50 protein-coding genes (2 of these 50 cut by a window edge) are annotated in these 57671 nt (G+C 66.6%); 26 read left to right on the forward strand and 24 right to left on the reverse strand.

The features are described 5' to 3' along the window. The 5 genes from PGN27_RS13635 to PGN27_RS13655 form a co-directional block, all read right to left on the reverse strand. Positions 1–588, reverse strand: the 5' portion of a protein-coding gene (locus PGN27_RS13635) for a cytochrome P450 (protein WP_335328730.1). It extends 513 nt beyond the left edge of the window; the window shows 588 of its 1101 coding nt (coding positions 1–588); it begins with the start codon at positions 586–588; its stop codon lies beyond the left edge, outside the window. A 141-nt stretch (positions 589–729) separates the two neighbouring features. Then, positions 730–2283, reverse strand: a complete 1554-nt coding sequence (mhpA, locus tag PGN27_RS13640) for a bifunctional 3-(3-hydroxy-phenyl)propionate/3-hydroxycinnamic acid hydroxylase MhpA (protein ID WP_335326590.1) — start codon at positions 2281–2283, stop codon at positions 730–732. Beyond that, complete coding sequence (locus PGN27_RS13645; RefSeq protein ID WP_335326591.1) at positions 2280–4166, reverse strand: acyl-CoA synthetase; 1887 nt, start codon at positions 4164–4166, stop codon at positions 2280–2282. The genes mhpA and PGN27_RS13645 overlap by 4 nt, the downstream gene beginning before the upstream one ends. Then, positions 4163–5101, reverse strand: a complete 939-nt coding sequence (locus PGN27_RS13650) for a fumarylacetoacetate hydrolase family protein (protein WP_335326592.1) — start codon at positions 5099–5101, stop codon at positions 4163–4165. The genes PGN27_RS13645 and PGN27_RS13650 overlap by 4 nt, the downstream gene beginning before the upstream one ends. Beyond that, positions 5098–6240 carry a VOC family protein gene (locus PGN27_RS13655; RefSeq protein WP_335326593.1) on the reverse strand — a complete coding sequence of 381 codons (1143 nt, stop codon included), beginning with the start codon at positions 6238–6240 and terminating at the stop codon, positions 5098–5100. The genes PGN27_RS13650 and PGN27_RS13655 overlap by 4 nt, the downstream gene beginning before the upstream one ends. Before the next feature lie 110 nt (positions 6241–6350). Here PGN27_RS13655 and PGN27_RS13660 point away from each other — a divergent pair, with 110 nt between their 5' ends. Further along, complete coding sequence (locus PGN27_RS13660) at positions 6351–7079, forward strand: TetR/AcrR family transcriptional regulator (protein ID WP_335326594.1); 729 nt, start codon at positions 6351–6353, stop codon at positions 7077–7079. Here PGN27_RS13660 and PGN27_RS13665 read toward each other — a convergent pair. Beyond that, on the reverse strand, positions 7076–7600 hold the full coding sequence (locus PGN27_RS13665; protein ID WP_335326595.1) for a type II toxin-antitoxin system RelB family anti-toxin: 525 nt from the start codon (positions 7598–7600) through the stop codon (positions 7076–7078). The two genes, PGN27_RS13660 and PGN27_RS13665, sit on opposite strands and share 4 nt — an antisense overlap. An 86-nt stretch (positions 7601–7686) precedes the next feature. Between PGN27_RS13665 and PGN27_RS13670 the strand changes: the two genes are divergently transcribed. Then, positions 7687–8835 carry a benzoate/H(+) symporter BenE family transporter gene (locus PGN27_RS13670; RefSeq protein ID WP_335326596.1) on the forward strand — a complete coding sequence of 383 codons (1149 nt, stop codon included), beginning with the start codon at positions 7687–7689 and terminating at the stop codon, positions 8833–8835. A gap of 9 nt (positions 8836–8844) precedes the next feature. Here PGN27_RS13670 and PGN27_RS13675 read toward each other — a convergent pair whose 3' ends face one another. After that, a complete protein-coding gene (locus PGN27_RS13675; protein ID WP_335326597.1) occupies positions 8845–12426 on the reverse strand; it encodes a hypothetical protein in 3582 nt (1193 codons plus the stop codon). 507 nt (positions 12427–12933) lie between these two features. Between PGN27_RS13675 and PGN27_RS13680 the strand changes: the two genes are divergently transcribed. The 4 genes from PGN27_RS13680 (at position 12934) to PGN27_RS13695 (ending at position 15619) form a co-directional block, all read left to right on the forward strand. Next, entirely contained in the window at positions 12934–13275 is a 342-nt protein-coding gene (locus PGN27_RS13680) for a hypothetical protein (RefSeq protein WP_213448571.1), read from the forward strand. A gap of 192 nt (positions 13276–13467) precedes the next feature. Continuing rightward, positions 13468–13836 (forward strand): hypothetical protein, encoded by a 369-nt coding sequence (locus tag PGN27_RS13685; RefSeq protein WP_235733322.1) that lies wholly within the window; start codon positions 13468–13470, stop codon positions 13834–13836. Between the two features lie 99 nt (positions 13837–13935). Further along, positions 13936–15024, forward strand: a complete 1089-nt coding sequence (locus PGN27_RS13690; protein ID WP_335326598.1) for a methyltransferase — start codon at positions 13936–13938, stop codon at positions 15022–15024. 334 nt (positions 15025–15358) lie between these two features. After that, entirely contained in the window at positions 15359–15619 is a 261-nt protein-coding gene (locus PGN27_RS13695) for a lipopolysaccharide assembly protein LapA domain-containing protein (protein ID WP_335326599.1), read from the forward strand. 73 nt (positions 15620–15692) lie between these two features. Here PGN27_RS13695 and PGN27_RS13700 read toward each other — a convergent pair whose 3' ends face one another. From PGN27_RS13700 to PGN27_RS13710, 3 genes are all read right to left on the reverse strand, one after another. Next, positions 15693–16133, reverse strand: a complete 441-nt coding sequence (locus PGN27_RS13700; RefSeq protein WP_335326600.1) for a pyridoxamine 5'-phosphate oxidase family protein — start codon at positions 16131–16133, stop codon at positions 15693–15695. A gap of 707 nt (positions 16134–16840) precedes the next feature. Beyond that, on the reverse strand, positions 16841–18256 hold the full coding sequence (locus tag PGN27_RS13705; protein WP_335326601.1) for a DHA2 family efflux MFS transporter permease subunit: 1416 nt from the start codon (positions 18254–18256) through the stop codon (positions 16841–16843). Positions 18257–18894: 638 nt separating this feature from the next. Beyond that, positions 18895–19809: a LysR family transcriptional regulator gene (locus PGN27_RS13710; RefSeq protein WP_335326602.1), complete on the reverse strand. Its 915-nt coding sequence runs from the start codon at positions 19807–19809 to the stop codon at positions 18895–18897. A 182-nt stretch (positions 19810–19991) separates the two neighbouring features. Between PGN27_RS13710 and PGN27_RS13715 the strand changes: the two genes are divergently transcribed. After that, positions 19992–21209 carry an FAD-dependent oxidoreductase gene (locus tag PGN27_RS13715; RefSeq protein WP_335326603.1) on the forward strand — a complete coding sequence of 406 codons (1218 nt, stop codon included), beginning with the start codon at positions 19992–19994 and terminating at the stop codon, positions 21207–21209. Between the two features lie 38 nt (positions 21210–21247). Next, positions 21248–22141, forward strand: coding sequence for an alpha/beta hydrolase (locus PGN27_RS13720; RefSeq protein ID WP_335326604.1), 894 nt, complete (start codon positions 21248–21250; stop codon positions 22139–22141). 316 nt (positions 22142–22457) lie between these two features. On the opposite strand, the gene dnaB is transcribed toward PGN27_RS13720, so the two are convergent. From dnaB to PGN27_RS13760, 8 genes are all read right to left on the reverse strand, one after another. After that, complete coding sequence (dnaB, locus tag PGN27_RS13725) at positions 22458–23849, reverse strand: replicative DNA helicase (RefSeq protein ID WP_036462660.1); 1392 nt, start codon at positions 23847–23849, stop codon at positions 22458–22460. A gap of 463 nt (positions 23850–24312) precedes the next feature. Continuing rightward, positions 24313–24768, reverse strand: coding sequence for a 50S ribosomal protein L9 (rplI, locus tag PGN27_RS13730; protein WP_335326605.1), 456 nt, complete (start codon positions 24766–24768; stop codon positions 24313–24315). Between the two features lie 14 nt (positions 24769–24782). Beyond that, complete coding sequence (gene rpsR, locus PGN27_RS13735) at positions 24783–25046, reverse strand: 30S ribosomal protein S18 (protein WP_019512180.1); 264 nt, start codon at positions 25044–25046, stop codon at positions 24783–24785. 35 nt (positions 25047–25081) lie between these two features. Next, positions 25082–25597 (reverse strand): single-stranded DNA-binding protein, encoded by a 516-nt coding sequence (locus tag PGN27_RS13740; RefSeq protein ID WP_213448566.1) that lies wholly within the window; start codon positions 25595–25597, stop codon positions 25082–25084. A 100-nt stretch (positions 25598–25697) separates the two neighbouring features. Further along, a complete protein-coding gene (gene rpsF, locus PGN27_RS13745; RefSeq protein ID WP_018603055.1) occupies positions 25698–25988 on the reverse strand; it encodes a 30S ribosomal protein S6 in 291 nt (96 codons plus the stop codon). A 221-nt stretch (positions 25989–26209) separates the two neighbouring features. After that, positions 26210–27868 (reverse strand): glycosyltransferase family 87 protein, encoded by a 1659-nt coding sequence (locus PGN27_RS13750; RefSeq protein ID WP_335328731.1) that lies wholly within the window; start codon positions 27866–27868, stop codon positions 26210–26212. Positions 27869–27879: 11 nt separating this feature from the next. After that, positions 27880–30393: a transglycosylase domain-containing protein gene (locus PGN27_RS13755; RefSeq protein ID WP_418888599.1), complete on the reverse strand. Its 2514-nt coding sequence runs from the start codon at positions 30391–30393 to the stop codon at positions 27880–27882. Beyond that, the gene (locus PGN27_RS13760; protein WP_030132941.1) at positions 30386–30820 is read right to left on the reverse strand and encodes a DUF5318 family protein; all 435 of its coding nucleotides are present in this window, start codon (positions 30818–30820) and stop codon (positions 30386–30388) included. Before PGN27_RS13760 ends, PGN27_RS13755 begins: the two co-directional genes overlap by 8 nt. 81 nt (positions 30821–30901) lie before the next feature. Between PGN27_RS13760 and PGN27_RS13765 the strand changes: the two genes are divergently transcribed. The 10 genes from PGN27_RS13765 (at position 30902) to PGN27_RS13810 (ending at position 41678) form a co-directional block, all read left to right on the forward strand. Continuing rightward, on the forward strand, positions 30902–31789 hold the full coding sequence (locus PGN27_RS13765) for a DUF1707 domain-containing protein (RefSeq protein WP_335326608.1): 888 nt from the start codon (positions 30902–30904) through the stop codon (positions 31787–31789). Between the two features lie 16 nt (positions 31790–31805). Continuing rightward, a complete protein-coding gene (locus tag PGN27_RS13770; RefSeq protein WP_335326609.1) occupies positions 31806–32675 on the forward strand; it encodes a DUF1707 SHOCT-like domain-containing protein in 870 nt (289 codons plus the stop codon). Between the two features lie 169 nt (positions 32676–32844). Then, entirely contained in the window at positions 32845–33393 is a 549-nt protein-coding gene (locus tag PGN27_RS13775; protein WP_019512173.1) for a PadR family transcriptional regulator, read from the forward strand. A gap of 36 nt (positions 33394–33429) precedes the next feature. After that, positions 33430–34527, forward strand: a complete 1098-nt coding sequence (locus PGN27_RS13780) for an inositol-3-phosphate synthase (RefSeq protein WP_335326610.1) — start codon at positions 33430–33432, stop codon at positions 34525–34527. A 96-nt stretch (positions 34528–34623) separates the two neighbouring features. Then, positions 34624–35547 carry an Rv0045c family esterase gene (locus PGN27_RS13785; protein ID WP_335326611.1) on the forward strand — a complete coding sequence of 308 codons (924 nt, stop codon included), beginning with the start codon at positions 34624–34626 and terminating at the stop codon, positions 35545–35547. Between the two features lie 123 nt (positions 35548–35670). Next, positions 35671–37734 carry a PhoX family protein gene (locus tag PGN27_RS13790; protein WP_335326612.1) on the forward strand — a complete coding sequence of 688 codons (2064 nt, stop codon included), beginning with the start codon at positions 35671–35673 and terminating at the stop codon, positions 37732–37734. 29 nt (positions 37735–37763) lie between these two features. Continuing rightward, complete coding sequence (locus tag PGN27_RS13795) at positions 37764–38567, forward strand: LLM class F420-dependent oxidoreductase (RefSeq protein ID WP_335326613.1); 804 nt, start codon at positions 37764–37766, stop codon at positions 38565–38567. 80 nt (positions 38568–38647) lie between these two features. Continuing rightward, complete coding sequence (locus PGN27_RS13800) at positions 38648–40408, forward strand: ABC transporter substrate-binding protein/permease (protein ID WP_335326614.1); 1761 nt, start codon at positions 38648–38650, stop codon at positions 40406–40408. Beyond that, positions 40408–41151 (forward strand): amino acid ABC transporter ATP-binding protein, encoded by a 744-nt coding sequence (locus PGN27_RS13805; protein ID WP_335326615.1) that lies wholly within the window; start codon positions 40408–40410, stop codon positions 41149–41151. The genes PGN27_RS13800 and PGN27_RS13805 overlap by 1 nt, the downstream gene beginning before the upstream one ends. A 62-nt stretch (positions 41152–41213) precedes the next feature. Then, positions 41214–41678 (forward strand): MarR family winged helix-turn-helix transcriptional regulator, encoded by a 465-nt coding sequence (locus PGN27_RS13810; RefSeq protein WP_335326616.1) that lies wholly within the window; start codon positions 41214–41216, stop codon positions 41676–41678. Between the two features lies 1 nt (position 41679). Here the strand turns inward: PGN27_RS13810 and ggh are convergent, their stop codons facing one another. Next, positions 41680–43020: a glucosylglycerate hydrolase gene (ggh, locus tag PGN27_RS13815; RefSeq protein WP_335326617.1), complete on the reverse strand. Its 1341-nt coding sequence runs from the start codon at positions 43018–43020 to the stop codon at positions 41680–41682. Between the two features lie 56 nt (positions 43021–43076). On the opposite strand from ggh, the gene PGN27_RS13820 reads away from it, so the two are divergent. After that, a complete protein-coding gene (locus PGN27_RS13820) occupies positions 43077–43745 on the forward strand; it encodes an SDR family oxidoreductase (protein ID WP_335326618.1) in 669 nt (222 codons plus the stop codon). Between the two features lie 52 nt (positions 43746–43797). On the opposite strand, the gene fdhA is transcribed toward PGN27_RS13820, so the two are convergent. Continuing rightward, the gene (gene fdhA, locus PGN27_RS13825) at positions 43798–45012 is read right to left on the reverse strand and encodes a formaldehyde dehydrogenase, glutathione-independent (protein ID WP_335326619.1); all 1215 of its coding nucleotides are present in this window, start codon (positions 45010–45012) and stop codon (positions 43798–43800) included. 184 nt (positions 45013–45196) lie between these two features. Further along, on the reverse strand, positions 45197–48043 hold the full coding sequence (gene leuS / locus PGN27_RS13830; protein ID WP_335326620.1) for a leucine--tRNA ligase: 2847 nt from the start codon (positions 48041–48043) through the stop codon (positions 45197–45199). A gap of 199 nt (positions 48044–48242) precedes the next feature. Here leuS and PGN27_RS13835 point away from each other — a divergent pair, with 199 nt between their 5' ends. Both PGN27_RS13835 and PGN27_RS13840 read left to right on the forward strand, forming a co-directional pair. Next, positions 48243–49241: an LpqN/LpqT family lipoprotein gene (locus PGN27_RS13835; protein WP_335326621.1), complete on the forward strand. Its 999-nt coding sequence runs from the start codon at positions 48243–48245 to the stop codon at positions 49239–49241. A gap of 33 nt (positions 49242–49274) precedes the next feature. Next, a complete protein-coding gene (locus PGN27_RS13840) occupies positions 49275–49631 on the forward strand; it encodes a hypothetical protein (protein WP_335326622.1) in 357 nt (118 codons plus the stop codon). Between the two features lie 11 nt (positions 49632–49642). Here the strand turns inward: PGN27_RS13840 and PGN27_RS13845 are convergent, their stop codons facing one another. Next, positions 49643–50248: a YqgE/AlgH family protein gene (locus PGN27_RS13845; RefSeq protein ID WP_335326623.1), complete on the reverse strand. Its 606-nt coding sequence runs from the start codon at positions 50246–50248 to the stop codon at positions 49643–49645. A gap of 104 nt (positions 50249–50352) precedes the next feature. Here PGN27_RS13845 and PGN27_RS13850 point away from each other — a divergent pair, with 104 nt between their 5' ends. From PGN27_RS13850 to PGN27_RS13860, 3 genes are all read left to right on the forward strand, one after another. Next, complete coding sequence (locus PGN27_RS13850; RefSeq protein ID WP_335326624.1) at positions 50353–51639, forward strand: MFS transporter; 1287 nt, start codon at positions 50353–50355, stop codon at positions 51637–51639. A gap of 9 nt (positions 51640–51648) precedes the next feature. Next, positions 51649–52425, forward strand: coding sequence for a TIGR03084 family metal-binding protein (locus tag PGN27_RS13855; protein WP_335326625.1), 777 nt, complete (start codon positions 51649–51651; stop codon positions 52423–52425). A gap of 155 nt (positions 52426–52580) precedes the next feature. Beyond that, entirely contained in the window at positions 52581–53792 is a 1212-nt protein-coding gene (locus PGN27_RS13860) for an ankyrin repeat domain-containing protein (RefSeq protein ID WP_335326626.1), read from the forward strand. Here PGN27_RS13860 and PGN27_RS13865 read toward each other — a convergent pair. Beyond that, a complete protein-coding gene (locus PGN27_RS13865; RefSeq protein WP_335326627.1) occupies positions 53776–54279 on the reverse strand; it encodes a pullulanase in 504 nt (167 codons plus the stop codon). The two genes, PGN27_RS13860 and PGN27_RS13865, sit on opposite strands and share 17 nt — an antisense overlap. 15 nt (positions 54280–54294) lie before the next feature. Continuing rightward, a complete protein-coding gene (locus PGN27_RS13870) occupies positions 54295–55755 on the reverse strand; it encodes a CCA tRNA nucleotidyltransferase (protein ID WP_335326628.1) in 1461 nt (486 codons plus the stop codon). 109 nt (positions 55756–55864) lie between these two features. On the opposite strand from PGN27_RS13870, the gene PGN27_RS13875 reads away from it, so the two are divergent. Next, the gene (locus tag PGN27_RS13875) at positions 55865–56647 is read left to right on the forward strand and encodes an NUDIX hydrolase (protein WP_335326629.1); all 783 of its coding nucleotides are present in this window, start codon (positions 55865–55867) and stop codon (positions 56645–56647) included. Continuing rightward, positions 56644–57671, forward strand: the start of a protein-coding gene (locus tag PGN27_RS13880) for a hypothetical protein (RefSeq protein ID WP_335326630.1). It continues 1348 nt past the right edge of the window; the window shows 1028 of its 2376 coding nt (coding positions 1–1028); the start codon lies at positions 56644–56646; its stop codon lies off the right edge, out of view. Before PGN27_RS13875 ends, PGN27_RS13880 begins: the two co-directional genes overlap by 4 nt.

A 57671-nucleotide genomic window follows, 5' to 3' on the forward strand; every position in this document is an offset into this window, starting at 1 on the left:
TGGAACCTCTTCGGCGGCCAGCGTGCCCTCGTCGACGGCAGTCAGCAGCTCGTGAGCCATGCTGTCGGGCAGTACGTTGCGCTCGCGCACCACCCGCTGGGCGAAGCGCAGCATCTGCAGGCTACGCGGAACGGCTTGTAACGCCTGCGCATTACCTGGCCCGAGAATGTCGAACGTGGCTGCACCCCAGTCGAGTAGGTGCTTGCGTTCACCACGTGGCCACCCAACCAGATCGGGCACGACGGCCAGCGGCAGGGCGGTGGCCAGGTCGGCAACCCCATCCACGGTCCGCCGGGCCAGAGCGGCATCGACGATGGCACGTGCCAGGGCGTCGACGTCGTCGCTCAGGGTGCGCAGTGCCCGGGGCATCAGCCGGTGCGCGACGAGCTTGCGGCGCCTATTGTGATCGGCTCCGTCGCTGTTGAGTGTGGTCCCCCGCGACAGACGATTGGTCAGCGGATTCGCCGCCACACCATACCCGGAAAGGAAGAGATCATCGTCGCGTAGCGTCGCCTTGCATTCGCTGAAGCGCGGCAGCGCATAGAGGCGTTGTCGAGGAAGCCACACCACCGGACCCAGCTGGCGCATCGCTCGGTAGTGCGGGTACGGCTCGAGAATCGCGGAGCGGGTGTAGATGTCGGGGCGGTATACCGGTACGGCCGTAGGCGGGCGAAACACGTCGGCGATTCCTGTTCGTCAAGACTGGCTGCGGGTCAGACCCGTGCATGCCTACGGGTGGGCGTGGTGGCGATCGCGTCGAAACAGCGGCACTGTGCGACAGATGGTGTCGAGGTTGCGGCCGGCAGTCATGACCGTGCCATCGGGTCGCACGACTGCGCCCGCGAGATGCCGGCGGCGCAACCATCGATCCAGGTCGGACCCTGCCGCAGCGTAGACAGCACATGCACCCCGGAAAGTGATGGTCTCCTGTTGCGCAGCGGTCAGAGCGATATTGGTGACTACACCGAAGCGTGGTCCGAGATGTTCGTCGAGGCGGATGCCGTTGTCGAGCAGTGAATTCGGACACAACTGCCCAGCAATGCCACCTGGTCGCAGCGAGCGCCGCACCATCGACGAGGAGTGCAGCGACGGAGTGCGGGAGTCGACGACCTTCGCTCTCAGTCCCGGTACCACATGCAGGTACGGCAGCAACACCGATCGCGCCGCGGCACCGATCCGGCCTCCTGAGGTCATGGCCCGGCCCACGTTGAGCGCCAGCGAGATCATGTGCCGTGCGTGTGGGCGACGCTCGGTCTCGTAACTGTCGAGCACGCTCGGTGCAAGATGTCGGTGGTGCACGCCGGCGATCTTCCACGCCAGATTCATCGCGTCACGCAGACCGGCTCCCATGCCCTGGCCGATGAACGGCGGTGTCAGGTGCGCGGCATCACCGAGCAGGAACGTGTTCCCGCGGCGCCAACGGTCGGCGAGTTGCGCTCGGAATGTGTACTCCGCGGTGCGAATCAGACGTAGCGAGGCGTCGTCGACACCTCGCATCCAGGGCGCGATCAACGGACGAAGTTCGGTCAAGGTGGCGTAATCGTCGACCGACTCGTGGTCCAGCAGGCGGAACTCCCAGCGGTAGCGATCGGGACCGATCCGCATGTACGTCCCGGCTCGATGCTCGTCACAGAGCTGATGCACGCCCTCCCACTGCTGTAGGTCGGCATCGGTCGCGATATCGACCACCAGCCAGCGTTGATCGAACCTCATGCTGCGCATCTCGGCGCCGATCGCCTTGCGGACAATGCTGTTCGCCCCGTCGCAGCCCAGCACGAAGTCCGCGCCGATCACCGAATCCTGGCCGGTCGCGCGGTTACGCACATGGAGGCGGAGCGGACTGCCGGTGGTCAGCACGTCGACGACCTCTGTGTCACCCCGAAACTGCGCGTGCCGATACCGAGTCAGATTGTTTCGCAACACTTCTTCGAGTTGCGGTTGGTCGAACATGTTCGCGGCCGGGAACCCGTTCCGCGTGACCCGCGTATCGCGCCGGAATCGCGCCAGCACGGTCATGTCACTGTCGATCAGTTGGAGGCCACGGGCCGGCCAGGCGATGCCGGCGAACTCTTGCGCGACCCCGAGGCGCCCCAGGATGCGGTAGACCTCATCGTCGAGATGGACCGCCCGAGGTTGCGGGTAGACCTGCGACCACCGGTCCAGCACCAACGTCTCGACGCCGTATTGGGCCAGCAGTGTCGCGGCCGTGATTCCCGTGGGACCGCCACCGACTATCACCACCGGCACGTGCTCGACGGACTCCTGTTGCGTAAAGCCGCTCACGGTTCGGTGATCTCGTGATTCACCGCGAACGATTTCACCGTCCGCTCCACAGCGGCGCGGTCCGCGGTCGCTGCCAGGTCGATCATGACTACCGGCACTCCTGCGTCGACCGTGCCGCGGACGCTGAGCACCCCTGCGTGATCGCTCAACGCCTCGGCCACAGCATGTTCGGCAGCGATGGCACGAAGCGGTACCTTGTAAGGCTTGCCGACGTCGGTGACCGGTATCGCGTCGATGACCGTGACGCTCTTCGGCGCCGCGGCGCGTTCGGTGATGTGCTCAGCGGCGAAGGCCGCCAATTCATCGCCGGTGACGGTGGCACCGGGTCGGACGGTGACGAATCCGACCGGTACCTCACCAGAGTGGACGTCGGGTCGCGCCACGGCTGCGGCCGCGGTGACGTCGGGATGAGCCAACAGCGCGTCCTCGATGATTGCGGGATCGATGTTGTGGCCGCCACGAATGATGAGGTCCTTGGCCCGGCCCGCGAGGTAGATGAAACCCTCCTCGTCGACACGTGCCAGGTCTCCGGTGTCGAGCCAACCGTCGCGCAGTGCACCGCGACCGTCGAGCACGTAACCGTCCTCGGTACGTTCGCTCACATAGCCGGGAAAAACCGTTGGCCCACTGATGGCCAGTGTGCCGACGTGACCAGGTGAAACATCCTGCCAAGAACCATCTTCGGCGGTCTCGACGACGCGGAGTTGCTGGTACGGCATGCGCTGTCCTACCGATCCGGGTCGAGGATGGTCGGCGAAGCTGCGCGCACTGGCGCATGTCGCCTCGGTGAGCCCGTATCCCTCGACCAGATTCACACCCGTGGCGCTGAGGAAGTCGTGGCGCACGGTGTCGGGTAACGCGGAGGCACCCGACACCGCCGAGGTCAGCGTCGTGATGTCGGCATCGACCGGAATCTGGGCGAGCACCGCATAGACGGTCGGTACAGCGCTCATCGCCGACAACCGGTAGTGCTCCACGATCTTCCAAAAGTGTTGATAAAGGCCCATATCGCGGTATCCGAGCGGCCCTGCCCACACCACCGACCGGCCGCGCAGTAAGGGTGCCAGCAGGGTGACCAGCAGCGCGTTGACGTGGAACAGCGGCAGCGCCGCGAACACCACCGCATCATCGGCGAGGTCTGCGCTGAGCGCCACCATCCAGGCGTCGGCCACTTCGTTGCCATGGGTGTGCGCGGCCAGTTTGGGCATTCCGGTGGTTCCGCCGGTATGAAACAGCGCGGCCAACTGGGCTGGATCCGGGGTGCCGTCCCCGAGCGGTTGCGGGTCTTGTTCGGCCGCAAGTGCCGACAGATAGCCGACGGTGATACCCGGCAATGCCGGCGGCGCTTGAGGTTCATCGTCGGCCAGTGTCGGCCGCACCAGCAGCACGGTGTCGAGCAGACCGGCATCAGCCAGAATGGCCGCGCGTTCGACACCTCTGGGGTCCAGGTCAGGTGCTGCGGTGATCAACAGGCGAGCACCTGAGAGTCTGGCCAACTCGAGAACGTGCTCGTCTGACAGAGATCCGTTGATGGGTACCGCGATGCCGGCGGCCTGCGCCGCCAGTGTGGCGGTGATCAGTTCGTCGCAGTTCGGACTGATCAGCAGCACCGCGCTCGCGCGGTCGACTCCGCACTGGCGTAGTGCTTTTGCGGTCCGCGTGACATCCTCGGCAAGTTGGCGGAAGGTGCGGCGGGCGCTCCTCTGATAGTCGGCCCCCTCCGGCAGAACGGTGATCGCGGTGCGGTCAGGCCACAGCCGTGCGGCCCGCAGGACCACGTCGTAGGTGGACTCCGGGAGTCCACGACTCTGCAAGGGCACCTGCTCGATGGAAGGAAGGTCCTGAGGCGATTGGGCGGCAGGCCACAACAGATCGGCGTTCATGCGTGGCGCACCGTCAGCCGCTGCACACCGAGATCGATGGCCCCGTCATCGGTTCCGATCGATGCTTCGACAATGTCGCCGTGCTGCAGGTACTTCGGGTTGTTGGCTTGGCGGGAGAAGAAAGCCTTCCATTTCACCGCGGGCGGCAACAGGTTTCCGATGATCTCGATGGGTTTGGGCGGGGCGACCAGCGCGGTGCCGGCCGGGGTCCCCGTCAGCACGAGATCGCCCGCGGCGAGGTCTTGGAACCGAGCGAGTGATTGCAGTGCCTGGAGCGGGCGGTACAGCATGTCGCCTTCGACCAGCGCGTTCTGGCGTTCTTCGCCGTTGACCGACAGCGTGAGCCGCAGATCGGCGAACCGCGCCAGTTCGGCGGCATCCAGGAGCACCAGCGCAGGCCCGACCGGGGTGAAGGTCGGGTACGACTTCGCCTCGTAGAACTGGGTTTGGGGAAGTTGGATGTCACGGGCGGAGACGTCGTTGGTGATTGTGAGTCCGGCGATGACGTCGGCGAGATCGTGCTCCGTCACGGTGGAGCCGGCTGGGACATTGCGCCCGATGACGAGACCGATCTCGACTTCGTAGTCCAGCAGCCCGACGTGTGCTGGACGCACGATCTCCCCGAACGGCCCGGTGATGGACGCCGATGATTTGCGAAAGAACGTCAGCGGCACCGTCTTCGGGTCCATCCCTGAATCCTTGACGTGGGACTCGAAGTTCGTCATCTGCGCGATCACCCGGCATGGCGCGGTCACCGGCGAGAGCAACGTGAGCTCGTCGACGGACACCGTGTCACCACCGGCGGCGGCCGCGTCGATGGCGGCGCGATCGGCGAGTAGATCGGCCGTGGTGGTCGCCGAGGTGACGATGCGGGCAGCGCCGGCGGGGGTGTGGACCCACCAACCCTCGGAGGTACGCAGCACAGACGTGGTCATGAGATCGCTACTTTCAGTAGGCCGACGAGGCGGTTGAGATCGAATTCGTTGTTCGCGCGCAGCGCGTTGACCATCGAGGTCACCTGATGCGGTACCGCACGCGGGCTGGCGTCGAGGAAGTCCTTTGTCGCCGGTGGCCCCCACTGGGCCAATCCGGATGCGGTGAACGGGGCCCAGCCGGGCTCGAGCGTGTTGTCGAACATGTCACCATCGGCGAAGTGTTCGACAAGGAACCCATCCGGATCACGCCAGTAGTCGAACAATTGGCTGCCCTGAATGTGGCGACCGATGCCCCACGACCGGAAGTAGCCGCGCTCACGCAGGTATTCACCGCCGGCGGCCAACGCGTCGAGATCACTGACCTCGTACGCCGAGTGCACGTACTGATTCGCCGGCCCCAACGCCAGCGCCAGCGTGTGGTGATCCGCCGGAGTGGTGCCGCGATCGCACCGGATGAAACTCATCGCCGGACCGCGCGCCCGCTGCCCCGGGAAGAACAGGAAGTCGCTGACGATCATCCCGAACGTGTCCAGATACCAGTTGAGCGTCTTCAGATAGGTGGTGGACTGCAAGACCACGTGACCCAACCGCTGAACGCGTGTCGGCACCCGCGGCGGACGGACGGTGTCGTTGATGCGCGTCAGGGCCTGCCCGGTATTGAGGATCTGCGGCGTCTGAACAGGCTGGCCCGGCAACTCGTGCATGCCGGCGACAACCTTGACCGCCATCCCGCTCGGATCGGTCAGCTGCACCGCCGTCCCACCGATGGATTCCGGAAGCGCGCGCAACGGGGCGCCGGTCTTGTCGGCCAACCGCAGCACGTCGACCTCGTCGGCGGCCCGCAGAGCGAGTCCCGCGAACCGGGTTCGCTTGCCGCGACGCAGGATCACACACGGGCTGCCGGCTTGCGTGCCGCGTAGTTGGACCTCGTGCGGCTCGCGCAGCGCGATACCGAATCCGAAGGCACGCGCGAAGGCTTCGGCCCGGATCAGATCGGGCTTGTCGAACTCCAACCAGGCGATGTCCGCGACACGAATGAGCGGATTCTTCACCCGCCCTGGATGTTCATCGCGCAGCGCGCCGTGTTCGCTGTGCAGGTCCTTGTGGCCGTCCTGACGCGGCTCTGCTGCCTGGGCCACGCTGCACCTCCTCGAATCGACTTCTGATGAAATCGTCACATACGCCTATTCAGTCAGTCAAGGTGAGTTGACGAAATCCTCAGAATTGCCGCGACTGCTACCATCGCGCCATGGATCTGCCCGAGCGCGGTATTGCCGCAGCTGCGGATGCGCCGGTCAGTCGCCTGGAGCGACGCAAACTGCGTACCCGTCGCGCCTTGATACGCGCGGCTCAGGGCTTCATCGCTCACGGAAAGACGAGCGTGCCGATCCTTGAAATCACCCAGGCGGCCGATGTGGGCATGGGGTCGTTCTACAACCACTTCGCCACCAAGGAAGAACTTTTCGATGCGGCATTGGCCGATGCCCTCGACGATCTCGGCGCCCTGCTCGACACATTCACCGGTGCCATCTCCGACCCCGCCGAGGCCTTTGCGGCCAACTACCGGTTGAGCGGCCGGCTGTTTCGCTACCGTCCTCAGGAAGCAGCATTGCTGCTCGCGCACGGCGGCTCACTGATTCTGTCGAATCGTGGATTGTCGCCCCGCGCGCTACGGGACATCACCGCAGCTATCGATCAGGGTCGATTCACGATCGACGATCCGGAGTTGGGCCTCGCCATCGCCGGAGGCATGTTCGTCGGGTTGGCCACACTGCTGCGGGAGCGGCCCGAACGCGACACTGCCGAGACTGTCGATGCCGTGACCGAACGTCTGTTGCGAACGCTCGGCATGACGCCCAAGCAGGCCCGAACACTCTGTCAGAAAGAGCTTCCGGATATCTCAGTGCTTCATGATTCACCCGACCGGTGGCCTGCGCTCATGGCCCCCGAAACCCCTGCTGGTTCCAGCGATGACTAGGAAGCACGCACCGGTGTGGTGATGACGACCACCGCCTCGGCAGCACCGTCGACGGTGGCATACCGATGGCGGCGATCGCTCGACCAACTGAACGCGTGTCCCTCCTCGATCAGAGTTTCCTGACCGATCGGGCCGGCGAGCACCCGTCCGGCAACCACGGTGAGATGTTCCCGCGCACCGACACCGTGCGACGGCGAGACGTGCTCGGCCCCAGCGGGAAACTCCAAGCGAAAGACCTCGACGGTGACCTTGGGCAAGCTCCGCACGGACAGCAGGACCGCCCGCATCCCACCCGCGGCGGCCGAAAGAACCCCGGTGCCCTCGCCGACCAGCGCCGTCAGGGGCACGTCGAGGGGTGCGCTCAGGGCGTAGAGGGTCTCGATCGTGGGATTGCGTTTGCCGGATTCGATCTCGGACAGCGAACCCTTCCCCACGCCGGCACGACGCGCCAGTTCCGAGAGGCTGAGGCCCCGCTCCACCCGTAACTCCCGCAGTCGGCGACCGATGTCTCCAGCATTCATGGGGCCACGGTACGTTCTACACACAGAACGTTCCGTTAACAGAACGGAGACCGCAGGTGGAAAATGGCGTATCGAGAGCTGTGCCGGTGTCCGCCGGGGTGGTGTGCGCCCTCGTCGGCTTCACATCGTCGTTCGCGGTGGTCCTTGCGGGGTTGCGTGCTGCGGGGGCGAATTCAGACCAGGCGGCGTCGGGTCTGACGGCGTTGAGCCTGGCGATGGGCGTGTCCTCCATTCTCTTGGCCTGGAAGTTCAGGATGCCGATCACCAGCGCATGGTCGACGCCGGGTGCCGCGCTGCTCATCAGCACCGGCGCGACGGCCGGCGGATGGCCCGCCGCCGTCGGCGCGTTCCTCGTCACCGCCGTGCTTCTGCTGGCCACCGGGCTGTGGCCAGCGCTGGCTCGCGTGATCGCCCGCATCCCGAACTCGGTGGCTCAGGCGATGCTGGCGGGGGTGCTGCTGCCGTTGTGCATCGCGCCAGTGACCGCGCTGGCCGGCGATCCGGTCGTGATTGGCCCGGTGCTGGTGGTGTGGCTGGTCGTGTCCGTGATCCGGCCCCGCTGGGCGGTACCGGCGGCATTCGGCGTTGCACTTCTGGTACTCGCGGTGGCGCTCGCACGGGAAAAGTCGGCACCACCGGCATCAGCGTGGATACCGCATCTGCAGGTGACCGCGCCCAGTCTCACTGTTGCAGCCGTCACTGGCATTGCACTACCGCTCTACATCGTCACGATGGCCGCACAGAACATCCCCGGTGTCGCGGTGATGAGCGGATTCGGCTACCAGATCCCCTGGCGTCCAGCGCTTTCGGTCACGGGATTCGCCTCGCTGGTGGCGGCACCGTTCGGTGGTCACGCCGTCAACCTGGCCGCCATCAGCGCCGCTTTGGCGGCCGGACCGGACGCCGACCCCAACCCTCGGCGTCGCTGGATTGCCGCAGTCACCACCGGAGTTGTGTATTGCGCGCTCGGCGTGGCGTCGACGGGACTGGCGTTGGCCGTGCTCGCGGCCCCAGCCGGCCTCGTGCAAGCGGTCGCCGGGATCGCCCTGCTCAGTGCATTCGCCGGTGCCTGCGCCGGTGCCATGGCGGACGAGTCTGCGCGTGTCCCGGCTGCAGTGACCCTCGTCGTCGCAGCCTCGGGAACGACGGTCGCAGGGGTTGGTTCCGCGTTCTGGGCACTACTGGTGGGCGTGATCGCCCACCGGCTTCTCAAATCGGCCGCGACGCGCACCTGATCGAGCGGGCTACTTCGCAGCGACGGTGATGAGGAGGTAGTTGCCCGCCTGCCAACCGTTGAGGAAAGCGCCGATCGGGATGGCCAGGCCTTGACCGATGGGCTTGCCGGTGTTCGGATCCGTGGCCGAGCTGTCGTTGACGTAGATGCGACCGTTGGCGAGGTCGACCTGCGTCACCACCGCCGCATGATCGGTCTGCGTGTAGCTGTCGGTGGGTCCGGGGACGTAACCGAAGGTGCTCCACACGACGGAGACCGGATAGGCGACCATGGCGGCCTCACCTCTTGCCAAAGCGGCCTGCAGATCACTGAGAGCCTGTTGGCCGTCGGCCTGGGTGGCGGTCTTGGCGGCTCCTTCTTGGGTGTTTCCACCGCCGTAAGTGTGCAACGTGGCGGTGACGTTGAAGTTCTGGTTCGCCAGCGCGACGGCATCGAGGCGGGTCACGCCGTCTTCGGAGTAGTCCCCCAGATACATCTTCTTCCCGGGGGTGGAGACACTGTCGGAGGCCGCCGCGAGGGTGGACATCTGCAGCTCGGTGGGAGAGTTGGATCTGGTCGCCTGACCGATGGCCATGGCCGTAGCGATCAGTTGGCAGTTGTAGAAGTTCTGCTCGACCCAGTAGCGCTTGTTGTACTCGGCATCACCGAACTGTCCGTCACCGGTGACATTGACGTCCACCGTGGTCTCGGCGGTGCCGGCGTCAGCCATACCGACGTGAAGAGCCCAGTCGTGCACGAACCGGGCGAGGGCACCGAACAACCCGGGTCCTTCTGCGGCGGCGCCGTTGTCTGCTTCGACGGTGAAGGAGTCGCGCACACCGGGTTGCACAAGGGCGGAGTCGGGCGTGTAGGTGTAATAGCCGGTGGCCGAGTCGAGTTCAACTGTGCCGTAACGGGGTTGGGTGGTCACGGTATAGGTGACCGGATAGCCGTTGACGTTGGTACTGCGGATCCAACCACTGACCTGCTTGTCGGCGCCCACCGGGAGACTGGTGCTGCTGGAGGCCGTCAAGGGCCGATTGAAGAAGATGTAGGCCAGCTGCCGGCTGAGGTCGTCACCGGCAGTGGGTACCGGGGGTGTCGGGGCGACACCGGATCCGTTGTCGCCATTGGAACCTCCGCTTCCGGCTGCACCTGGGTCCGCGACTGTCTGGCCGTCTTTACTGGCGCCGCCGTAACCTCCTGCGCCGGCCTGTCCCCCGTAGCCGTTGTTCCCGGCACCGGTGCCACCGTTGCCGCCGTCGCCACCGGACCCGCCGGCGCCGCCGACGCCGGGATTGGTATCGGCGTTGCCACCGGTTCCGCCGCTTCCACCCTTGCCGCCGGTTCCGCCCTGACCGGCGGGCATGACGCTGGTGGCGGCACCACCGTTGCCGGCATTGCCACCGGATCCGCCCGTCCCGCCGGTACCACCCTGACCGGGGTCGGTACCCAAGCCACCGGTCGCGCCATTGCCACCGGCACCACCGTTGCCGCCGTCGCCACCGGATCGGCCGGGGCCGCTGTCTGCACCGTTGCCGCCGTTGCCGCCCCTGCCACCGTTACCGCCGGGCGCGCCGGTCTCGTCTGTCCAGGAACCGTTACCGCCCGATCCGCCGTTGCCGCCGTCGCCACCCCATCCGCTGGTGCCGCTGACGCCGTTGGCCGTGATGACGCCGAAGAAGGCCCCGAGACCCGCCTCTCCTCCCAGACCACCGACGCCGGCGTCGCCCCCGTTGCCTCCATTGCCGCCGTCGCGGCCGGGGCCGGTGGCGGTGCTGGTCGCGTTGACGCCGTTACCGCCGAGTCCGCCGTCGCCACCGGTTCCGCCGGTGCCGCCGTCACCACCGAGTCCGAAGATCATGCTGCCGTTACCGCCGCGACCGCCCTTGCCACCCGGTCCGCCCGCGGCACCGTCGCCGCCGTCGGCGCCGGGCGCCGAGCCGTTCGGGCCGCGCACTCCGGCTTGGCCTTGGCCACCGTTGCCGCCGCGGCCACCGGCGCCGAACACCGCCAGCATTCCGACGCTGCCACCCGCGCCGCCGTCACCGCCGCCGCTGCCGCCCGCGCCGCCATCGCCGCCGTTGCCCATCCATAGGCCGCCGCGACCTCCGTTGCCGCCGTCGCCGCCGTGATCGCTCACGCCAGTCCGCGGGGACGCACCGCCCACGCCGCCGTCGCCACCAAAGGCGAACACCGCCAGCAGTCCGCCGTTGCCACCGTCACCGCCGCGCCCACCGAAGCTGCCCGCGCCACCGACACCACCCGTGCCCGCGCTGCCCCACAGCGACACCAGACCGGTGTCACCGCCGACTCCGCCGACACCGCCGGTCTGACCATTGAAGATCGCTGCCCCGCCGGCACCACCCGCGCCTGCGTTGCCCCACAGCAAGCCGCCACCGCCGCCGGAGCCACCCTGGCCGCCGCGATAGTTGCCGGTCGAGACACCGCCGTCACCGCCGCCACCGCCGTGTCCGAGCAAGCCCGCCGCACCGCCGCTACCGCCGCGGGCACCCGTGACGGTTTCGGCCGCAGCGCCGCCGAATCCGCCGTCGCCGAACAGCATTCCGCCGCTACCGCCGTTGCCGCCGGCACCGCCGTTGTAGAGCGCCAGCCCGGCTCCACCGTCACCGCCATTACCGAAGAGGCCGGCGTTGCCGCCGTTGCCGCCACCCCACCCGTTGCCGCCACCGCCACCGAACAAGCCCCCATTGCCGCCGGTGCATGTGGTGGCACAGGTCTCGGCCGTCCAGGAGTAGCCGAAGCCCCAAAGGATGCCACCGTTCGGGCGGGCTGCGGTCCCGTTGCCGATGAAGAATGCGACGAGGTCTTCCAGCGTCGGCATGTAGAACGGGGGCAGATTCGGAACCACTGCCAGTGCGGCATTCGGAGAGATGATCGTATTGGCCACAACGATATTGGGTTGCAGGAGCTCATCGTTCTGCGCCGTCAGTGAGGCATCTTCGGTCTGCGTGGCCGCCCGTGGCGCAGACATCGTCGTCACTGCCGCGATGCGCTCGGTGGCTTTGATCGTCGGAGTGTCGGAATCCCGCACGTCATGTGTGTCGAGGACCACCTCGGGCCTGCTCGACGGTGTTTCTGAGCGGGTCGACCCCGAGGTGTCGGTGTTCGCTCCGCCAGAGTCGGCGCCTGTCGAGATCGTCGACGCATCCTCGCTCTTTGCCGGATCTATGGCATCGGAGTCTTTCGAGTCAGAGTCCTTGTCCGTGCCGGACGTGGCACCGCCCGTCCTGTCGTTCCGGACAGCATTGTCGGCGCTGCCGGTGACACTGTCGTTCGCGGCATCGGCCTTCTTGGGTCCCGTGGATACCGAACCGGAATCGGTCGACCCCGAACGTTCTGGCCCCGTTGACGAACCGGTGTCCGAGCTTGCCGACGAGCCGGTGTCCGAACTTGCTGACGAGCCGCCATCGTCGGCAACGGCCAGACCGGCTTGCGGACCCAGAACCAGTGCCGCGCCGACGCCCGCCGAGGCAGCGCCGAGCATCAGCCAGCGGCGGACGGCGAAGTTCTCCGCACGGCGGTGCTTGCCGTTGCGCCTACGCCCTGCATTGCCCGGCTCGTACATCGTCGCCATAAGTTCCTCAGCCATCTGCCGATATTGACGCCGGCGACAATCACCGGGCGCACTGAACTGTAGGGCATAGGCGTCGTTTGCACAGCAAATGCCACGAAGTCGAAGACACATCGATTCACGGGCCGAACCACTCAAGCCGCGGATCGCGAGTGATCCACCAGATGCCCTACGAAAGATGAAGGCCAGGGCTTCGGTCGCATCGGGTTCCTCGCCAAAGAGCTTGGGGAGCCCTGTCTCACAACGGTTCAACCCCCGGTCGATGAACATCGATACACGCTTACATCGACAGTCCACCCTACTGACGGCTATCTCGGGAGGAATCTCGCCGACGCAGTAAACCTGCCGCAATTCGCCACGGTCAGGTTTCCAGCAAACTCGTGCGGTTTTCGCCCACCCCATGTCAGCCCGTCACTGGGCTATCCACCCGGTCATGACCGAGCCCGACCGGACCTGCCCGCTTCTCGGCTGAACCGATGCGCGAAAATCTCCGGGTATCGCACGCTGGTGAAAGGCGGGAATCGGGTGACAGACGTCGAGGATCCAACGGGCGGGATGTGGAAAGTCCGGCGCAAGACGTGGTGGTTCCCGTCGAACGTCTTCGGCCTCAACGATGTCCTCGACGTCGTGTTGTTCGTGGTGCTGCTGCCCTTCTGGCTCGGCTGGCCGTTCTGGTTTCTGGCCAAGCTGCTCGGAGTGCCGTGGGTCATCGTGATTGAGCGCGGTGACGAGACAGTAGGCACCGAGCGCGTCAAGGGACTACGCGCGGCGAACCGACGCGTGAAGGTGATCACCGAATCCCTCAGGTCGACTGGTAGCTATCCCCCGGTCGACCCGGATGCCGGCACGTGGACGGAATTGCGGTAGCACGTCGGATTATCCGCACGGATCGCTCGCCCGGGAACGTCGAACATCGATGCACGAATACAGCTGCACAACGCGTTCACGTGGAAACGCCGGGGCTTTCGACGCAGGTTGACCGCTCGATTCGCGATGTTTCGGACGCGTTCTGGCACGCATGCCGGGCTTCGGCACTCGTCAACGTCTAGCGTGGACGAAATGGGATTGTTCAGCCATGAGGAGGTTCGAGACCCGGACGACGGCGTGACCGGCAGCGCTGGCGGCGGGGCTGTTGCGAGGGCTCGCAGCGCTGATGTTGACCAATTCGCGTCAGATGACCCCGTGGTTGTTGGTCCGGGGATACCGCCAGACGATGGTTCGTGCGGCCAGTACGCCATTCAGTTTCACGTCTCGACGTCGATGCTCGTCGGACTGACACGTATTGCCGGTATGCGCGGGGTGAGCGTGCCGGAGGTGTGCCGTCAGGTCATCGGTGTGTTCGTTGCCCAACAGGAGGGCGAGTTGGGCGCGTTGCTCGCGGCTGAGGCCGAGGCGGCCGACTACCGACCGAGTTTGGGTGAGGCGTAGGCTAATCCGCCCAACGGGTATCCAGGCCAAAAGGTCTCCGGCAGAGCTTCTTTGGTCAGCTACACCTGATCTCACCGTGCCGGGTAGTAGCGTGCACGGATGGCAACGACGCCGCTCCCCGTGGTACTGGCCACGCTCGCATTGCGACGCAGACTCAAGCAGTTCGCCGACAAGCTGGTGCCACCGCAGATCGCCATGCTGGACCTCGGCGAGGGTGTCGCCGGTGTCCAGATCGCCGCGTCCATCGCCGAACTCGGGATAGCCGATGCGCTCGCGGAGGGGCCGATGACAGCGGCGGCGATCGCCGCCCGGATCGGCTGCGACGAAGAGGCCACCCATCGCTTGCTGCGTGGCGCCGTCGCGTGCGACCTGTGCACGATGGACCGCCGCACCGGTGCGGTGAGGCTGACCCGCATGGGCGCGGTGCTGCGCAGCGACCACGCTGCAACCTTGCAGGCCTGGATGCGCTACAAGGGCATGCGGTCGACCGTCGACGCCTGGGGCGAACTGGCCGCCAGCGTGCGAAGCGGTCGCGGCGCGTTCGAGATCGTGCACGGCATGTCGGTGTGGGAGTGGTTTGACGCGCATCCGGACGAGCGCGAGGTATTCGCCGCGACGATGCGCCAGGCCACCGACATCAGCGCCCGTGCCATCGCTCGGGTGTACCCGTGGCCCGACGGTGCCGTGGTGTGTGATGTGGCCGGCGGGATCGGCACGCTGCTGTCGGAGATCGTGGCCGGGTCGCGTGCGAACCTGCGCGGGATCCTTGTCGACAGTCCGGGCATGATCGCCGAGGCCGAACTGCTGCTCGCCGAACGCGGTGTCACCGACCGCATCGACCGAGTCGAGGGTGACATCTTCCGTGCCGTTCCTGTCACCGCCGACATCTACCTGCTCAAAGATGTCCTGCACGACTGGGACGACGCCCGCTGCGCGAAGATCCTCGGCGCCGTGTCGGCGAGCATGCCCGTCGGCAGCAAGCTGGTAGTGATCGAGTATCTGCAGCCACCGAATCGACCGAATGCGTTCTCGCCGCTTCTCGACCTGCACACGTTGACCCAAAGGGACGGCGGACGCCTCCGCTCGTCTGACGAATTGTCGGCACTGCTCAACGCTGCAGGATTGAGGCCCACCGGCCGGGCGTTCTCTGTCGTGCCGCACGATCTCATCGAGGCGGAGAAGCTCTGAACGCGTCTCGCTGAACGAGCAGCGGACAGCCAAACCTACCACCGGTATGAGACACATCACGCTCGATTCGGCGTGCGGATTCGGCTGCTGCCGACGTCTATTCAGGTAACTGAACAGAATCCCGGCACCGAGGAAGTAGGGCACATCGCATGAGCAAACACCGCGGAATCGTCAGCCGTCTCTTTGAGGGACTCGGGCGTGTTACCTGGGGCGTCGTCAAGCACAAGGTGCGCGAACGACGCGCCCAGCGGCAGCAACGCCAACGCTGACGGCACGAAAGCGCCTTGGCGACACGCCTTTAACTGCTAAACCCACTACTTGAAGGAGCATCATCATGACCACTCCCATCGCAGATCGCACCCCCGGCCGCCGTTCTGGGCGCATCGCCACCAAGTTCGGGCTCATCCTCGCGGCAGTACTCGTCGTGGCTCTTGCTGTTTTCGCGCTGCAGAACACGCTTCACGCCACCGTCAACTTCCTTGGCTGGAACTTCGATCTGCCCCTAGGCATCTGGCTGCTCGGCGCCGCAGTCCTCGGCGCAGTCATCGCACTGATCGCCAGCGCCGCCCTTCGCGTGCGGCGCGCCATCAAGTGAGCCGGTGGGTTGGTTCATCGGCCTGCCGTTGGGCAATCCGCGCGGGCTTCGGGGTGACTGAGGCTCGTCGCGGCTAGTCCTCGTCCGATGCGGAGTCGCCGTAATGCCAAGACCGGGTTCGCACGGGGGTCACGTAGATATAGGTGGCACCGGGTCGGGGCGCGGTGGGCCACTCGGACTCTGGCACGCCCCGCGAGCGGGCACCGTGTCGTGCCAGTTCCAGCGTTTCAGCGGGATCCCGAACGATGCGTGCGTGACCCTGGAACATCACTCCACGGATATCGGCCATGGTCGAGCCGTCTTCGAGCATGACGCTCACCCTCGGATTGCGCTCTATGTTGGCCACTTTGCGCGTGCCGTCCCGCACACCCATGACGACATCGCTGTCCAGCCGGAAGTATCCCAGCGGAACGGTGTGTGGGAATCCGTCCTCATCGATGGTGGTCAGGATCGCCCAGCCCGGACGGCTGTCGAGAAGCGCCGTGATTTCGTCGTCAGTGAGTTTGCGCGGCATGTGACGAGGTTACGCGGGGGCGGCTCTCGACCGCATTGCAGCGAGAGCTTTGCGGCCACCCCCTCATTGTCGTCGGACTCGGAAAGCGGCGCTGCTCACGTTGTCGGATTCGTGGTTCAGCGGCGTCCAACACTGGCGGATAAGACTTGTTCAGCCATGACGGTCCGGCGAATGCGTCCACAATGCTGCGGTTCGCGCCGGTGCTGGGATCGCTGCGAATGCACGACGGGCTGATGTTGGCTCATTCGGGTCATATGATCCGGTCGGGGTTGGTCCGGGGATACTGCCCGAGGATGATCCGTGCGGTCAGTTTGCCGTGCAGTTTCACGTGTCGACGTCCATGCTGGTCGGGTTGACACGTATTGCCGGTGAGCGTCCCGAAAGTCTGCCGGCAGATGATCGGTGTCCTCGTTGCCCAGCAGGAGGGCGAGTTGGGTGCGCTGTGCGTTGCTTGCTGCTGAGGCCGAGGTTGCCGAATATCGCCCGGGTCTATCATGCTGAAATATCCTGCTGTGCATGGCTTTACAGACCTGATGGCACACCGCACCCTGCACAGCAGGCTTCCAGCAATGACTTTGGGCGTTCGTGCGAACGCTGGATCCGCATCCCAGGGCTGTCAAAGCGAACGACGCTGGCACGACGCGGAATCAGACATCGTTGACGATGTGGCAGTTGCCTGTCAGTCCGATGCTGAGACGTCCCTCCGGTCAGAATCTGGTCTTACGGGCGCGCCGCCATGTCATCATAGCTAAGCCTAGGGCAGCACCGACGGCAACGAGCGCTAACCCCACCGAAACCGAAAACGCAGCGTGGACACCTTCAATCGTCACTGCGGCCCCCGGCCCGGCGACTGATTGCATCACGCCGATCAGCGCCGCTGTACCTGCGGCACCGCAGAGCTGTTGAGTTGTGCTGAATGTTGCGCTCGCATCGGGCCCTTGAACGGGTGTCACAGCGTCCAGGGCGACGGTCATCATCGGAGTGAGCAAGCCGGCGAGGCCAACGTGCAGTGCGATGAACGCCGCAGAGACTGTCCCGATCCCGCCTTCTTGGGGCATCACCGCGAAAGTCACTGTGGCGGCAAGGACGATCAGCGCCGCGGGGACCATGACCGGTGCGGCGCCGATACGGTCGACGAGTCGTCCCGACAATGGGGACAGCAGGGCAATCATGGCGCCACCGGGCAACATCATCAGACCGGTGAGGGTGCTGCTGGTGTGCATGACATTCTGCAGAAGCAAGGGCACGATGCTGACCGTCGAGAACAGGATGGCACTCACTGCGGCCGCAGTCGTCATCGCCAAGGCGAATCTCGGTTCGGCGAAGGTACGTAGATCCAGGTAGGGAACGCGGCTGCGGGCCATTCTGACCTGACGTGAAACGAATACCGCGATCAACCCCAGTCCGCAGGTCAGGCATGCCCAACCAGTCGTGGCTTCGCCACTCTGGATGAAGCTCAGCCCGAGTACCGTCCCGCCGAAGGCGAGGACGGACAAACCCATCGACCACAGGTCCAATGGCGCCGACTCGGTGCTCTGGTCTGCTGGCAATGACCAAGTACCGAAGAAGAGAACCGTCAGCGCCACCGCCAGGATGATCCAGAACAATCCGTGCCATCCGACCAGTTCCAGTCCGAATCCCGAGGTCGCCGGTCCCAGCGCAGGTGCCGCCCCGATAACAATCGACGCGGTGCCCATGACCGTCCCGCGCCGGTGGGCGGGTACGTGTTGGGCGATCGTGGTCAGGAGCGCCGGCATGACGAGAGCCGCCCCGGTCGCCTGGACGATCCGCGCCATCAGAAGTACCGCGAATGACATGGTGAGCGCAGCGCTTAGTGTGCCGGCCACGAAACCGATCATGGCGGTGAGGAACAGCCGGCGAACACCGAATCGACGCAGCAGGAATCCGCTCGCCGGGATGACACAGGCCATTGTGAGCATGTACGCACTGGTGACCCACTGTGCGATATCCGCGCTGACGCCCAGATCGTTCATGATTGAGGGCAGAGCCACGGCCAGGATGGTTTCGTTGAACACCACCAGGAACGCCGCCACCATCAGCGGTGTCAGCGTCCTGCGCAAAGAGATTGGTTGCGATTCGGTGGGTGCGGTGGGGTTGGTCACTGAGGGTCTTTCTTCCATGTTGGCGCGGGTGTGTTGGGGTCGAGCAATGTTCTGGTGAGCCCCTGCATCCGACACGGCGTTCGAGTTGAGGTATGCACGATGTGTGCGGGCAAGGCCGACCGGGCGATGACGCTCGGAAACTGATCGGACAAACTTTGGTTAGTGCAGGCCCGGTATCAGTCGGGTTGCTCGGGCTAGGGAATGACTGTCGCCCGTCGGCGAGGTACGAATGCTCAGAAGCCCGTTGCCTGGCTGGTACTTTCTGGAGGCGGTCGTGGGCAGGGAGTCCAGGCGTGCACTGCGCTGGGGGTTCTCGCGAACAGCGCGCACGCGTGTGGTCGCGGTCCTTGCGTAATGCACGATCCACGATTCCGCCGCCGGGCGATCACACACGCAACACAATGCTTTCCTCCTGGTGGCGGGCGCAGGTCGCCCCGTCGGGCGTCAGGTGCGGCGACGGAGGGGCGCCGAGCGACACCTTGGGGCCATACCGTCGTCAGCAAGTCTGCGCCAATATCGGGTATCGGGGAACGCCAGATTGCTGATGGCCGGTATAGCTAGAGCTGATACCGCCATGCGCCAGGAGGGCGACTCCTCGTTGTTGGCTCGAAACTGATTGTCATCCTCCAGACGCGAAGTTACGAGTGAGAAGGTGTGTGGCCGTCGATGATCTGCCCAGCCTTCGCGGCTAGCTGGCGCAACCAGATATGGGCGGGATCTCGTTCATTGATGGGATGCCACCACAGGGACTCGACAAGGTAACCGAGATCGAATGGCGGTTCCACGACCACGATGTCGTGCTTGGCGGCTTCGAGCCGTGCGACGCGTTCAGGCATCAAACCGATCCGGCCAGATCCGGCCACGAGGTACGGCACCGCCAGGAAATCCTCTGTGGTGATGGCGGCCCGGATGGAAACGCCTTCGGCGAGCATTCTCGGCATCGGCGAGAATCTCGACAGTGGCTGCCGGTACGCGACGACCCACGGCCGATGGTTGAGCTCATCGACTGTCAAAGTGTCGGCCGCAATCTCGGCGGCTACCACGCAGACCCAGCGATCGCGGTAGAGCTGCAGTGTGGGCATGTTGGCCAACACACCCTGCGGCAGCACGATGGCATCGACGGTACGCAGGTGGTCGGAGGCTGCGTTCACGTAGTGAGGGCTGCTGTGGTGAAACCTCACACGAACGCGCGGCGCTTCCTCCGCCAGGAGATCGGCCAGCACCCTGCCGAAAACCGGCATATGACAATCGGCGATGACAATGGTGAATTCGTGGTCGGACACTGTGGGGTCGAAGTCCGGGCGCGTTTGCAGAACACGCTCGGTCCAGGCCAATGCTTCACCGGTCTGTTCGACCAGGCGCTCCCCCAACGCGGTCAGCTCATAGGCGTTACCCACACGGCTGAGTAGCTCATCGTGGTAATGCCTGCGCAGGCGCGCCAGCGACGCGCTCAGCGACGGCTGACTGAGTCCCAGCCGCTGCGCCGCCCGCGTGACGCTGCGCTCCTGCAGCAGCGCGTCCAGTGCGACGATCAGATTGAGATCCAAAGACACCCTCAGCTCCCCCTTGGCTATCAGCCACGCCTATAACGGTCATCAGCAATCTCATCTTCCCTGATTGCCCCAGCTGGCTGAGACTAATCATGAGGGATGGTCACCCACCCGCCCGGGTCCTTTCCTCTCACGCGCCCAGCGTCAGGGCGGGGCGTCGTACGACCACACCAGGAGGTTGTTGCATGTCTTTGCGTGTCTTGATCGCCGGAGGCGGAATCGGCGGCTTGTGCCTGGCCCAGGGGTTGGTCAACGCCGGCGTCGACTGCGAGGTGTTCGAGAAGGCTCCCGGCATCGTGCAGACCGGATACCGGCTGCACATGAATGCCATGGGAGGCACAGCACTTCGTAAATGCCTTTCGGACAATCTATTCGAGCTATACATGCAGACCTCGCGGATCAATCCCCGACGTGAGCTGTTGGTGCTCATCGATGATCAGGGCCGCGAGATCGGCACCCGGCCTCACTTCGGGCCACACAACGATCCGCACCGTCCGCACACCGCGGTCAACCGCCGCACCCTGCGGCAAATCATGGCCGTCGGGTTGGAAGACATCGTGCACTACGGGCGCACGGTGACCGGATTCGACGTCGACGCCAACGGCGTATCGCTCACCTTCGCTGACGGCAGTACTGCTGCAGGTGACGTACTGGTCGCCGCCGATGGCATCAATTCACCTATCCGCCAGCAGCTGCTACCCGAGGTGGAAGTCCTCGACACCGGAATGCGCGGCATGGCCGGAAGGGCCCCGCTGACCGACGATCTGATCGCCGAACTGCCCGAGGCGTTGTTCGATGGCTTCACCGCCGCCAGAGGTCCGGGCGGAGTCGGGTTCGCCTACGGGGCCTACCAGCCTCGTCGACCCATTGCCGAGGCGGTGGCAGAACTGGCCCCTGGAGCGGACATCGATCCCGTTGACCCCTACATGATGGTCAACCTCGGCCTCGATCCCGGCAGTCCACTGCTCTCGACCATCAAGGACCTCCGAACCGCGACCTCCGAGGAGCTGCATGCCGTGATGCGCGCCGGTGTCCGTGGCTGGCACCCCGGCCTGGTTGAGCTCGTCGAGCGCGTCGACGTTGCCACGGTATTCACTTCATGGATCCGGCGACTCGATCCCGCGGAACCCTGGACACCGAGCCGAGTCACCCTCTTGGGTGACGCTATACACGCGATGCCACCCAGTTTCGGCGCAGGCGCCAACAGTGCGCTGCGCGACGCCGCTGCGCTCACCGCCACCCTTGCGGATGTGGCAGCGGGGAGAATCGGCGTGCTGGACGGTATCGCCGCGTACGAGGCCGATATGCGTGCTTCGGTGTTCCCCATCCTGCGCGCATCAGCAGATCCGCGCGCCGGTGACCCCAACTTCCGACCCGACGAGCTCTACGCCGGGCATAACTGAACGCGCGCCGCATCCCATCGTTGAAAGGAACGGGCACAATGGCTTACACCGAGGACATCGAATTCGATCTATCCGGACTCACCCTTCGCGGCAAATTGGTGCGACCAAGCAAGGGTGACTGTGCTGCACCGGTGGTCATTCTTCAGTCCGGCCTGGGCGGCACGGCCGAATCCCTCTATGGAAACGCACCTGCATTCCTCGACGCAGGGCTCGCCGTGCTGATGTATGACCACCGGTGCACCGGCTACAGCGACGGTGAACCGCGTCAGCTCTTCGATCCTTGGCAGCAGTGCCGCGACCTTCGTGACGTCATCACCCATCTCACGATGCGCCCAGACGTCGACGGTGACCGAATCGGGCTGTGGGGAGTCAGCATCGGCGGCGCCAACGCCATGTTCACCGCCGCGACCGACCGCCGCGTCAAGGCGGTCACGGCGATCATTCCGCCAGTCAGCGGATGGAGCGCCCGCCGCCTGCAACCCGCCGACACCCTCGCCGATCTCGAGGCCCTCATTCCCGCCGAACGCCAGGCGGCATTGCGCGGTGAAAGAGCAGCCACGATCCGGCTACACGGCCACCCTGAGCCCGGAAAACCAGTCATGTTCAGCGACCACGAAGGACTCGAGTTCGTCGAGAACGCCATCAAAGACCTCCCCAGCTTCCGTAACGAAATCACCATCTCGACACTGGACCACCTCTTCGAGATGGAGGTTCGGGCCTACGCAGAACGAATCACCCAGCCGCTGCTGATGATCCTGGCGGCCCAGGACACCGTGGCGCCCGTCGAGGAAGCTCGCGAGATGTACGACCGGATCCCTCAACCCAAGGACCTAATCGAGTATCCGGGTCAGCACTACGAGATCCTGTCCAACCATTTCCCCGAGATCATTGCCCGTTCTGCGAAATGGTTGGCCGACGTCCTGATCGACTGACCCGCAGCTGTCGGCGACAAGCAATTGCACCAGACACCAGCCGCATGCGTTTGACCGTCCGGATCAACCGCTTCAACAGCAAGTACGATCCTGGCGTCGTTGAAAACTCCTGCCGTGCAGCCGGTATCGGTGACGCATCCGTGGGTTCTGTGGCCGGGATAGCGCGAGTACCCACTGCTTGTGATGATCGTGGCGGTCATCATCGACCACAGGGGTCTTTGGTGAAGGCAGGGCACCAGCTCTGGCGACTCCATATGTTGTTGTCAACGGCGGCAGGTGATGGCTGCGTGAATCAGGTCGCGGCATGGCGATATGCTCATCGCGCCATATTCGTGAACCGCGACAGGTGAAGTTGGTGCGCCACAGTGATATTCGCGGTCGGGCCGTTACGGTGCTTGCCGAGGATGATGTCGGCCTCGCCGCCACGGGGGTCTTCGCGGTCGAAGGCGTCGGGACGGTGCAACAGCATGACCATGTCGGCGTCCTGCTCCAGCGAGCCGGACTCACGCAGATCAGACACCTGCGGGCGCTTATCGGTGCGCTGCTCGGGACCACGGTTGAGCTGACTGATCGCGACCACCGGCACGTGCAGTTCCTTGGCCATCAGCTTGAGGCTTCGGGAGAAGTCCGAAACCTCTTGCTGGCGTGAGTCGTACTTCTTTCCGGAGCTCATCAGCTGTAGGTAGTCCACGACGATCAGCTGCAGGTCGGCCTTCTTCTTCAGCCGGCGAGCCTTGGCGCGGATCTCCATCATGGTCAGGTTCGGCGAGTCGTCGATGTAGAGCGGCGCTTCGCTGATTTCGCTCATGCGCCGCGCCAACCGCGTCCAGTCGTCATCGTTCATCCGGCCCGATCGCATATCACCGAGCTTGATGTTGGCTTCGGCCGACAGCAGGCGCATGACGATCTCGGACTTGCTCATTTCCAGCGAGAAGATGACGCTGGCGAGCTGGTGCTTGATCGAGCAGGACCGCATAAAATCCAGACCAAGGGTCGATTTGCCCACGCCAGGCCTCGCCGCGATGATGATCATCTGCCCGCCGTGCAGCCCGTTGGTGATCTCGTCCAGATCGATGAAGCCGGTGGGCACACCGCGCGACATACCGCCCGAGGACGCGATCGCGTCGATCTCGTCCATCGTCGGCTGCAGCAGATCCTCCAGCGCCACGAAATCCTCGGACTGGTTCCGGTTCTCGGTGACGTCGTAGATCTCGGCCTGGGCCCGGTCCACCACATCGGCCACATCGGCACCGTCGGCGCCGGCGTAGCCGTACTGGACCACCCGGGTGCCAGCCTCCACCAGACGCCGCAGGAGCGCCTTCTCGGCGACGATGGTGGCGTAGAAGCCGGCGTTGGCGGCGGTCGGCACCGTCGAGATCAGGGTATGCAGATACGGGGCTCCGCCGATGCGGCGCAGCTGTCCGCGCCGGTCCAGCTCCGCGGCGACGGTCACCGCGTCGGCGGGCTCGCCGCGGTCGTAGAGATCGAGGATGACGTCGGCGATGTCCTGGTGTGCGGGACGGTAGAAGTCCGCGGACTTCATCTTCTCCAGGACGTCGGCAATGGCGTCCTTGGACAGCAGCATGCCGCCGAGTACGGCCTGCTCGGCGGCCATGTCCTGCGGCGGCTGGCGGCCGAAGTCCTCACGGGGTGGCTCGTCAAGATCAGAGTGTCCACCGGAATGACTGAAGTCGTCTACGACCGCCACGAAGCGCCCACACCTCCACTAGCAGATCTATCGCAAATGTGTTCGATCAATACGCTACAGCGGCCCCCCGACAACACGCCGACGAGCCTGCGACGGTCAACTTATGGCTTTGCTCGGGCCGGTGCAATTCGGCCCTGTTGATAGCCTTGTGGATGGCGTGTGCACAGCTCAGGTCAACGGTGTTGACGGTCTGGGGAGAACCTGTGGACAAACCGCTGCGACCTGGACAAAATTCCAGTTGAAGGCCGGTTTCCAGATGTTCACAGCTGTGGACATCAACTCCTCCGGCGTGTCTCGCCGGGTTGCCCGCTCGGGCGTGTTGGATAACGTCTCGAAGCCGGCGAGGTTAACAGCAAACGAGGTTGCTGTGTTCAAAATCTCGGAAATTTGTTCGCTGGCCACGCACGACGATGCCCGGGTGGGAAGCGGGAGCTTCCCACCCGGGCATCGGGTGACTGCTGAGCTATCCGGCGGTGACGTCGAGCTGGACCGCGGCGGTGACGCCGGGGTGCAGCTTCACACCGATCTGGTGGGTGCCGGTGGCCTTGATGTGGGCCTTGGGCAGCTCGACGGTGCGCTTGTCCAGGTTCGGACCGCCGGCCTTCTTGATCGCGGCGACGACCGAAGCCGGGGTGACCGAGCCGAACAGCTTGCCGGTGTCGGCGGAGGCCTTCACGGGCAGGGTGACGGTACCCAGTCCCTCGAGCGCGGTCTTCAGTTCGTTGGCGTGCTCGACGCCGCGAATTTCCTTGATCTCGCGGGCGCGACGGATTTCCTCCGCCTGACGCTCGGCACCGCGGCTGGCAACGATGGCCAAACCGCGCGGCAGCAGGTAGTTGCGGCCGTAGCCGTCCTTGACCTCGACGGCGTCGCCGGCGATTCCGAGGTGCTCGACCTCAGCGGTGAGAATGAGCTTCATGGTGTGTCTCTCCCCTACCGCGTCGACGAACCGAACGGCAGCAGAGCCACCTCGCGGGCATTCTTGACGGCAACAGCGACGTCGCGCTGGTGCTGCACGCAGTTGCCGGTCACCCGGCGGGCACGGATCTTGCCGCGCTCGCTGATGTAGGTGCGCAGCAGCGCGGTGTCCTTATAATCGATGTTCTGGTTCTTGCCCTTCTTGGAGCAGAACACGCACTTGCGGGTCTTGACCGGCTTCTCGGGTGCCGGCCGCCGCTTGTTGCTGGACTTGGCCATGAATCTATCTCTTTCTCAAATGATGTAAATCGTTGTCAGAAGGGCGGTTCGTCGTCGGCGCCGCTGTAGGAACCGGCCGCGGGCGCACTGCCCCACGGGTCGTCCTTGGGCTGCTGATCTGAACCGCCGCCGCGTGGCGCACCACCGCTGTTTCCGCCGCCGAATCCACCGCCGCCGCCACCACCGCGGCTGGCCTTGTTGACCTTGGCCGTGGCGTAGCGCAGCGAGGGACCGATCTCGTCGACCTCGAGCTCGACGACGGTGCGCTTCTCACCCTCACGGGTTTCGAAGGACCGCTGCTTGAGCCGACCCGACACGATGACCCGCGATCCGCGGGTGAGGCTCTCGGCAACGTTCTCGGCCGCCTCGCGCCAGATGTTGCAGCGAAGGAACAGCGCTTCGCCGTCCTTCCACTCATTGGTCTGGCGGTCGAACGTCCGCGGCGTGGAAGCCACGGTGAAGTTCGCGACGGCGGCACCGGACGGCGTGAAACGCAGTTCCGGATCGGCAGTCAGGTTTCCGATAACAGTGATGACAGTGTCACCAGCCACGAGGTCCTCCTGGGCGTCTAGTCAAAGCGGAGTATGTGTACGAGAGCAGTCGCAGGCGAGCCTACGGAACTGCACCGACGTGCACACGGTGTCGCACGGACTAGTGCTTGTCGGTCCGCATCACCTTGGTGCGCAGCACGGACTCGTTCAGGTTGAGCTGGCGGTCCAGCTCAGAAACGGTCGCGGGCTCGGCCTTGACATCGACCACCGCATAAATGCCCTCGGCATGCTTGGCGATCTCGTAGGCCAGCCGGCGGCGGCCCCAGATATCAACCTTGTCGACGCTGCCGCCGTCCTTGCGGATGACGTTCAGGAACGTCTCCAGCGAGGGAGCTACGGTGCGCTCGTCGAGAGTGGGGTCGAGGATGACCATGATTTCGTATGGACGCATAAGGAACCCATCACCTCCTATGGTCGTTGCGGCCACGGCGTGTCCGTGGCAGGAGGGTCGCCTGCGTCGGCAACCGCTCCAAGGTACAGGAACGGGCCGTGATCTGCGAAATCGTGTCGGGCACGCATCGACGGTGCATTCAGGACGGAGAATCGACGGCAATGTCGGTCTCTGCGCACTGTCGGCGTCTGCGGAGGTTGACTCTGCGCTGAGGGCGGGAGCTACTCGACCTTTGTCGCCGTGGGCGCAGAGACAACGGGCGCCGTGGGCGCAGAGACAACCGCGGGTCGCAGCCACGACGGCAGCCAGCGCGGCGGATCGTCGGGCGCCCGGTCGAACACGCCGCCGGATGGATCGTCGACACCGTGACGACGCACGAGATCGGATTCCGGGCGGCGGATCTGACGCACCACCAGAACCACCAGTGCCACCACCGCGATATCGCGCAGCAGCACCGTGGTGGTGAACCACTGCTCGGGCAGGCCGCGGTTCTGCTCGCCGTAGAGATAGAGCATCCGCGGCACCCAGACCAGCGCGTCGATGGTCATCCATGCCAACAGGATTCGTCGATGCGGCAGGGCCAATACCGCCAGCGGCACCAGCCATAGCGAGAACTGCGGACTCCAGACCTTGTTGGTCAACAGGAAGGCCGCCACCACCAGGAAGGCCAGCTGGGCGAACCGTGGGCGGCGGGCCGCGGTGAGCGCCAGGTAGGCAATGGCGGCGCAGCACAACAGGAACAGCACTGCCGAGACGGTGTTGGTGACCGTCGGGGGCTCCCAGAACCCGAGGCCCGGGTCGAAGCCCTGCCAGCCGGTGAACGACTTCACCACGTTGTAGATGGAGTCCATATCGTCGCCGCGGCGCGAGTTGAGCCGGAAGAACTCCGACCATCCTCGCGGAAAGAGCAGCAGCACAGGCAGATTGACCAGAGCCCAGGTCAGCGCCGCGGCGCCTGCGGTCTTGGCGAACTCGCGCATCCGCCCGGTCCGCAGGCACAGCACCAGCAGCGGGCCGAGCAGCAGCGCCGGATAGAGCTTCAGCGCCACACCCACGCCGATCAGGACACCGGCCAACACCGGTTTTCGCCGCGCCCACGCCAGCATCGCGGCCGTCGCACACGCCACCGCGAGCGCATCGAAGTTGGTGAAGATCTGGAAGATCAACAGCGGAGAGCCGGCCACCAACGCGGCATCCCAGATACGGCGACCGGCCAACATCGCGGTCGCCCACACCGTCACCAACCAGGCCAGTGCCAGCCCGAAGGCCGAGATGTTGAAGAACATCACCACTTCGGCGACCAGTGGCACCGAGACCACCGTCGTCAACGCCGAATAGGTCTTGGCCAGTGTCATCGACAGGTACTGATAGATCCCGGTGAGCACCGGATACTCCATGTACCGGACGGGCTCGCTGCCGTCGTAGACGACGTGCGGCTTCCCGTCGCCGTCCTTCTCTATCCAGCTCGACTTGTAGGGGAACTTGCCCTGGTTCAACAGCTCTGCCGTGTAGAGCGGGACCGTGTCGGAATAGCACAGCTCGTAGTAGGCGCGCTGGTTCTCCCAGTTCGCGACGCGCTGCGCGGCGGTCCCGGTGTCGGTGGACTGCAGGCAGGCGGCCTTCGTCGAATAGCCCAGTGCCAGGAACACCAGCGCGATCAGCAGCATCACGCGCAACGGGGTCAGGAATCGTGTCCGCCCGATCAGCGCGTGCCTACCGACGGGACCGCCGACGGTCCCGGCCAGCGCACCGACGAGCACGTCATTGCGGCTGGGCAGATCGCGTGTGTCGGCGCTGCGCAGGTCTCGTGCCAGCGGTGCTGGCGATACGGTCCCTGCCAGCGGTGCCTTCGAGACCGTCCCCTCCGGGTCGGACGTCACGTCGTCGGCCGTCACGGGGGCGGTGCGCCCGGCGGTCCCGGTGGCAGCGGCTGACCGGGCGGCGGCGCGGGAGCGTTGGGATCACCGGGCGGCGGCGGGCCGATCGGCACGGTGGTCGGCGGTCCCCACGGGATCGTCAGGCCGGGCGCGATCTCCAGCGTCGGCTGAATCACCGTCTCCGACGGCAGCGGCGGGACCGGGGTGTCCGGGGGCGGCGGCGGGGCCGGCGCTGCCACGGGCGGTCCGGCATATCCGCCGATCTCGGTCGGCTTCGGGAAGGTCTCGTTGTCGGTGCCCTCGAGCGCACCGTCCATGGTCGCCTTCCAGATGTCGGACGGCAGACCCGATCCGTAGACCGGCCCGCCCCACTGGTTCACCAGCGGTTTGTCCCCGCCGGTGGTGCCGACCCAGACCGCGGTGGACAGCGACGGGGTGTAACCGACCATCCAGGCATCCCGGTTGGCACCGGTGTCACCGAGCTGGTTGGTCCCGGTCTTGGCCGCCGACGCGCGGCCACCGGCGAGGTTGTGGCCGTTGGAGTAGGCGGCAATCGGCTGCATGGCGGCGGTGACGTTGTCGGCCACGTCGGCCGGGATGCGCTGCTCACCGTCGTCGCCCTGCTGGGACGCATCGAAGAGCACGTTGCCCGAGGAGTCCTCGACCTTCTGCACGAAGTGCGGCCGGTGATACACGCCGGACGCGGCCAGTGTCGCGTACGCCGAGGCCATGTCGATGACGCGGCTCTGGTACTGCCCCAGGACGATACCGTTGTTGGGCGGTCCACCCTGGCCGTCCTCGCTCAGGGTGTGGTCGACACCGGGGAAGCTCTCGGCGATACCGGCCTGGTGGGCGGCATCGGCCACGTCCTGCGGACCGTTCTGCAGCTTGAGCATCAGGCGGTAGTAGCTGGTGTTCAGTGACCGCTTGAGCGCCTCGGCGATATTGCAGTTGCCGCAACCGCCGCCCTCGACATTGGTGATCTTGATGCCGTTGAGCTCCAGCGGTGAGCTGTCGATGTTGTAGCCCAAGCCGATGCCCTGTTCCAGCGCCGCGACCAAGGCGAACACCTTGAACGACGAGCCTGTCGGCAGGCCGGCCTGGGCGAAGTCGAATCCATTGGCGTCCGAACCGCCGTAATAGGCCTTCACCCCGCCGGTCTTCGGGTCGATGGACACCACGGCCGACCGCATGTCCGGGTCCTGGCCCTCCAGCGTTTCGGTGACCGCCTCCTCGGCGGCCTTCTGCGCCTTCGGGTCGATCGTGGTGGTGATCTTCAGACCCTCGGTGTTCAGCGTCTGCTCGTTGATATCGAACAGGTCGAGCAGTTCCTTGGTGACCTGGCGCTCGATCAGCCCGTTGGGCCCGGTGGTCTGGTTGGCCTGACTGGCGAAGTCCGGCGGCACCGTCGGCGGGAAGACCTGGGCGTTGCGGTCGGTCTGGGACAGCGCGCCGATCTCGACCATGCCGTCGAGCACCCAGTTCCAGCGGGCTGCGGCGCCCTCGGGATCCACGGCCGGATCCAGCGTCGACGGCCGCTGGATGAGCGCCGCGAGCAGCGCACCCTCGGCCACGTTGAGCTGTTCGACGGGCTTGCCGAAGTAGGCCTGGGCGGCCGCCGAGACCCCGTAGGCGCCACGGCCGAAATAGATGATGTTGAGATAGGACTCGAGCACCTGGTCTTTGGACCACTCACCCGCCATCTTCGTGGAGATGACGAGCTCCTTGGCCTTGCGCACCAGCCCACCGACACCCGAGCGTTCGTCGCCGACGAGCGCGTTCTTGACGTACTGCTGAGTGATCGTCGAACCGCCCTGCAGACCGCCGCCCCCACCGAACAGGTTGTTCAGAAATGCGCGCGCAAAACCGGTGAACGAGAAGCCCGGGTTGGAGTAGAAGTCGCGATCCTCGGCAGCCATCACCGCGTCACGCACGTGGACCGGGATCTGGTCGATCTTCACGTCCACCCGGTTGCCTTCCGGCGGAACGATCTTGGCGATCTCGCTGCCGTCGCTGGCCAGGATGGTCGACACCTGCGCCGTGCGGATATCGCCGGGCTTGGGCACCTCGACGATCATGTAGGCCATCCCGAAGGTCACCGCGGGCAGGACCAGGAAAACCACCAGCGCGACATAGACCGCCCGGCGCACCCATTTCCACTGGAAGCGGCGCGCACCGGGACGTCGGTGTCCGGACGGACCTGACGGGCCAGCCGGCCCGCCGGGGCCCCCCGGGCCGCCGGGACCCACCGGAGGCGGCGGCTTACGCGGCGGGGCACCGTCGAGTGCAGCCTTGACGACATCGATCGGATCCCGCAGGTGCGGTGCCACGTCAGGGCGCACCGGGGGGATCAGCGCGGTTTTGCGGTCATCGGGGACGCCGCTGCCTGCGCGCGGGCGGGCGTGCTGGGGCTCGGGTGGCTGACGGCGCACGTCGGGCGGAGTCGGATTCGAGGGTCGCCGGGCACCGACGGGCCGCTCAGAATCGGCACCCCCCGTCGGATTGCTGTGACGCCCTTCGCTATTCACTGGCCGTACGCGCGCCGGAGCGCGCCGTCCGAGTGCCCTTCGGCCGCTGCGTCCCGTCCTTGGGCCGCGGCGAACCGAGCACGTATGACTTCACCAGATGATTCCAACTGCAAGTGCGGCAAACCTCCACCACGTGAACCGCGAACTCGTCGTAGCGTGTCGCGAGCAGGACCAATTCCTCGGCGGTGCGCGCCGAACCCGATACCGCACCAAGGTGCTCACCGAACACCCATGAGACCAGCGTCAGCTGTTCCTTCCGGCAGATCGGGCACGTCACCGAGCTTTGCTTGCCGTGGTATTTGGCGGCCCGCAGAAGATAGGGGTTGGCGTCGCACACCTCGGTGACACCGGTACGCCCGGAGTACACCTCGGCCAGCAGGGATCGACGCCGAAGGGCGTAATCCACCACCTGTCGCTGCAATCGCACGATCACCAGAGTACGTCGGCCCCCCAGCTACCGAGGCGTGACGGCAGCGCAACGGCGCCCGAACTTCTACGATCTTCTGTCGTGGCGGCACGATTCACAGGGCGAACACGCGCCAAGGACACCGACCGCGATGCCACCTGCGCGCTGCTCGACGCAGCGCACAGCGAAGGCCAGCTCTCCATGGTCGAGCACCAGGAGCGCATCACCGCGGCCATGGCTGCCACCACGCTCGGCGAACTGGATGATCTGACCGCCGATCTGCAACACAACGCCGGACCCCGCGCCGAACAGGAACGCGAGCGACCACGCCGGACCAGGAACCTCGTCATCGCCGGAGCTGCCGCCGTCATCGGGCTGGGGGTGGTGGGCGCGCTGGTGTTCTCCGGTTCCGGTGACGACGCCCCGCCCGAGGACCATCCCCTCGCGGCCACCCCCGAGGTGCTGATCCCGCCGCCGGTGACCACCGGCGCCACACCGGTCGTCGACGAACCGCCACCGCTGGTGCTGAACCTGCCGCGGTACATGAACACCGTCGAGGGAATGACCGGACTGCTGGCGGAGATCCGCACCCGATTCGGCAGCACGATGGGCTATGAGCTGGCGTTCAATCCAGGCCGGGCCTACCTGGCGATTCCCGACCCCACCGGCGAGAAGCGGCTGCTCTACACATTTCAGGGCGGCTGGGGCGAACCGTCGAGCAGACCGCGATCCGATGGCGACGACCTGACCGATCTGGCGGCCTTCGACGTTCCCGCGGCGATCGCCGCCTGGAACGCCGCCCCCGCGACGCTGGGCATCGCCCCCACCGATGTGATGGACACCTATCTCGACGTGGACCACGTCAGCGGTCCCGACGGTGGCCCTGGCGCGCTGGAGCTGCTGATCCGGGTGTCGACCGACGGCGGCACCAACGGCTACATCTACCTCGACCCGGCGGGCACCGTGCTCCGTGTCGAAAAGCCCAGCTGAGTTCTACGATCCACTCGTGGCCACTCGACAGACTGCGGGAACCCGGGCCAGGGACTCCGACCGTGACGACACCTGCAAGGTGCTCGACACCGCGATGGCCGAGGGACAGCTGTCCATGGAGGAGCACCGTCAGCGGGTGGCCGCCGCCACCACCGCCGCGACCCTTGGCGAGCTGCAATCGCTGATGAGCGATCTGCAGACCGGCAGTTCACCGGTGAAGTTGCCCGACCTGAAACCCGAGCGGACCGCGCGGGTGATGGGTGCAGGCGCGGGCTGGGGCATCCGCGCCGCTGCCGCCGCCGTGCTGGTGATCTTCGGCATCGCCGTGGGCTGGGGGCTGTACGGGAACACCTCGTCGCCGTTCAGTTTCCAGACCGATCCCGGCGCGAAGTCCGACGGTATCCCCGCGACCGTGCTGACCGCGCCGCGCCAGCTGCAATCGCTCGGCGGGCTGAACGGGCTGTTCGAACAGATGCGTCAGAAGTTCGGCGACACCAAGGGCTACGACCTGACGATCTTCGACGATTACGCGTCGCTGGAACGCCCCGATCCCAACGAACCACGCAGGGTGCTCAGTTACAGCTACCGCGGCGGCTGGGATGACCCGTCCGAGACCAGCACCGGCAGCGACGCCCGGGTCGTGGACCTGGCGGCATTCGACGTGCCGACGTTCGTCGGCCTCATCCGCGGCGCCCCACAGACCCTCGGGATCGACCCGGCCGAGGTGAAATCGCTACATGTCAGCATCGGTCCGAACACCGATATGACCGCGCCGCCGGAGAGCATCGAGATCAGCATCTACGTCACACCGAATTTCGGTAACAGCGGGTACATCGAGTTCAACGGCGATGCCACCGTCAAGCGCATCAACTACCCGAGCACTTAGTCCGCGCGGCACCGGGTGATACACCCGGGCAGTTCACCCGATAGACACCCAGGCGATCCCCGGCGATCGCCTCGTCATCATGTCCCAGTGGCGATGGTTATATCGGCGCGATACACTTCGCCGAGGTGTCGATCCGTCGTAGCGGTCGGCCGTCTGGGGAGGTGATTCGATGCTGGAGCTCGCCGTTCTGGGCCTCCTGCTGGAGTCGCCGATGCACGGGTACGAACTTCGCAAGCGCCTGACAGGTCTGTTGGGCGCGTTCCGGGCGTTCTCCTACGGCTCGCTGTATCCGGCGCTTCGGCGCATGCAGGCCGATGGCCTCATCGTCGAGGACGCGGCACCTGACGGCACCCCGAAGATGCGCCGGGCGCGCCGCGTTTACCAGCTCACCGATGCGGGAAAGAAGCGCTTCACCGAATTGGTCGCCGACACCGGACCGCAGAACTACACCGACGACGGGTTCGGCGTCCACCTGGCGTTCTTCAACCGGACTCCGGCCGAAGCACGCATGCGCATCCTGGAGGGCCGGCGGCGACAGGTCGAAGAACGCCGCGAAGGTCTCCGCGAGGCGATCGCACGAGCCAGCACCTCACTGGACCGCTACACCAAGCAGCTTCACCAGCTCGGCCTGGAGTCCAGTGAACGCGAAGTGAAATGGCTCAACGAGTTGATCGCGGCCGAACGCGTCGCGCAGAGCCCACCCGAACCGCAGCCGTAACCCACACCGGAATTTCAGCAGGAGAAGGAGAACCCCATGTCCGAGACCACCGCGCCCAACGAGGTCAGGGTCGCGATTGTCGGAGTCGGCAACTGCGCATCCTCGCTGGTCCAGGGTGTGCAGTACTACCGCGACGCCGATGAGAACGCTTCCGTACCGGGCCTGATGCACGTCAAGTTCGGCCCGTACCACGTGCGCGACGTGAAGTTCGTCGCCGCATTCGACGTCGATGCCAAGAAGGTGGGCTTCGATCTGTCCGAGGCGATCTCGGCATCGGAGAACAACACCATCAAGATCGCCGACGTCCCGCCGACCGACATCATCGTCCAGCGCGGCCCGACTCTCGACGGCATCGGCAAGTACTACTCCGAGACCATCGAGGTCTCCGATGCCGAGCCCGTCGACGTCGTCAAGGTGCTCAAGGACGCTCAAGTAGACGTCTTGGTCTCCTACCTGCCCGTCGGTTCCGAAGAGGCCGACAAGTTCTACGCCCAGTGCGCCATCGACGCGAAGGTCGCGTTCGTCAACGCGCTTCCGGTGTTCATCGCCTCGGACCCGGTGTGGGCCAAGAAATTCGAAGACGCCGGTGTGCCGATCGTCGGCGACGACATCAAGAGCCAGGTCGGTGCCACCATCACCCACCGCGTGATGGCCAAGCTGTTCGAGGATCGCGGTGTCACGCTGGACCGCACCTACCAGCTCAACGTCGGCGGCAACATGGACTTCAAGAACATGCTCGAGCGTGAGCGTCTGGAGTCCAAGAAGGTCTCCAAGACCCAGGCCGTCACCAGCAATCTCAACGGCTCGCTGGCCGACAAGGTGTATGACAAGAACGTCCACATCGGACCGTCGGACTATGTTGCCTGGCTCGACGACCGCAAGTGGGCCTACGTCCGCCTCGAGGGCCGCGCCTTCGGTGATGTGCCGCTGAACCTGGAGTACAAGCTCGAGGTCTGGGACTCCCCCAACTCCGCGGGCATCATCATCGACGCCGTGCGCGCGGCCAAGATCGCCAAGGATCGTGGCCTCGGTGGCCCGATCATGCCCGCCTCGGCATACCTGATGAAGAGCCCGCCCAAGCAGCTGGCCGACGATATCGCCCGCGCCCAGCTGGAAGCCTTCATCGAAGGCTGACTAGGTTAGATCTACGCTGACTCTGCGTTCAGGGCGTGCGCTTCTCGCGCTTTAGCACCCTGAACGCAGAGTCATTTGCGTTGTAGGGTCCACCTCATGGCCTTCTCCGACGATGACCTCCTGGAGCTCGACGAGTTCGCCCTGCTGCCCGAGAACGCCGAACAGGCCGGGGTCTCCGGCCCGCTGCCCAGTGCCGGCCGGTTGGACCTCGGTGATATCAGCGCCATCAAGTGGGGTCACGAAAGCCCACAGGTGGTCTTCCTGCACGGAGGCGGTCAAAACGCCCACACCTGGGACACCGTCATTCTCGGACTCGGGCTGCCCGCCCTGGCCCTCGACCTGCCCGGTCACGGACGCTCGGCGTGGCGCGCCGACGGTGACTACGGACCGAAGATCAACGCCGAGGTCATCGCGCCGCTGCTGCGCGCCCACGCCCCCGATGCGAGGTTGGTGGTCGGCATGTCGCTGGGCGGATTGACCGCGCTGCGCATCGCGGCCACCGAGCCGGAGTTGGTCAAGGAACTGGTCCTGGTCGACGTCACCCCCTCGGCCCCCGAGCGCCACGAACAGATGTCCAAGGCGCAGCTCGGCGCGGTGGCCCTGGTACAGGGTGAGCGCACCTTCCCGTCGTTTCAGGCGATGCTCGACGTCACCATCGCCGCCGCCCCACACCGCGACCGGACATCCCTGCGCCGCGGCGTCTTTCACAATGCCAAGCGTCTTGAGGACGGCACCTGGACATGGCGTTACGACACGATGCGCCGGCCTGCCGGTGACGACAGTCCCGGACTACCCGCCTCCTTCCAGGGCCTCTGGGACGACGTCGAATCGATCACCATGCCGACGACCCTGGTGCGCGGGGCCAATTCCCATTTCGTCAACGACGAGGACGCCGAGGCGTTCGCCGCCAACGCACCCGGCTTCCGGCAGACCCACATCGTCGCCGACGCCGGGCACTCCGTGCAGGGCGACCAACCGGTCAAGCTGATCGAGATCCTCAACGGTGTGCTTGCGCGGTGAGAGTTGTTGATTTCCGTTAACCTGCTGCTTGCCGATTGCTAGTCCGGCTGCCGTAGCTTTCTGCCCCGAACCGTTCGTCCAGCCCACGAGCGGTCTCTTCGGGTGGAAGGATCCTCGCACGCCATGGCGCTCATACCGCTGAATCTCTTTGTCGCACACGACGGCCGGTCGTCGCGCCAACATGTCACCTGCCGCTACCGCTGCGGCGATGCCTGCTCCAAGCCGGTGCCGAACACCAGCGACAACGAGTACTTCGGCGAAGTGTTGGCCGCGGTGTCCCGCCGGTCGGCGCTCAAGACCGCAGGTATGGCCGTCCTTGCGGTCGGTGCCGGCTCGGCACTGGCAGCCTGTTCGAGCACCGGATCCGACTCCGCCGCGACATCGTCATCGGCCGCACCCGCCGAGCCGCCGACACCGGCCGGGATGAACTTCACCGCGGTGGCCCCCAACAGCGAGGACGCCGTGGTGATCCCCGAAGGTTACCGGCAGTCGGTGGTGATCAGCTGGGGTGATCCGGTACTGCCCGGCGCCCCCGTCTTCGACGTGAACCGGCAGAGCGCGGCCGCGCAGCGCCAACAGTTCGGATTCAACAACGACTTCGCCGGTCTGCTGCCCATCGAGGGAAGTTCCGATCGGTTCCTGCTGGTGACCAACCACGAGTACACCACCGAGCAGTTCATGCACCCCGGCTATGACGCCGACAACCCGACCCGTGAGCAGTTTGAGATCGGCATTGCCGCACATGGTCTTTCGGTGGTCGAGGTGGAGCGCACCGGTGACGGTCTACGGCCTGTACTCGGTCGCTACAACCGCCGGATCACGGCCGACACCCCGTTCACCCTTGTCGGCCCTGCCGCGGGCACCGAACTGCTCAAGACCGCCGCCGACACCAGCGGCCGCGTCGTGCTGGGCACCGTCAACAACTGCTCGGGCGGCGTGACGCCCTGGGGCACGGTGCTGTCCGGTGAGGAGAACTTCAACTCCTACTTCGGCGCGCCCGCCGGTGCACCGGCGCCGACCGGTGTGACCGCCGACCGACTGAAGCGCTACGGCGTCGAATCCGAGCCGACCGAACGCAAATGGGAGAACTTCGACCCGCGCTTCGACATCACCAAGAATCCCAACGAGTTACACCGGTTCGGCTACGTCGTCGAACTCAACCCCTGGGATCCGGCGTCGGCACCCATCAAACACACCGCGCTGGGTCGTTTCAAGCACGAGGCGGCCACCATCCATGTCGCCGACGACGGCACCGTCGTCGCGTACACCGGCGACGACGAACGCTTCGACTACATGTACAAGTTCGTCTCCGCCAAGAAGATCCAGACCGGCAACATGGCGCACAACATGACCATCCTGGACGAGGGCACGCTGTACGTCGCGAAGCTATCCAGCGACATCCCGGCCGAACAGATCGACGGCTCCGGCGCCCTGCCGGACACCGGGAAGTTCGCAGGCACCGGTTCCTGGATTCCGCTGTTGCGGTCCGGACCCGGCGGAGCGGCACAGTCCTTGGTCGACGGTATGTCCGCCGAGGAGGTCGCCGTCTTCACCCGATTCGCCGGGGACAAGGCCGGGGCCACCAAGATGGACCGCCCCGAAGACTTCGAGGCCAACCCCAAGAGCGGCAAGGTCTACGTGGCGCTGACCAACAACAGCAACCGGGGCGCCGACGGTAAGGCCGGGCCGGATGCGGCCAACCCGCGCAATGACAACAAGAACGGCCAGGTGCTGGAGATCACCGACAACCACGCCGGAACCGATTTCACCTGGGAGCTGTTGTTGGTATGCGGTGACCCGGAGGCGGCCGACAGCTACTTCGGCGGCTTCGACAAGACCAAGGTCAGCCCGATCTCTTGCCCGGACAACCTCGCCTTCGACGGCCACGGCAACCTCTGGGTGTCCACCGACGGCAACGCGCTGGACTCCAACGACGGACTGTTCGCGGTGTCCCTGGACGGACCCACCCGCGGATTGACCAAACAGTTCCTCACGGTGCCGCTGGGCGCCGAGACGTGCGGTCCGGTCATCACCGACGACCTGGTCACCGTCTGCGTGCAGCACCCGGGTGAGAACGACGACAACAGCATCGACGACCCGCTGTCGCGGTGGCCCGAGGGCGGCAACGGCACCGCCAAGCCCTCCGTGGTGGCGGTCTGGCGCGACGGCGGCAATATAGGGGTGTGACGCCCCCGGAAGGGGTATTGGTGGACACCATGACCGCAACCGAGCGCCCCGTCCGCATCGCCGTCCAACTCCAGCCCCAGCACTCCCCCAGGTACGGCCACATCCGTGACGCCGTGCGCCGGGCCGAGGAGATGGGCGTCGACATCGCCTTCAACTGGGATCACTTCTTCCCGCTGTACGGCGATCCCGACGGTGCGCATTATGAGTGCTGGACGATGCTCGCCGCCTGGGCTGAGCAGACCTCCCGCATCGAGATCGGCGCGTTGGTCACGTGCAACTCCTATCGCAATCCCGAGCTGCTGGCCGATATGGCGCGCACCGTCGACAACATCTCCGACGGCAGGCTGATCCTGGGCATCGGATCCGGTTGGAAGCAGAAGGATTACGACGAGTACGGCTATGAGTTCGGCACCGCGGGCAGCAGGCTGGACGACCTTGCCGCAGACCTCCCCCGGATCCGGTCCCGGCTGGCCAAGCTGAACCCCGCACCGGTGCGCGAGATCCCGATCCTGATCGGCGGTCAGGGTAAGCGCAAGACGCTGCGTCTGGTCGCCGAGCACGCGCACATCTGGCATGGCTTCACCGATGCCGACACCTACCCCGGTCTGGCCGAGGTTCTGGACTCCCACTGCGCCGACGTGGGCCGTGATCCCGGCGCCATCGAGCGGTCGTCCGGGGTTCCGGAGAAGAGCGTCGAGGCGGCGCTGGCCGGAGCCGAGGCGCTCGTCGGGCTGGGTGTCACCCTGCTGACCATCGGCGTCAACGGACCCGATTACGACCTGGGCCTCGCCGAAGCGCTGGTGCGGTGGCGAGATCAGCGCGCACAGGGCTGATCGGTCCCGGTCGCTTCGATTGCTGTCGGAATGAGTTGAAGACTTCGCCCACGCGGGCGCAGCGGCTACGTTGGGCACCCATGACCTCGATGCTCCGCCGGACCGGGCACCTGGTGCTCGCGCTGGTGCTCGCGTTTCTGGTGTGCGCGGTCGGGATGGCCGCTCCGGCGGGCGCCGACCAATGCGCGCCACCGGGTGTCGACAGTGCCAGCGCACTGCCGACCAACCTGGCCGCTGCCGCGCAGGGGCCAGGCGCCGATAAATACACCACCGCCGGTGTCGAACCGCTCGATCGCATCGACGTCAATGCACTGGGGCTCGGCACACCGGGAGTGTTGACGGTCGGCACGCTCTCCGACGCGCCGCCCAGCATCTGTATCGACGCGACCGGACAGTTCACCGGCTTCGACAACGAGGTGTTGCGCGCCGTCGCCGAGAAGTTGGGCCTGCGGGTGAACTTCGTCGGAACCGACTTCTCGGGGCTGTTGGCACAAGTGGCTTCCGGCCGCTTCGACGTGGGCTCGTCATCGATCACCACCACCGACGCCCGACGCAAGACCGTCGGATTCACCAATGGCTACGACTTCGGCTATTTCTCCCTCGTCGTGCCGGCCGGCTCATCGATCACCAGCTTCTCCCAGCTCGGGCCCGGGCAGCGCATCGGCGTGGTCCAGGGCACCGTGCAAGAGGCCTACGTCGTCGACACCCTCGGCCTGGACCCGGTGAAGTTCCCCGACTACAACACGGTGTACGGCAGCCTCAAGACCCGCCAGATCGACGCCTGGGTGGCGCCCTCTCAGCAGGCTGTCGGTACCGTGCAGCCCGGTGATCCCGCGACGATCATCGAGAACACGTTCAGTCTGGACAATTTCGTGGCGTACGCGGTCGCCAAGGAGAACCAGCCGCTGATCGACGCCCTCAACGCGGGGCTCGACGCCGTCATCGCCGACGGAACCTGGGCACGGCTGTACACCGACTGGGTGCCACGCGCCCTGCCGCCGGGATGGAAACCCGGATCCAAGGCAGCCCCCGAACCGCAACTGCCCGACTTCGCACAGATCGCCGCCGAGCGGGCACCGGCCGAACCCGTCACGCCGACGGCGCGGAAATCCGTTCTCGGACAACTGGCCGACACCTTCCTCGACTGGGATCTGTATCGCCAGGCCATCCCCGATCTGTTCAAGACCGGCCTGCCGAACACCCTGCTGCTCACCGCGGGCGCGGCCGTGATCGGGGTCGTGCTCGGGCTCTTGCTGGCCGTGGCAGGCATCTCCCGGTCGCGCCTGCTGCGCTGGCCCGCCCGGGTGTACACCGACATCTTCCGCGGACTGCCCGAGGTGGTGATCATCCTGATCATCGGTCTCGGTATCGGGCCCATCGTCGGGGAACTGACGGGCAACAACCCCTATCCCCTCGGTATCGCCGCCCTCGGGCTGATGTCGGCGGCCTATGTCGGCGAAATCTTCCGCTCGGGAATCCAGAGCGTCGAGACCGGACAGATGGAAGCCTCACGGGCACTGGGTTTCAGCTATTCGGAGTCCATGAAGCTGGTGATCATCCCGCAAGGCATCCGACGGGTGCTGCCTGCCCTGGTCAACCAGTTCATCTCTCTGTTGAAGGCTTCCTCGCTGGTGTACTTCCTCGGCCTGGTCGCCAACCAGCGCGAGCTCTTCCAGGTGGGTCGAGACCTGAACGCGCAGACCGGCAATCTCTCACCGCTGGTGGCGGCCGGGCTGTTCTATCTTGCGCTGACGATTCCGCTGACCCACCTGGTCAACGTGATCGACGCCCGGTTGCGTACCGGTAAGCAGCCCGCCCCCGTCCAACAGGAGATGATCTGATGGCAAGCCCGCAGCTACAGGCAGTATCGCTGGCCGCCAACGATATTCACCTGTCCTTCGGCCCGAACCAGGTGCTGCGCGGTATCGAGCTCGCGGTGCCGGCAGGGACCACCACCGCGGTCATCGGCCCCTCTGGATCAGGGAAGTCGACATTGCTGCGCACCCTGAACCGGCTCTACGAGCCGGACCGCGGCGACATCCTGCTCGACGGCAGATCGGTGCTCGCCGACAATCCCGACAAGCTCCGCCAGCGCATCGGCATGGTCTTCCAACAGTTCAATCTGTTCCCGCACCGCACCGTGGTCGAGAACGTGGCGATGGCACCGCGCCGGCTCAAGGGGATCTCCGCCGAGGAGGCCCGCGAGCTCGCACTGACCCAGCTGGATCGGGTCGGGTTGCGGCACAAGGCCGATGTCCGTCCCGCCACGCTGTCCGGTGGCCAGCAGCAGCGGGTCGCCATCGCCCGCGCGCTGGCGATGTCACCCCAGGTGATGTTCTTCGACGAGGCGACCTCGGCACTGGATCCCGAACTGGTGAAGGGAATCCTGGAGCTGATCGCCGATCTGGGTTCCACGGGCATGACCATGGTCGTGGTCACCCACGAGATGGGTTTCGCCCGTTCGGCTGCCGACGCCGTGGTGTTCATGGACGAAGGCAAAGTCGTCGAGTCCGGGCCACCCGAGCAGATCTTCGAAAGCGCCGAAACCGAGCGGTTGCGCCGGTTCCTGGACCAGGTGTTGTGACCCACGACCGAATCTCGCGCATTACCGCCCGTCCGAGACGGACAGGTTAGACTTGCGAAATTATGGTCGAGACCGAACCGCAGACCGAGGAACTGGCCGGGGAGCTCCAGCGTGTGCTCTCCAAGCTGTTCTCCGTGCTGCGCCGTGGCGATAATCGCGGTGCGGGGAACGCCCCCGGTGCCGATCTGACCCTCGCCCAGCTCTCGATCTTGTTGACGCTGCTGGATTGTGGGCCGATCCGGATGACGGAACTGGCCGCCCACGAACGGGTTCGTACGCCCACCACCACCGTGGCCATCCGACGACTGGAGAAGCTCGGTCTGGTCAAGCGTTCGCGTGATCCGTCGGATCTGCGGGCCGTGCTCGTCGAGGTGACCCCGCGCGGATTGGTGCAGCACCGCGAGGCGCTCGAGGCGCGGCGCGCGTTCCTCGCCGGCCTGCTCGAAGGGCTCAGTGCCGAGGACAAGGCAACGCTGACAGCGGCGTTGGGTTCACTGGACCGCCTGGCCGACCAGTCCCCGACCTGAGTCAGCCCAGCCAGTCCAGCACTGCGGCGGCGGTCCAGGACTGCTGCATGCTGCCCAGCGGCTCACCGGTGAACGGCTCGTAATACTCGGCGAAGGTGCCGTCGCTGGCCTGGCGCAGTCCCTCCTGACGTAGCGTCAGCGCGCGCTCTGCCCAACCGCGGCGGGCGAAACACCACGAGAACAACCACGTCGTCACCGGCCAGACGGGTCCGCGCCAATATTCGCGGGCCCGGAAGTCCCGGGAAACCGGTGAGGTAGACGGGATCAGCGAGTATCGCAGGTCCGGGTGGCTGCTGAATCGGGGACCGTCCAGTAGTCGCAGCAACGCACGCTCCTTGTCGTGCGCAAGCCCACCGCACAGCAGCGGAGCGAACTGCGCAATCGTCTCGGTGGCCACCCAGGAGCCGGCACGGACATCGAAATCCCTTGCTGCACCGGTTCTTCCGTCGGTGGTTTCGACGACACCGGCGCGGAATCGGTCGGCCCAGGAATAGAGGTCGCGGATATCGGCCGGCGAACGCCGATGATCCTCGCCGATCTCGGCCAGCACCCGGCAGGCCACCGAGAAGATCGCCGAGACGAACACGTCCTCCACGGCGAAGCTCATCGTCTTGGCCAGCAGGTCGTCGTCGTAGCGGACGGCCTTCATCTCCTCAAGCAGCCACAGGTAGCGGTCGTACTCGGTATCGGACGGACGCTGGCTTGCGTCGGTGTTGATCTTGTTGTCCTCACGCTGATACTCGGGCACGTCCCCGGGAATCACGTTGGCGTAGGAACTGTCCCAGCGCGGTGAGTTGTCCATTCCGGACTCCCACCCGTGATAGAGGGTGATCCGGCCACGCTGATCCGGGTCGCGCGCCTCGGCCAGCCACCGGTGCCACCGGACCAGATCGCTCCATCGCCGGTCCAGGAAGGACTCGGCCACCGCGCGGGTGGACCTGCCGCGCGCCTTGGCACGGTCGAGGATGCGCTGCACCGCGATGGCGTGCACCGGCGGCTGGGTGATCCCGGAGGTGTGCCGGGTCCGCGGGGCATGGACGGCCAGCGCCGAGGTCGCCCAGCGCGCCGGACCGGGGAAGTACCCGTCGACGCCGTTGGCGAACACGATGTGCGGGATCATCCCGTTGCCCCATTGGGCCGAGAGCAGGGTGTCCAGTTCGACGACGGCGCGCTCGACGCTCAGCGGCGCCAGTCCGATGGCCACGAAGGCGGCGTCCCAGCTCCACATGTGCGGGTAGAGCAGGGGGGCGGCGGTGGTCATCACGCCGAGGTCGTTTCCGCGCAGCAGATAGGCCGCTCGCGCGGCGAGCTGGGTGGGAGCGAAGCTTGGGTCCGGTGGCATCGCATCAATAATGCGACGCCGCGGCCCAGCGTGCAGTGTCGGTACAGTTTTCTCCTGTGCCCACAGCCCTGATCACCGGTGCGGGTGGCGGAATCGGATCGGCCATCGCCGATGCTCTCGCCCCGACCCACACCCTGCTGCTCGCCGGCCGACCGTCGGCGCGGCTCGATGCCGTCGCCGAGCGACTCGGGGCTCCCACCTGGCCTGTGGACCTGACGGTTCAGGAGTCCATCGAATCCGCCGCCGAGGTCCTCGCCGAGCTCGACGTGCTGGTGCACAACGCAGGCGTGCTCTATCCGGGCCCGGTGGCCGAGTCCACCGCCGAGCAGTGGCGGGCGAGCTTCGAGGTCAACGTCACCGGTGCGGTCGCGCTGACCCTGGCCCTGCTACCGGCGCTGCGGGCCGCGGGCGGGCATGTGGTGTTCATCAACTCCGGTGCCGGACAGAAGGTCTCGGCCAATATGGCGTCCTATTCGGCGAGCAAGTTCGCACTCCGTGCGTTCGCCGACTCGTTGCGGACCGACGAACCCACGCTGCGGGTCACCTCGGTGTTCCCGGGGCGCACCGATTCGGAGATGCAGCGCGACCTGGTCGCCTACGAGGGCAAGACCTACGATCCGGCCGCCTTCCTGAAGCCCGCCACGGTGGGTCTGTTGGTCGCCCAGGCGGTCAACGCGCCAAGGGACGGACACATCCACGAAGTCACGGTGCGTCCGAACCCGTGATTTCGGCGCGCTCGCGCTCGGTGAGCGAGCGTGAGCGCGCCGAAATCGCACGCTAGGCCGGCACCATCCCGTGCGGATCGAGCACGAACTTCTGCGCGACACCCGAATCGAACGCGGCATAGCCGTCGGGCGCGTCCTCCAGGCCGATCACCGTCGCATTCACCGCATCGGCGATATGTGCCTTGTCGTGCAGGATGCTCATCATCAGGCCGCGGTTGTACTTCAGAACCGGGCACTGGCCGGTGTAGAAACTGTGGCTCTTGGCCCAACCGAGGCCGAGCCGGACCTTCAACGTGCCGTGCTTGGCGTCCTCATCGGTGCCGCCTGGGTCACCGGTGACGTACAGACCGGGAATGCCCAGCGATCCGCCGGCCCTGGTCACATTCATGATCGAGTTCAGCACCGCGGCGGGCTGCTCACCGGCATCATGGCCGTGCCCGCTCGCCTCGAAGCCCACCGCATCCACCGCGCAGTCGACCTCGTCGGTGTGCAGGATCTCGGCGATCTGCTCCTCGAGGGTGGCATCGGCGCTGATGTCGACGGTCTCACAGCCGAACGACCGGGCCTGGGCCAGTCGGTCCGCGTTGAGGTCACCGACGATCACCACCGCCGCCCCCAGCAGATGCGCCGAGTACGCGGCGGCCAGCCCGACCGGGCCCGCGCCCGCGACGTAGACCGTCGATCCGGTGGTGACACCGGCGGTCTTGGCGCCGTGATATCCGGTCGGGAAGATGTCCGAGAGCATGGTCAGATCGCGGATCTTGGCAAGCGCGGCATCACGATCCGGGAACTTCAGCAGGTTGAAGTCCGCGAAGGGCACCATCACGTAATCGGCCTGGCCACCGAGCCAGCCGCCCATGTCGACGTATCCGTATGCCGATCCGGCCCGTGCCGGGTTGACGTTCAGACAGATGCCGGTCTGTCCCTCGCGGCAGTTCCGGCAACGCCCGCATGCGATGTTGAACGGCACCGAGCAGATATCCCCGACTTCGAGAAACTGTACGTCGGAACCCTTCTCGACGACCTCGCCGGTGATCTCATGGCCGAGGGTCTGGCCGACGGGCGCAGTGGTGCGGCCGCGGACCATGTGCTGATCGGAGCCGCAGATGTTGGTCGATACACACTTCAGGATGACCGCGTGGTCGGCCTTGCGGCTCATTCCCATCGCGCTCGCGACCTCGGCGGGTACCTCGAGTTTGGGATAGGGCAGGGTCTCGACGGCGACCTGGCCGGGCCCCTTGTAGACGACGATCCGGTTGTCCGACATTGCGCGCTCCAAACCGGGCCGCCATATACGGTAAAACGTTCTCACAGACGGGATCTCCGCCGCCACGCTGCGGCCCTGTGACCAGTATCCGTACGCCGGTATGCACAAAGCGCCATATGTGCCGACCGCCGCCGGAAACTAGACCAACGGTGGGGATGGAACCCCACCGTTGGTCGGGGATCGCTCAGACGACCAGGTTGACCAGCTTGCCGGGAACCACGATCACCTTCTTGGGTGTGGCGCCGTCGAGGAAGGCCAGCACCTTCTCGTCGGCGCGCGCGGCCGCCTCCAGGGCTGCCCTGTCCGCATCGGCGGCGACGGTGATCTTGCCGCGCACCTTGCCGTTGACCTGGACCGGCAATTCGATGGTGTCATCGACCAGATAGCGCTCGTCGGCGATGGGGAAGGGCCCGTGCGCCAGCGATCCGTCGTGACCCAGCCGCCGCCACAGTTCCTCGGCCAGGTGCGGGGCCAACGGCGCGACCATCAGGACCAGCGGCTCTATTGCCGCCCGCGCCGTCACCGCGGCCTTGGTGATGTGGTTGGTGTACTCGATCAGCTTGGCCGCCGCCGTGTTGTTGCGCAGCGCCGCATAGTCTTCGGCGACACCCGCGATGGCCTTGTTCAGCGCGCGCAGCGTCTCGTCACCGACCTGCTCGTCGGTGACCCGCACCGCGCCGGTCGACTCGTCGATGACGGCCCGCCACACCCGCTGCAGGAACCGATGCGCCCCGACGACATCCTTGGTCGCCCAGGGACGCGAGGCCTCCAGCGGTCCCATCGACATCTCGTAGACGCGCAAGGTGTCGGCGCCGTACTCGTCGCAGATCTCGTCCGGGGACACCGAGTTCTTCAGCGATTTGCCGATCTTGCCGAACTCCTGGTTGACCTCGATCTCGCCCTCGGGAGCCGGGTAGAAGAACCTGCCATCGCGCTCGACGACCTCGGCCGCGGGTACATAGGAACCCCGGGCATCGGTATAGGCGAACGCCTGGATGTAGCCCTGATTGACCAGGCGGCGGTACGGCTCGGAAGAGCTGACATGGCCGAGATCGAAGAGCACCTTGTGCCAGAACCGGGAGTACAGCAGGTGCAGCACCGCATGCTCGACACCGCCGACGTACAGGTCCACACCGCCGGGATCCTGCGGACCGTGGATCTCCGGCCGCGGTCCCATCCAATAGGCCTCGTTCTCCTTGGCGCAGAACGCTTCCGAGTTATGCGGATCGGCATAGCGCAGCTCGTACCACGAGCTGCCCGCCCACTGCGGCATGACGTTGGTGTCCCTGGTGTAGGCCTGCAATCCGTCGCCCAGATCGAGGTCCACGTGCACCCACTCGGTGGCCTTACCCAGCGGCGGCGAGGGCTCGCTGTCGGCATCGTCGGGATCGAACATCACCGGCGCGTAGTCCTGGATGTCCGGAAGCTCCACCGGCAGAGCCGATTCCGGGAGCGGGTGGGCCCGGCCGTCGGCGTCGTAGACGATGGGGAACGGCTCACCCCAGTACCGCTGCCGCGCGAAGAGCCAGTCCCGCAGCTTGTACTCGACCCGGGCGCGCCCGGTGCCCTCGGCTTCCAGTCTGGCGATGATCGCCTCCTTGGCCGCCGCGACCGTCAACCCGTCCAGCTCGCCGGAGTTCACCATCACACCGTCGCCGCTGTAGGCCGCCTGGGTGACGTCGCCGCCGGCCACAACCTCGATGATGGGCAGCCCGAACGCACCTGCGAACTCCCAGTCGCGCTGGTCACCGGAGGGCACCGCCATGATGGCGCCGGTGCCGTAGCCGGCCAGCACGTAGTCGGCGATGAACACCGGAACCTGAGCCCCGTTCACCGGATTGGTGGCATAGGCCCCGGTGAAGACGCCGGTCTTGGATTTGTTCTCCTGCCGCTCCAGGTCGGACTTGGCCGCGATATCGGAGCGGTAGGCCGCGATCGCCTCGGCCGGGGTCGCGCCGCCGTAGGTCCACCGGTCGTCGGTGCCGTCGGGCCAGGCGGCGGCGGTCAACGCGTCGACGAGCTCGTGCTCGGGGGCCAGCACCAGGTAGGTCGCGCCGTAGAGGGTATCGGGCCGGGTGGTGAACACCTCGATGGCGCCGGCGGCCGTGCCGAATCGGACCTGGGCGCCGACGGAGCGGCCGATCCAGTTGCGCTGCATGGCCTTGACCTTGTCGGGCCAGTCCAACACGTCCAGGTCGTCGAGCAGCCGGTCGGAATAAGCGGTGATGCGCATCATCCACTGCCGCAACCGCTTCCGGAACACCGGGAAGTTGCCGCGGTCGCTTCGGCCGTCGGAGGTGACCTCCTCGTTGGCCAGCACCGTGCCCAGGCCCGGGCACCAGTTGACCACCGAGTCGGCGCGGTACACCAGCCGGTAGCCGTCGACGATATCGGCGCGCTCGGCTTTGGCCAGGTCGGCCCAGGCGCGACCGTCGGGCAGCGCACGGGTGCCGTCGGCGAACTCCTCGATCAACTCCTCGATGCGGCGCGCACGCTTGAGCTCGGGGTCGAACCAGGCGTTGTAGATCTGCAGAAAGATCCACTGCGTCCACTTGTAGAAGTCGACATCGGTGGTGGAGAAGCTGCGCCGCGAATCGTGGCCCAGCCCGAGGCGGCCCAGCTGCCTGCGGAAGTTGACGATGTTGGCCTCGGTGCGGGTGCGCGGATGCGTACCGGTCTGCACGGCATACTGTTCGGCGGGCAGCCCGAAGGCGTCGAAACCCAAGGCGTGCAGGACATTCCGCCCGGTCATCCGGAAGTAGCGGGCGTAGACATCGGTGGCGATATAGCCCAGTGGGTGCCCGACGTGCAGGCCGTCCCCGGACGGATAGGGGAACATGTCCTGGACGAACATCTTGTCCGCCGGGACGGCCGAACCATCGGTGGGCGCCAGCGATCCCACCGGGTTGGGCACGTGGAAGGTGCCCAGGCGCTGCCAGCGCTGTTGCCAGGCCAGCTCGATATCACCGGCCAGCGCGGCGGAGTAGCGGTGCTGCGGTGCGTCGGCGGGGTCGACGGAGGGATCTGTCACGTCGAACAGGGTATAAGCGCCGCTCGCGCGCCCTTCGGCCACGGGTTGATAAAGGTTGCGTTGCAGGGTGGTCAGAACCCGGTTGCAGCTCGGTCCCGACGCTGTCGAATGCCCCGCCGGCATGGTTACAGTCGGCCCCTGACCCGCCGGAATCGAATTCCCGCCACGCACCGAACGACCCGGAAGGACCGACGTCAGGATGAACGAGCACGCGCGCCGCTGGCGGATTGTCATCGCCGGGACCGCCGCCGGCCTGGCCGGTGCGGTGAGCCTGGCCGCCACCCCCGCGAGCGCCGAGCCGCTGCCCCCTCATCCCGTGCCGCCGGCCCCGGTGACCGTCACCCAGACCGTCACGGTCGCGCCGCAAGCCGCTCCGTTGATCCCGGCCGCTGCCGCACCCGCCCAGCCGATCGCGGCGGGCAGCCCGGTCGCCCCGGCCGCCGTCCCCGCTGTTCCGGCAGCCCCCGGTGTGCCTGGTGCCGCCCCGCAGCTGGGCGCGGCGACCAGCACCGCGGCCACCCCGCGACCGGTCTCGGTGCCGTTGACGCCGAATCCGTCTGGCACCATCCGCGACTACCTGACCAGCCAGAATGTGACGCTGGAGCCCCAGACCCCCGCCGGGTTCACCGCGCTGAACATCGTGCTGCCCCGGCCCACCGGCTGGACCCAGGTGCCCGATCCCAACGTTCCGGACGCCTTCGCCGTCATCGCCGACCGGGTCGGCGGTGACGGGCTGTACAGCAACAACGCGCAGGTCGTTGTCTACAAGCTCGTCGGGAACTTCGACCAGCGCGAGGCGATCCGGCACGGATTCGTCGACAGCCAGCAGTTGACGGCGTGGCGGGCGACCGGCGGATCGATCGCCGAGGTCGCCGGTGTGCCGACGTCGATCATCGAGGGCACCTACCGCGAGAACAACATGACGCTGAACACCTCCCGGCGCCACATCATCGCGACCTCCGGTACCGACCGCTATCTGGTATCGCTGTCGGTCACCACCTCCGAATCGCAGTCCGTGGCCGCCGCGGATGCCACCGACGCGATCATCAACGGCTTCCGGGTCTCCGCACCCGCACCCGCGGCTCCTGCAGCTGCCGCGGCACCCGCCGCTGCGGCACCGGTGGTCCCCGCGCCCGCGGCGGTCGCGCCCGCCGCCATCCCGGTCAGCCTCGGGACCGGGCCGGTCGTCCCCAACTAACACCGAAGCGCGTCCGCCTCGTATCCTGAAGCCATGCTTGTTGCCGCGGTCCTCTGCCTGGTCGTGGCCGTCGCCACCGCCGGCGCGGCTGTGTGGTCCTTGAAGCAACCCTTCGCCGACGATCCCGTGCGTCAGGTGCTGCGTGCCGTGGCGCCGACACAGTTCGCCGCCGCCGCGATGCTCGCGGCTGGTGGTGCGGTGGCACTGGCCGCGCCGACCATGGCCACGCTGCTGCTGCCCGTGTGTGTCATCGGCGCCATCGGGACGGTCGCCGCCGGTTGCTGGCAGGGCGCCAAGGTGGTGGCTCGCAAGGAGGCCGCCCAGGCCGCTGCCCGCGATGCCGGTGGGGGCTGTGCCGGCTCGTGCGCCTCATGCACGCTCTCGTGCTGAGCGCCGTCAGGTCAGTTTCGGCTCAGGTCGATCGGATGGGTCGCGAGCATCGCCAGCGGTAGCGGTTGACGACGCAGCACCCGGGACCAGAGATCGACCCGCGGTTCGGCGAGCACATCCGAGGGCAATGCCGAAAGCACGATCCAGTCGTCGCGCTCGATCTCGCCCTCGAGCTGTCCGACGGTCCAGCCCGAGTACCCGGCGAAGATCCGCACCCCCTCGACCACCGCGGCGATGTCCTCGGGATCGGAGTCCAGATCGACCATGCAGACCCGGCCCTGGACATGGCGCAATCCGGGCACCCCGGTGATGTCGACGCCGACCCGGACGGTGGCCAGGCACAACGCGGAATCCCGCTTCACCGGGCCACCGACGAACATCGTCTTTGGCTTGATCGCCATCCCGGCCCACTGCGGCAGGACGTTGTAGACCGCGGTCTCGCTCGGCCGGTTGAGCACTACACCCAGCGTGCCGCCCTCGTTGTGTTCGACGATGTAGATGACGGTGCGGCGGAATGTCGGTTCCAGCAGGTCGGTTTCGGCCAGCAGCAGCGTCCCCGCCCGCACCCGCGGTGCCGTCGGCGTCGGGTAATCCTCCGGTTCGTCGGGATGCGCCATCGGTCAATCATGTCACCAGCACGGCGCCACGCTCACCGGCTCGCCGAGATATTTGTAGGGTGGATCGGGGTCATTACTCGCCGGCCCGGACAGGACCCGATCTGATGACTGACACCGGCTCTCCCGGGGGCACGTGGCACACGGTGCGCAGGCTGCCCGAATTCCGGCGGCTGCTCGAATTGCGGGCGGTCAGTCAGTTCGGGGACGGGTTGTTCCAGGCCGGATTGGCCGGCGCACTGCTGTTCAACCCGGAACGCGCCGCGCATCCGTGGGCCATCGCCGGGGCCTTCGCGGTGCTGTTCCTGCCGTACTCCGCACTCGGCCCGTTCGCCGGGGCTTTGTTGGACCGCTGGGACCGCCGCACCGTGCTCATCGGCGCCAATGCCGGACGGTTGCTGCTGATGCTCGCCGTCGGCGGGGCGCTGGCGGTCAGCTCGGGTGACCTGACGTTGCTGGCCGGTGCGCTGATCGTCAACGGGTTCACCCGGTTCGTCTCGTCCGGGCTTTCCGCGGCGCTACCGCACGTGGTGCCTCGCGATCACGTGTTGACCATGAACTCGGTGGCCACCGCGACCGGCGCGCTGGCGACTTTCCTCGGGGCGAACTTCATGCTGCTGCCACGCTGGCTGCTCGGGGCCGATGACGGCGGTGCCGCGGTGGTGATCTTCCTGGCCGCGATCCCGGTGGCGTTGTCCCTGGTGTTGTCGGTGCGGTTCGCCCCGCGCGCGCTGGGTCCGGATGACAGCGCTCGTGCCGTGCACGGGTCGGTGGCCTATGCGGTGTCCACCGGGTGGGTGCACGGCGCCCGGACGGTCGCCGCCGTGCCCACCGTCGCGGCGACCCTCAGCGGGCTGGCCGCGCATCGGATGGTGTTCGGGATCAACACCCTGCTGGTGTTGGTGATGGTGCGCCACAGCGGCGATCAGGAGGTCGCCGGTCTCGGCCTCGGCACCGCGGTGCTGTTCGTCGCCGCGACGGGTACCGGATCGTTCCTGGCCACCGTGCTGACGCCCGCCGCGGTCGGGCGGTGGGGTCGTTACCGCACCGCCAACGGCGCCCTGGTGCTTGCGATGCTCATCCAGCTGCTGGCAGCGTGGCTGTACATGCCGGTGATGATCGCCTGCGGGTTCGTCCTCGGCGCCGCCGGGCAGGTGGTGAAGTTGTGCGCGGACAGCGCGATGCAGATCGACGTCGACGATGCGTTGCGCGGGCACGTGTTCACGGTGCAGGACGCGTTGTTCTGGGTGACCTTCGTGGCCGCCATCGCGCTGGCCGCGGCCCTGATCCCGACCGACGGCCGATCGGTAACCTTGGTGCTCCTCGGTTCCGTGCTCTACCTGGTGGGTCTGGCCGCACACGCCCGGCTCGGCAGGCGGAGCCGACCGGTCTAGAGTTCAGCCATGGCTGATGCCGGGCCGGTGGTGGCCGATCTGCGCGCCGAGAGCGCCGAGCTCGACAGCATGGTTTCTGAGCTGTCGGACCAGCAATGGCGGACGGACACCCCCGCCCCCGGGTGGACCATCGCCCACCAGATCGCCCACCTGTGGTGGACCGACAAGGTGGCCCTACAGTCGGCGACCGACGAGGCCGCGTTCGGCACGGTTCTGGCCGAGGCAGGTAAGGACCCACTCGGCTTCGTCGACGCGGGCGCCGAGCGACTGGCGGCCACTCCCCCGGCGGAGCTGCTGGCCAACTGGCGAGCCGACCGCACGCGACTGCACGATGCACTGCTCGACATCCCCGACGGCCGAAAGCTGCCATGGTTCGGCCCGCCGATGAGCCCGACGTCCATGGCCACTGCTCGACTCATGGAGACCTGGGCCCACGGTCTCGATGTCGCCGATGCGCTGGGGATCCGCAGGCCCGGCACCGAACGACTGCGGTCGATCGCCCATATCGGTTATCGCACAAGAGATTTCGCTTTCACCGTGCACGGCCTTACCCCGCCTGCGGAAATGTTTCACGTGGAACTACGCGCTCCGGACGGGCAGCTGTGGTCCTGGGGACCGCAGGACGCCGCCCAGACCGTGACCGGCAGCGCCGAGGACTTCTGCATGCTGGTCACCCAACGCCGCGCGCCGGCCGACCTCGATATCGTGGCCACCGGCGCCGATGCCCAGAAGTGGCTGACCATCGCACAGGCCTTCGCCGGGCCGCCGGGCAAGGGCCGCGGGTGATCGTCCCGGCCGCCCGTCCCGAGTAGCATGGCTCCGGGCGCGCAGGACCGCCCGAAGTCCGCTCGAAGGGGCTCAGCCCTCCTGCCGTAGTCGTCGTTCAACGACCTCTTCTCAGCCCGGCTTCGCGGACGACGGGCATCTGAGAGGAGGCCGTCATGGCCAGTTCGCTGCCCGACAATCCTTCGCTGTCCCGCCTGCGCGTCGTCGCACGCGATCTTCAGCGGCAGGCAACAGCGGGGGATCCCAACGCACTCGCGCTGATCCGCGCCCACCACCCCCGGCCCGACAGCACCATCGTGGACCGCCCTGTCGCACTGCACGTTGCCCAGCTCACCACCGCCCGCCGGTACGGCTTCAGCGGTTGGCCCGCACTGGTGCGCTACCTCGAGGCGGTCGACCAGCTGAGCATCGACCCGTCCCGCTTCGACGAGTCCACCGCCGATCTCGCCGACCGGTTCTGCGCGCTGGCATGCCTGCGCTATGACGGAGCCGATGCTCCGCCGCGCCGCGCGGCGGCCGCCGCGTTGCTCCGCGATCGATCGGAACTGGTCGAGGGAAACCCCTGGGCGGCCGCCGCCGCGAGTGACGTCCGCGCGTTGTCTGCCCAGCTACGTGAGTCCCCCGATCTGGCGTCGACCGCCGGTGGGCCCTTCGGGTGGCCGCCGCTGATGTATCTCGCGTACGCCCGAGTGCCCGGCGGGGACAGCATCGCCGCCGCCGAACTGCTTCTCGATGCCGGAGCCGACCCCGATGCCGGATATCTATGGCGCGGGATGGCGACACCATTCACGGTGCTGACCGGCGTATTCGGGGAGGGTGAGCAGGGGCCGCGGCGTCAGCCCCGCCACCCCGATGTCGACGAACTGGCCGCCCTACTGCTGCGTCGCGGCGCGCACCCGGTGGACCAACAGACCCTCTACAACCGCATGTTCCGACCCGACGATGCACACCTGCGCCTGCTGTTCGAGCACGGGCTGGCCGACGCCGGTCCGAGCCCGTGGGAGCGCCGCCTCGGCGAGGCGATGGAGACACGCGACCAGATGTGGCAACGCCAGATCATCTGGGCCGCCGACAACGGTTTCGCCCGCCGGCTGGCACTGCTGGCGCGCCACGGCATCGACACCCGTGGGGCGCAACCGGTCACCCGCGAGCTGCCCGAGAACCCGAACCTGCCCGACGCCGACGGGGCCACCGCGCTGCACCACGCCGCCTGGTCCGGTGACCTGACGCTGATCCGGCGTCTCCTGGACGCCGGCGCGGATCCCACGCTGCGCGACACCCGATTCGACGCCACACCCGGTGAATGGGCCGACCACGCCTACGAGACCGAAGCCGCCGAACTACTGCGCCTCATGACAGATCGCTGACCGCGTCGGCCGCCCCGTCCCCATCGGTATCGGTGAACCGCACATCCCAGCGGCCGTCACCGTCACGGTCGGCATAGGCGAATCCGGAACCGAGCACCCGGTCGGCGAGCCCGTCGGCGTCGACATCGACCAACCGCTCCCCCGGCGCACCGTCCCCGTCGAAATCGACCACGGGCCCGCCGAAGGCCTCCGCACCGTCCAGACCCAACCAGCGCAGCTGTCCCGCCCGATCCACCGCGACCGCCCAGGTGCCCGAGCCGTCGTCGGTGAAGTAGGCCGGCGCCGGGCCATCACGGTTGTGCACGGCATGATCGGCCAGACCGTCACCAGGCGTGCCGTCCAGGTCGGCCAGTGCGTCATCGACGTGTCCGTCCCCGTCGAGATCGAGCCCGAAGGCGTCGAGCACGCCGTCACCGTCGAGATCGACGGTCGGTTCAACCGACCAGATGTCCGCGCCGCCCGCGCCGTCGGAGAGGCAATAGTCCATACCTCCTCAGACGCATCAGGACTGCTGGGCGTTCCACCATTTTCTGAGCTCGGCGACCGCCTCGTCATGCTCCAGCGGACCACGCTCGAGTCGCAGGTCCTTGAGGTACTTCCACGCCTTGCCGACCAGCGGCCCGGCCGGGATGTCCAGGATCGCCATGATCTCGTTACCGTCCAGATCGGGCCGCACCCGACCCAGATCCTCCTTGGCCGCGATCTCAGCGATCCGGGCCTCGAGATCGTCATAATTGGCGCGCAGGCGCGCCGCCCGGCGCTTGTTGCGGGTGGTGCAATCCGCGCGGACCAGCTTGTGCAACCGGTCCAGCAGTGGACCGGCATCGGTCACATAGCGCCGCACCGCGGAGTCGGTCCACTTGCCATCGCCGTAACCGTGGAAACGCAGATGCAGGTACACCAGCTGCGAGACATCGTCGACCATCTGCTTGGAGTACTTCAGCGCCCGCATCCGCTTGCGGGTCATCTTGGCCCCGACCACCTCGTGGTGATGAAAGCTCACCCCGCCATCGGACTCGTGCCTGCGGGTCGCCGGCTTGCCGATGTCGTGCAGCAGCGCGGCCCACCGCAACACCAGGTCCGGACCGTCGGTTTCCAGGTCGATGGCCTGCTGGAGCACCGTCAGCGAATGCCAGTAGACATCTTTGTGCTGGTGATGCTCGTCGATGGCCATCCGCATATCGCCGACCTCGGGCAGCACCACATCGCCCAGCCCGGTCTGGACCATCAGATCGATACCGGCGACCGGATCGGCGCCGATGATCAGCTTGTCCAGCTCGGCGGCCACCCGTTCGGCGGTGATGCGCCCCAACTGCGGTGCCATCTCGATGAGCGCCTCAAGCACCCGCGGCGCCACCCCGAAGCGGAGCTGGGAAACGAATCGCGCGGCGCGCAGCATCCGCAGCGGATCATCACCGAAGGACACCTGCGGTTCGGCGGGGGTGTCGAGGATCCGCTGACGCAGTGCGGCGATCCCACCGAGCGGATCGCAGAACTCGGCGAGCCCGCCGGGGGCATCGGGGTGGATGCGTACCGCCATCGCGTTGACCGTGAAATCGCGACGGATCAGGTCGTCTTCCAGACGATCACCGAAGCGCACCTCGGGGTTGCGCGAGACCTGGTCGTAGCTGTCGGCCCGGAAGGTGGTGATCTCCATCCGGTATCCGGCCTTGCCGACGCCGAGGGTTCCGAATTCGATGCCGGTTTCCCAGAGCGCGTCGGCCCACCCGCGCAGCAGCTTCTGCATCTGCTTGGGCCGCGCGTCGGTGGTGAAATCCAGATCGTTGCCCAGCCGGCCCAGCAACGCATCGCGCACGCTCCCGCCGACCAGATACAGCTGGTGGCCGGCCTCGGCGAACCGCGCGCCCAGTTCGGTTAACACCGGTCCGTACTCGCTCAGCGCCACAAACGCGCCCGCCAACAGTTCGACATCGGCGGCGTCTGGGGTCTGGTGGTCCGGCACGTTCGGGGAGTCTAGTGACGCCACCGGGGTGGTAACGACCCGGCGACAGCCCGGCCACGACGGGCGCGTGTGGCGATCAGGTGAACCGACGGCAACTATCATCGCTTGGGTGTCGGACGGCGAGCAGGCCAAACCGCGACGGCGCCGAGGGCGTCGCCGCGGTCGCCGGGCTGCCGGTCCGCCCGCAGCGGATGCGCCACCGGGCTCGACCTCGAGCAACGGCGCGGCGGCGCCGGCCGCCAACGGCGAACCCAAACAGGCCAAACCGGGCCAGAATCGCAGGCCCCGGCCCGACCGCAGAGCCCCCGATCGGCTGCGCACCGTGCACGAGACCTCGGCGGGCGGGCTGGTCATCGACGGTATCGACGGTCCGAAGGAGACGCAGGTCGCGGCGTTGATCGGCCGGGTTGACCGGCGCGGTCGGATGTTGTGGTCACTGCCCAAGGGGCATATCGAGGTCGGTGAGACCGCCGAGCAGACGGCGATCCGCGAGGTCGCCGAGGAGACCGGGATCCAGGGCAGTGTGTTGGCCGCACTGGGAAGCATCGACTACTGGTTCGTGACCGAGGGCCGGCGCGTCCACAAGACCGTGCACCATTACCTGATGCGTTTCCTCGGCGGCGACCTCTCCGACGAGGACATGGAGGTCACCGAGGTGGCCTGGGTTCCGCTGCGTGATCTGCCCGCCAGGCTGGCCTACGCCGACGAACGGCGTCTCGCGGTAGTCGCCGGTGAGCTCATCGACAAGCTGCACAGCGATGGCGAGGACGCCCTGCCGCCGCTACCGCCCAGCGCTCCTCGGCGTCGCCCACAGACCCATTCGCACACCCGCAACCGTCGCCCGGAGGAGTCGCCACCGCGGCGGGCGAACGGTTGCGGACCCGGCCAATGAGACAGGCGAGGGTGCTCCTTCGCGTCCTCGTCGCCGCGCTTCTCGTCCTGCTGTTCGCCGGCCCCGTTCCGGCGGCCGCCCAACCCGGCGAGACGACGTTCCTGCGGTTGCACATCGACCGCGTCAGCCCCGACACCGTCACCACCACCAGCGGCTCGGTGGTCACCGTCGCCGGAACGGTGCGCAACACCGGGGATCGGCCGGTCCGTGATGTCGTCGTCCGCCTCGAGCACGCCCCCGCGGTCACCGGATCGGCCGGGCTGCGGACAAACCTGACCGGCAATCTCGATCAGTACACCCCGGTCGGGCCGTTCATCACGGTGTCCGGCGAGCTGCAACGCGGACAGCAGGTCCCGTTCACGCTGTCCTATCCGGTCCGTGGCGCCGGGGAACCGACCTTGCAGATCGACCAGCCCGGCGTCTATCCCCTGCTGGTCAACGTCAACGGCACCCCCGATTACGGTGCCCCGGCCCGCCTCGACGATGCGCGTCTGCTGCTCCCGGTGCTCGGCGTACCGCCCGACCCCGCCAGCGGTGACGACCCCGGAAATCAGGGCCTGTCTGCGGTGGTCCCCCCGGATACCTCGCGTCCGGTGGCCACGACCGTGTTGTGGCCACTGGCCGACCGACCCCGGCTGGCGGCAGGCATCCCCGGTGGGACGACACCCGTACGCCTGCTCGACGATGACCTGGCGACCTCGCTGGCACCGGGTGGCCGACTGGACACCCTGCTGTCGGCGGCCGATTTCGCCACCAGCGGGCCGGTCGACGCCGACGGCGCGGTCCGCGCCGCGGTGTGTCTGGCCGTCGATCCCGACCTGCTGATCACCGTCAACGCGATGACGGGCGGTTACGTCGTCAGCGACGATCCGGCGGGAGGTCTCAACGCCCCGACACGTCCGGGTATCGGCCAGGACGCGGCCGTCGGTTGGCTCAACCGGCTCAAGGCACTTGCCCAGCGTCTGTGCGTCACACCGACGGTCTACGCGCAGGCCGACCTGGACGCGCTGCACCGGGTCGGTGA

This window comes from Mycolicibacterium neoaurum, assembly GCF_036946495.1.
GTDB classification, from domain to species: domain Bacteria; phylum Actinomycetota; class Actinomycetes; order Mycobacteriales; family Mycobacteriaceae; genus Mycobacterium; species Mycobacterium neoaurum_B.

Coding starts and splice junctions, on each gene's coding strand:
- PGN27_RS13795 (WP_335326613.1), top strand. CDS start 37,764: ATGACCGCAACCGAGCGCCCCGTCCGCATCGCCGTCCAACTCCAGCCC.
- PGN27_RS13690 (WP_335326598.1), top strand. CDS start 13,936: ATGGCAACGACGCCGCTCCCCGTGGTACTGGCCACGCTCGCATTGCGA.
- fdhA (WP_335326619.1), bottom strand. CDS start 45,012: ATGTCGGACAACCGGATCGTCGTCTACAAGGGGCCCGGCCAGGTCGCC.
- PGN27_RS13790 (WP_335326612.1), top strand. CDS start 35,671: ATGGCGCTCATACCGCTGAATCTCTTTGTCGCACACGACGGCCGGTCG.
- rplI (WP_335326605.1), bottom strand. CDS start 24,768: ATGAAGCTCATTCTCACCGCTGAGGTCGAGCACCTCGGAATCGCCGGC.
- PGN27_RS13645 (WP_335326591.1), bottom strand. CDS start 4,166: ATGAACGCCGATCTGTTGTGGCCTGCCGCCCAATCGCCTCAGGACCTT.
- PGN27_RS13720 (WP_335326604.1), top strand. CDS start 21,248: ATGGCTTACACCGAGGACATCGAATTCGATCTATCCGGACTCACCCTT.
- PGN27_RS13805 (WP_335326615.1), top strand. CDS start 40,408: ATGGCAAGCCCGCAGCTACAGGCAGTATCGCTGGCCGCCAACGATATT.
- PGN27_RS13800 (WP_335326614.1), top strand. CDS start 38,648: ATGACCTCGATGCTCCGCCGGACCGGGCACCTGGTGCTCGCGCTGGTG.
- rpsF (WP_018603055.1), bottom strand. CDS start 25,988: ATGCGTCCATACGAAATCATGGTCATCCTCGACCCCACTCTCGACGAG.
- PGN27_RS13650 (WP_335326592.1), bottom strand. CDS start 5,101: ATGACCACGTCTGTGCTGCGTACCTCCGAGGGTTGGTGGGTCCACACC.
- PGN27_RS13780 (WP_335326610.1), top strand. CDS start 33,430: ATGTCCGAGACCACCGCGCCCAACGAGGTCAGGGTCGCGATTGTCGGA.
- PGN27_RS13810 (WP_335326616.1), top strand. CDS start 41,214: ATGGTCGAGACCGAACCGCAGACCGAGGAACTGGCCGGGGAGCTCCAG.
- PGN27_RS13665 (WP_335326595.1), bottom strand. CDS start 7,600: ATGAATGCTGGAGACATCGGTCGCCGACTGCGGGAGTTACGGGTGGAG.
- PGN27_RS13660 (WP_335326594.1), top strand. CDS start 6,351: ATGGATCTGCCCGAGCGCGGTATTGCCGCAGCTGCGGATGCGCCGGTC.
- PGN27_RS13700 (WP_335326600.1), bottom strand. CDS start 16,133: ATGCCGCGCAAACTCACTGACGACGAAATCACGGCGCTTCTCGACAGC.
- PGN27_RS13775 (WP_019512173.1), top strand. CDS start 32,845: ATGCTGGAGCTCGCCGTTCTGGGCCTCCTGCTGGAGTCGCCGATGCAC.
- PGN27_RS13675 (WP_335326597.1), bottom strand. CDS start 12,426: ATGGCTGAGGAACTTATGGCGACGATGTACGAGCCGGGCAATGCAGGG.
- ggh (WP_335326617.1), bottom strand. CDS start 43,020: ATGCCACCGGACCCAAGCTTCGCTCCCACCCAGCTCGCCGCGCGAGCG.
- PGN27_RS13840 (WP_335326622.1), top strand. CDS start 49,275: ATGCTTGTTGCCGCGGTCCTCTGCCTGGTCGTGGCCGTCGCCACCGCC.
- PGN27_RS13860 (WP_335326626.1), top strand. CDS start 52,581: ATGGCCAGTTCGCTGCCCGACAATCCTTCGCTGTCCCGCCTGCGCGTC.
- PGN27_RS13845 (WP_335326623.1), bottom strand. CDS start 50,248: ATGGCGCATCCCGACGAACCGGAGGATTACCCGACGCCGACGGCACCG.
- PGN27_RS13850 (WP_335326624.1), top strand. CDS start 50,353: ATGACTGACACCGGCTCTCCCGGGGGCACGTGGCACACGGTGCGCAGG.
- rpsR (WP_019512180.1), bottom strand. CDS start 25,046: ATGGCCAAGTCCAGCAACAAGCGGCGGCCGGCACCCGAGAAGCCGGTC.
- PGN27_RS13835 (WP_335326621.1), top strand. CDS start 48,243: ATGAACGAGCACGCGCGCCGCTGGCGGATTGTCATCGCCGGGACCGCC.
- PGN27_RS13855 (WP_335326625.1), top strand. CDS start 51,649: ATGGCTGATGCCGGGCCGGTGGTGGCCGATCTGCGCGCCGAGAGCGCC.
- PGN27_RS13685 (WP_235733322.1), top strand. CDS start 13,468: ATGGGATTGTTCAGCCATGAGGAGGTTCGAGACCCGGACGACGGCGTG.
- PGN27_RS13695 (WP_335326599.1), top strand. CDS start 15,359: ATGACCACTCCCATCGCAGATCGCACCCCCGGCCGCCGTTCTGGGCGC.
- PGN27_RS13715 (WP_335326603.1), top strand. CDS start 19,992: ATGTCTTTGCGTGTCTTGATCGCCGGAGGCGGAATCGGCGGCTTGTGC.
- PGN27_RS13785 (WP_335326611.1), top strand. CDS start 34,624: ATGGCCTTCTCCGACGATGACCTCCTGGAGCTCGACGAGTTCGCCCTG.
- PGN27_RS13865 (WP_335326627.1), bottom strand. CDS start 54,279: ATGGACTATTGCCTCTCCGACGGCGCGGGCGGCGCGGACATCTGGTCG.